Source organism: Terasakiella pusilla DSM 6293 (genome assembly GCF_000688235.1).
Lineage (GTDB): Bacteria > Pseudomonadota > Alphaproteobacteria > Rhodospirillales > Terasakiellaceae > Terasakiella > Terasakiella pusilla.
The window spans coordinates 1-57,546 of the sequence record NZ_JHYO01000017.1 but is presented as its reverse complement, the minus strand read 5'-3'; the positions used below and the strand labels follow the sequence as shown (position 1 = coordinate 57,546).

At 51.5% G+C, this 57,546-nt stretch carries 53 protein-coding genes and 1 tRNA gene (1 of these 54 only partly in view); 29 read left to right on the top strand and 25 right to left on the bottom strand.

Annotation, left to right across the window (positions count from 1 at the left end):
• The 7 genes from soxA to Q397_RS0112580 all read left to right on the top strand — a co-directional run.
• Positions 1–636, top strand: partial view of a sulfur oxidation c-type cytochrome SoxA gene (gene soxA, locus Q397_RS0112610; protein WP_240475070.1) — the 3' portion only. It extends 216 nt beyond the left edge of the window; 636 of the gene's 852 nt are visible here — the last part of the coding sequence; its start codon lies beyond the left edge, outside the window; it ends in the stop codon at positions 634–636.
• Positions 637–772: 136 nt separating this feature from the next.
• Positions 773–2,461, top strand: a complete 1,689-nt coding sequence (soxB, locus tag Q397_RS0112605; RefSeq protein WP_028879728.1) for a thiosulfohydrolase SoxB — start codon at positions 773–775, stop codon at positions 2,459–2,461.
• A gap of 14 nt (positions 2,462–2,475) precedes the next feature.
• A complete protein-coding gene (gene soxC, locus Q397_RS0112600) occupies positions 2,476–3,807 on the top strand; it encodes a sulfite dehydrogenase (RefSeq protein WP_156950711.1) in 1,332 nt (443 codons plus the stop codon).
• Positions 3,785–4,450 carry a c-type cytochrome gene (locus Q397_RS22380; RefSeq protein ID WP_051609985.1) on the top strand — a complete coding sequence of 222 codons (666 nt, stop codon included), beginning with the start codon at positions 3,785–3,787 and terminating at the stop codon, positions 4,448–4,450. The genes soxC and Q397_RS22380 overlap by 23 nt, the downstream gene beginning before the upstream one ends.
• A 65-nt stretch (positions 4,451–4,515) precedes the next feature.
• Entirely contained in the window at positions 4,516–4,887 is a 372-nt protein-coding gene (locus Q397_RS0112590) for a thioredoxin domain-containing protein (RefSeq protein WP_156950710.1), read from the top strand.
• A gap of 13 nt (positions 4,888–4,900) precedes the next feature.
• Complete coding sequence (locus Q397_RS0112585) at positions 4,901–5,380, top strand: DsrE family protein (protein WP_205618829.1); 480 nt, start codon at positions 4,901–4,903, stop codon at positions 5,378–5,380.
• A 13-nt stretch (positions 5,381–5,393) separates the two neighbouring features.
• Entirely contained in the window at positions 5,394–5,966 is a 573-nt protein-coding gene (locus Q397_RS0112580; RefSeq protein ID WP_028879724.1) for a thioredoxin family protein, read from the top strand.
• Between the two features lie 19 nt (positions 5,967–5,985).
• On the opposite strand, the gene Q397_RS0112575 is transcribed toward Q397_RS0112580, so the two are convergent.
• A complete protein-coding gene (locus Q397_RS0112575) occupies positions 5,986–6,726 on the bottom strand; it encodes a cytochrome c biogenesis CcdA family protein (RefSeq protein WP_028879723.1) in 741 nt (246 codons plus the stop codon).
• A 105-nt stretch (positions 6,727–6,831) separates the two neighbouring features.
• Here Q397_RS0112575 and Q397_RS0112570 point away from each other — a divergent pair, with 105 nt between their 5' ends.
• Both Q397_RS0112570 and Q397_RS0112565 read left to right on the top strand, forming a co-directional pair.
• Positions 6,832–7,731: an alpha/beta hydrolase gene (locus Q397_RS0112570; RefSeq protein ID WP_038013825.1), complete on the top strand. Its 900-nt coding sequence runs from the start codon at positions 6,832–6,834 to the stop codon at positions 7,729–7,731.
• A gap of 10 nt (positions 7,732–7,741) precedes the next feature.
• Positions 7,742–8,344 (top strand): rhodanese-like domain-containing protein, encoded by a 603-nt coding sequence (locus Q397_RS0112565; RefSeq protein WP_051609984.1) that lies wholly within the window; start codon positions 7,742–7,744, stop codon positions 8,342–8,344.
• Between the two features lie 55 nt (positions 8,345–8,399).
• On the opposite strand, the gene Q397_RS24200 is transcribed toward Q397_RS0112565, so the two are convergent.
• Positions 8,400–11,087, bottom strand: coding sequence for a PAS domain-containing hybrid sensor histidine kinase/response regulator (locus Q397_RS24200; RefSeq protein WP_084149050.1), 2,688 nt, complete (start codon positions 11,085–11,087; stop codon positions 8,400–8,402).
• A gap of 244 nt (positions 11,088–11,331) precedes the next feature.
• Here Q397_RS24200 and Q397_RS0112555 point away from each other — a divergent pair, with 244 nt between their 5' ends.
• Complete coding sequence (locus tag Q397_RS0112555; RefSeq protein ID WP_038013822.1) at positions 11,332–13,533, top strand: cyclic nucleotide-binding domain-containing protein; 2,202 nt, start codon at positions 11,332–11,334, stop codon at positions 13,531–13,533.
• 3 nt (positions 13,534–13,536) lie between these two features.
• Here Q397_RS0112555 and Q397_RS0112550 read toward each other — a convergent pair whose 3' ends face one another.
• From Q397_RS0112550 to Q397_RS0112505, 10 genes are all read right to left on the bottom strand, one after another.
• A complete protein-coding gene (locus Q397_RS0112550; RefSeq protein WP_028879719.1) occupies positions 13,537–14,538 on the bottom strand; it encodes a metal-dependent hydrolase in 1,002 nt (333 codons plus the stop codon).
• A 70-nt stretch (positions 14,539–14,608) separates the two neighbouring features.
• Complete coding sequence (yddG, locus tag Q397_RS0112545; RefSeq protein ID WP_028879718.1) at positions 14,609–15,481, bottom strand: aromatic amino acid exporter YddG; 873 nt, start codon at positions 15,479–15,481, stop codon at positions 14,609–14,611.
• Positions 15,482–15,547: 66 nt separating this feature from the next.
• A complete protein-coding gene (locus Q397_RS0112540) occupies positions 15,548–16,297 on the bottom strand; it encodes an AraC family transcriptional regulator (RefSeq protein ID WP_028879717.1) in 750 nt (249 codons plus the stop codon).
• Between the two features lie 161 nt (positions 16,298–16,458).
• Complete coding sequence (locus Q397_RS0112535; protein WP_028879716.1) at positions 16,459–16,842, bottom strand: RidA family protein; 384 nt, start codon at positions 16,840–16,842, stop codon at positions 16,459–16,461.
• Between the two features lie 27 nt (positions 16,843–16,869).
• Positions 16,870–18,204 carry an NAD(P)/FAD-dependent oxidoreductase gene (locus Q397_RS0112530; protein ID WP_051609982.1) on the bottom strand — a complete coding sequence of 445 codons (1,335 nt, stop codon included), beginning with the start codon at positions 18,202–18,204 and terminating at the stop codon, positions 16,870–16,872.
• Positions 18,205–18,306: 102 nt separating this feature from the next.
• Positions 18,307–19,305, bottom strand: coding sequence for a LysR family transcriptional regulator (locus Q397_RS0112525; RefSeq protein WP_028879714.1), 999 nt, complete (start codon positions 19,303–19,305; stop codon positions 18,307–18,309).
• Positions 19,306–19,344: 39 nt separating this feature from the next.
• Positions 19,345–19,854 (bottom strand): sarcosine oxidase subunit gamma, encoded by a 510-nt coding sequence (locus tag Q397_RS24195; RefSeq protein WP_051609981.1) that lies wholly within the window; start codon positions 19,852–19,854, stop codon positions 19,345–19,347.
• Complete coding sequence (locus Q397_RS0112515; protein ID WP_051609980.1) at positions 19,847–22,726, bottom strand: sarcosine oxidase subunit alpha family protein; 2,880 nt, start codon at positions 22,724–22,726, stop codon at positions 19,847–19,849. Before Q397_RS0112515 ends, Q397_RS24195 begins: the two co-directional genes overlap by 8 nt.
• Positions 22,723–22,986, bottom strand: a complete 264-nt coding sequence (locus Q397_RS0112510) for a sarcosine oxidase subunit delta (protein ID WP_028879712.1) — start codon at positions 22,984–22,986, stop codon at positions 22,723–22,725. The genes Q397_RS0112515 and Q397_RS0112510 overlap by 4 nt, the downstream gene beginning before the upstream one ends.
• Before the next feature lie 11 nt (positions 22,987–22,997).
• Entirely contained in the window at positions 22,998–24,257 is a 1,260-nt protein-coding gene (locus Q397_RS0112505; protein WP_028879711.1) for a sarcosine oxidase subunit beta family protein, read from the bottom strand.
• A gap of 197 nt (positions 24,258–24,454) precedes the next feature.
• Between Q397_RS0112505 and purU the strand changes: the two genes are divergently transcribed.
• From purU to Q397_RS22365, 6 genes are all read left to right on the top strand, one after another.
• Positions 24,455–25,312: a formyltetrahydrofolate deformylase gene (purU, locus tag Q397_RS0112500; RefSeq protein ID WP_028879710.1), complete on the top strand. Its 858-nt coding sequence runs from the start codon at positions 24,455–24,457 to the stop codon at positions 25,310–25,312.
• A 3-nt stretch (positions 25,313–25,315) separates the two neighbouring features.
• Positions 25,316–26,296, top strand: coding sequence for a formimidoylglutamase (gene hutG / locus Q397_RS0112495; RefSeq protein WP_028879709.1), 981 nt, complete (start codon positions 25,316–25,318; stop codon positions 26,294–26,296).
• A gap of 35 nt (positions 26,297–26,331) precedes the next feature.
• The gene (locus Q397_RS0112490; RefSeq protein WP_028879708.1) at positions 26,332–27,300 is read left to right on the top strand and encodes a TAXI family TRAP transporter solute-binding subunit; all 969 of its coding nucleotides are present in this window, start codon (positions 26,332–26,334) and stop codon (positions 27,298–27,300) included.
• Positions 27,278–27,769: a DUF1850 domain-containing protein gene (locus Q397_RS0112485; RefSeq protein WP_028879707.1), complete on the top strand. Its 492-nt coding sequence runs from the start codon at positions 27,278–27,280 to the stop codon at positions 27,767–27,769. Before Q397_RS0112490 ends, Q397_RS0112485 begins: the two co-directional genes overlap by 23 nt.
• 12 nt (positions 27,770–27,781) lie before the next feature.
• Complete coding sequence (locus Q397_RS0112480; protein ID WP_051609978.1) at positions 27,782–30,013, top strand: TRAP transporter permease; 2,232 nt, start codon at positions 27,782–27,784, stop codon at positions 30,011–30,013.
• A gap of 130 nt (positions 30,014–30,143) precedes the next feature.
• Positions 30,144–30,623: a hypothetical protein gene (locus Q397_RS22365; RefSeq protein WP_038013818.1), complete on the top strand. Its 480-nt coding sequence runs from the start codon at positions 30,144–30,146 to the stop codon at positions 30,621–30,623.
• Between the two features lie 11 nt (positions 30,624–30,634).
• On the opposite strand, the gene Q397_RS0112470 is transcribed toward Q397_RS22365, so the two are convergent.
• On the bottom strand, positions 30,635–31,540 hold the full coding sequence (locus tag Q397_RS0112470; RefSeq protein ID WP_028879705.1) for a LysR family transcriptional regulator: 906 nt from the start codon (positions 31,538–31,540) through the stop codon (positions 30,635–30,637).
• 135 nt (positions 31,541–31,675) lie between these two features.
• On the opposite strand from Q397_RS0112470, the gene Q397_RS0112465 reads away from it, so the two are divergent.
• The 6 genes from Q397_RS0112465 to Q397_RS0112440 all read left to right on the top strand — a co-directional run bounded on the left by Q397_RS0112465 (position 31,676) and on the right by Q397_RS0112440 (position 36,178).
• Positions 31,676–32,518 (top strand): transporter substrate-binding domain-containing protein, encoded by an 843-nt coding sequence (locus Q397_RS0112465; RefSeq protein ID WP_028879704.1) that lies wholly within the window; start codon positions 31,676–31,678, stop codon positions 32,516–32,518.
• Positions 32,519–32,576: 58 nt separating this feature from the next.
• On the top strand, positions 32,577–33,284 hold the full coding sequence (locus Q397_RS0112460) for an ABC transporter permease (RefSeq protein ID WP_028879703.1): 708 nt from the start codon (positions 32,577–32,579) through the stop codon (positions 33,282–33,284).
• Position 33,285: 1 nt separating this feature from the next.
• Positions 33,286–33,990, top strand: coding sequence for an ABC transporter permease (locus Q397_RS0112455; RefSeq protein ID WP_028879702.1), 705 nt, complete (start codon positions 33,286–33,288; stop codon positions 33,988–33,990).
• Positions 33,991–34,011: 21 nt separating this feature from the next.
• Entirely contained in the window at positions 34,012–34,764 is a 753-nt protein-coding gene (locus Q397_RS0112450; RefSeq protein ID WP_028879701.1) for an amino acid ABC transporter ATP-binding protein, read from the top strand.
• A 60-nt stretch (positions 34,765–34,824) separates the two neighbouring features.
• Positions 34,825–35,979 (top strand): succinyl-diaminopimelate desuccinylase, encoded by a 1,155-nt coding sequence (gene dapE, locus Q397_RS0112445; RefSeq protein ID WP_028879700.1) that lies wholly within the window; start codon positions 34,825–34,827, stop codon positions 35,977–35,979.
• A gap of 123 nt (positions 35,980–36,102) precedes the next feature.
• A tRNA-Thr gene (locus Q397_RS0112440) sits at positions 36,103–36,178 on the top strand.
• Between the two features lie 106 nt (positions 36,179–36,284).
• Here the strand turns inward: Q397_RS0112440 and Q397_RS22360 are convergent.
• The 3 genes from Q397_RS22360 to Q397_RS0112425 form a co-directional block, all read right to left on the bottom strand.
• Positions 36,285–36,500: a helix-turn-helix transcriptional regulator gene (locus Q397_RS22360; protein ID WP_038013816.1), complete on the bottom strand. Its 216-nt coding sequence runs from the start codon at positions 36,498–36,500 to the stop codon at positions 36,285–36,287.
• Positions 36,501–36,527: 27 nt separating this feature from the next.
• Positions 36,528–36,932, bottom strand: a complete 405-nt coding sequence (locus Q397_RS0112430) for a hypothetical protein (RefSeq protein WP_028879699.1) — start codon at positions 36,930–36,932, stop codon at positions 36,528–36,530.
• 121 nt (positions 36,933–37,053) lie between these two features.
• Complete coding sequence (locus tag Q397_RS0112425; protein ID WP_028879698.1) at positions 37,054–37,662, bottom strand: TetR/AcrR family transcriptional regulator; 609 nt, start codon at positions 37,660–37,662, stop codon at positions 37,054–37,056.
• Positions 37,663–37,800: 138 nt separating this feature from the next.
• Here Q397_RS0112425 and Q397_RS0112420 point away from each other — a divergent pair, with 138 nt between their 5' ends.
• Positions 37,801–38,886, top strand: a complete 1,086-nt coding sequence (locus Q397_RS0112420; RefSeq protein ID WP_051609977.1) for a hypothetical protein — start codon at positions 37,801–37,803, stop codon at positions 38,884–38,886.
• Entirely contained in the window at positions 38,883–39,884 is a 1,002-nt protein-coding gene (locus Q397_RS22355; protein ID WP_051609976.1) for a Rieske 2Fe-2S domain-containing protein, read from the top strand. The genes Q397_RS0112420 and Q397_RS22355 overlap by 4 nt, the downstream gene beginning before the upstream one ends.
• Before the next feature lie 9 nt (positions 39,885–39,893).
• Here the strand turns inward: Q397_RS22355 and Q397_RS0112410 are convergent, their stop codons facing one another.
• The 5 genes from Q397_RS0112410 to Q397_RS0112390 are packed head-to-tail and all read right to left on the bottom strand — an operon-like array spanning position 39,894 to position 45,145.
• Positions 39,894–41,048, bottom strand: coding sequence for an ATP-grasp domain-containing protein (locus Q397_RS0112410; protein WP_028879696.1), 1,155 nt, complete (start codon positions 41,046–41,048; stop codon positions 39,894–39,896).
• Position 41,049: 1 nt separating this feature from the next.
• On the bottom strand, positions 41,050–42,324 hold the full coding sequence (locus Q397_RS0112405; protein WP_028879695.1) for a F390 synthetase-related protein: 1,275 nt from the start codon (positions 42,322–42,324) through the stop codon (positions 41,050–41,052).
• Positions 42,314–43,132: an MBL fold metallo-hydrolase gene (locus tag Q397_RS22350; RefSeq protein ID WP_051609975.1), complete on the bottom strand. Its 819-nt coding sequence runs from the start codon at positions 43,130–43,132 to the stop codon at positions 42,314–42,316. The genes Q397_RS0112405 and Q397_RS22350 overlap by 11 nt, the downstream gene beginning before the upstream one ends.
• On the bottom strand, positions 43,122–44,120 hold the full coding sequence (locus Q397_RS0112395) for an NAD-dependent epimerase/dehydratase family protein (protein ID WP_051609974.1): 999 nt from the start codon (positions 44,118–44,120) through the stop codon (positions 43,122–43,124). The genes Q397_RS22350 and Q397_RS0112395 overlap by 11 nt, the downstream gene beginning before the upstream one ends.
• Positions 44,120–45,145, bottom strand: a complete 1,026-nt coding sequence (locus tag Q397_RS0112390; RefSeq protein ID WP_038013814.1) for a 3-oxoacyl-ACP synthase — start codon at positions 45,143–45,145, stop codon at positions 44,120–44,122. The genes Q397_RS0112395 and Q397_RS0112390 overlap by 1 nt, the downstream gene beginning before the upstream one ends.
• A 255-nt stretch (positions 45,146–45,400) precedes the next feature.
• Between Q397_RS0112390 and Q397_RS0112385 the strand changes: the two genes are divergently transcribed.
• Together Q397_RS0112385 and Q397_RS0112380 are read left to right on the top strand one after the other, a co-directional pair.
• Complete coding sequence (locus Q397_RS0112385) at positions 45,401–45,613, top strand: hypothetical protein (RefSeq protein ID WP_028879692.1); 213 nt, start codon at positions 45,401–45,403, stop codon at positions 45,611–45,613.
• A 22-nt stretch (positions 45,614–45,635) separates the two neighbouring features.
• A complete protein-coding gene (locus Q397_RS0112380) occupies positions 45,636–49,040 on the top strand; it encodes an acyl-[ACP]--phospholipid O-acyltransferase (protein WP_028879691.1) in 3,405 nt (1,134 codons plus the stop codon).
• A gap of 69 nt (positions 49,041–49,109) precedes the next feature.
• On the opposite strand, the gene Q397_RS0112375 is transcribed toward Q397_RS0112380, so the two are convergent.
• Genes Q397_RS0112375 through Q397_RS0112365 form a run of 3 tightly spaced genes read right to left on the bottom strand, consistent with a single transcriptional unit; the run spans position 49,110 to position 52,969 of the window.
• Positions 49,110–49,853, bottom strand: a complete 744-nt coding sequence (locus tag Q397_RS0112375) for an enoyl-CoA hydratase (protein WP_038013812.1) — start codon at positions 49,851–49,853, stop codon at positions 49,110–49,112.
• A 1-nt stretch (position 49,854) separates the two neighbouring features.
• Positions 49,855–50,877 (bottom strand): NAD(P)H-dependent flavin oxidoreductase, encoded by a 1,023-nt coding sequence (locus tag Q397_RS22345; RefSeq protein ID WP_038013811.1) that lies wholly within the window; start codon positions 50,875–50,877, stop codon positions 49,855–49,857.
• Position 50,878: 1 nt separating this feature from the next.
• A complete protein-coding gene (locus Q397_RS0112365; RefSeq protein WP_028879689.1) occupies positions 50,879–52,969 on the bottom strand; it encodes a 3-hydroxyacyl-CoA dehydrogenase NAD-binding domain-containing protein in 2,091 nt (696 codons plus the stop codon).
• 229 nt (positions 52,970–53,198) lie between these two features.
• Here Q397_RS0112365 and Q397_RS0112360 point away from each other — a divergent pair, with 229 nt between their 5' ends.
• Positions 53,199–54,773, top strand: a complete 1,575-nt coding sequence (locus Q397_RS0112360; protein WP_038013807.1) for a class I adenylate-forming enzyme family protein — start codon at positions 53,199–53,201, stop codon at positions 54,771–54,773.
• A 4-nt stretch (positions 54,774–54,777) separates the two neighbouring features.
• Positions 54,778–56,163 (top strand): hypothetical protein, encoded by a 1,386-nt coding sequence (locus tag Q397_RS0112355; protein ID WP_028879687.1) that lies wholly within the window; start codon positions 54,778–54,780, stop codon positions 56,161–56,163.
• Here Q397_RS0112355 and Q397_RS0112350 read toward each other — a convergent pair.
• Positions 56,137–57,018, bottom strand: a complete 882-nt coding sequence (locus Q397_RS0112350) for an acyl-CoA thioesterase (protein ID WP_028879686.1) — start codon at positions 57,016–57,018, stop codon at positions 56,137–56,139. The genes Q397_RS0112355 and Q397_RS0112350 overlap by 27 nt on opposite strands.
• A 164-nt stretch (positions 57,019–57,182) precedes the next feature.
• On the opposite strand from Q397_RS0112350, the gene Q397_RS0112345 reads away from it, so the two are divergent.
• The coding region (locus Q397_RS0112345; RefSeq protein WP_028879685.1) for an electron transfer flavoprotein subunit beta/FixA family protein at positions 57,183–57,546 on the top strand (364 nt) is incomplete at its 3' end.

Below are 57,546 nucleotides of genomic sequence, written 5' to 3'. Positions count from 1 at the left end.
TTCGAAAACCCGGCCTTTTTGTGGGTAGAAAAAGCGCAGGAACAGTGGTCTACGCCGGAAGGTGACGCGAACAAATCCTGTCAATCCTGTCATGGTGATGTGGAAAGCATGAAAGGCGTAGGTGCGGTTTATCCGAAGTTTGATCCCGAAATCGGCGATCTGTTGAACTTGGAAAAACGTATCAACCGGTGCCGTAGCGAAGGCATGCAGGCGACCCCGTGGAAATGGGAATCAGACGAACTGCTGGGCATGACGTCATTGGTGAAAATGCAGTCACGCGGTATGCCGGTAAATGTGTCAATCGATGGTCCTGCGAAGGAATATTTCGAAAAGGGCATGAAGTTTTATAACACACGGGTCGGTCAGATGGATCTGGCGTGTAAACACTGTCACATCGATCAAAACGGCAACTATATGCGTGCTGAATTGCTCAGTCAGGGGCAAGCGAATGGCTTCCCGACGTATCGTTTGAAGTGGCAAAAGCTTGGGTCACTGCATCGTCGTTTCCGGGGATGTAACAACAACATCCGTGCGGAAAAACTGGCGAACGGTTCACCGGAATACATGGCGCTGGAACTCTACGTCACATGGCGTGGAAACGGTCTGCCGATCGAAGCGCCCTCCGTACGTAAGTAAGGGCAACTCATAATCCTCGTTCTTTAAGGGGCGGTTTTTGATGAAACTGTCAAAAACCGCCAGTTGGAACGGGGGTCATAACCCGGATATCAATTCAGGGTTGATTTTTTACAACTATTTTAGAAGGCTATAATTGATGCTTTCGAGACGTGATTTCTTACAGGTTGCAGCGGCGAGTGCAGCGATGCTGCCGGCAACGGCCTCTTTGGGCCATGCAGCAAGTGGTCAAAAGCTAACGCAGGAAGAACTGCTGAAGTTTGAGACTAAAGGTCAGGTGACTCTCCTGAACTTCACCGATATCCATGCGCAAATTGCGCCTGTGTATTTCCGCGAACCCTCGGTCAACCTTGGGGTTGGGCCGGTTCATGGGTTGGTTCCGCACATTACAGGTAAAGACCTGTTGAAACATTATGGCTTGATGGCAGGTTCATCACAGGCCTACGCCTTTACCTCGGTCGATTTTGCTGAACTGTCCAAGCAATATGGACGTGTCGGCGGGGTCGCCCATATGGCAACATTGGTGAAAGCCATCCGTGCGGAACGTCCCGACAACACCTTGTTGGTGGATTGTGGCGATACGTGGCAGGGGTCCTATACCTCGTTGCAGACGCAGGGCGAAGATATGGTCGATGTCTGTAATAAGCTGGGCGTTGACGCAATGACGGCGCACTGGGAATTCACCTACGGTCAGGACCGCGTTAAGGAATTGGTGGAAAAATGTAACTTCCCCTTCCTGTGCGGTAACGTGCAAGATACGGAATGGGAAGAAGATGTTTTTGAACATACCGCCTTCTTTGAACGTGGCGGCGTAAAAGTCGCGTTGATCGGGCAGGCTTTCCCTTACACACCGGTTGCCAACCCGCGCTATATGATCCCGGAATGGTCTTTTGGGATCCGACCAAACAAATTGCAGGAACGCATTGAGGCGGCGAAAGCGGAAGGGGCGGAACTGATCGTTGTTGCTTCCCACGATGGTTTCGATGTGGATCGCAAGCTCGCTTCAGAAGTGTCTGGCATTGACGTTTTGTTGACCGGTCATACGCACGATGCGGTGCCGGATGTGATCAAAGTCGGTGATACATTGATGGTCGCTTCTGGCTCTCACGGTAAGTTTTTGGCCCGTCTGGATGTGAAGGTCGAAAACAAAAAGGTCGTGGATTACAGCTTCAAACTGATGCCGATTTTCTCCGATGTGATTGCACCGGACGCGGAAATGCAGGAACTGGTCGAGAGTATTCGCGGCCCGCACAAAGGCGTGATTGAAAAAGTCGTCGGTCACACCGAAGGCTTGCTCTATCGTCGCGGTAACTTTAACGGCACGTTTGATGATCTGATCTGTCAGGCGTTGCTGGAAGGGCGCGATGCGGAAATTTCCATGTCGCCGGGCTTCCGTTGGGGCTCCAGCCTGCCACCGGGTGGGGCGATCACCATGGATGACATTTATAACCAAACGGCCATTACCTATCCAAATGCCTATCGTTCCAAGATGACAGGGCAAATGATCAAGGACATTTTGGAAGATGTGGCGGACAACCTGTTTAATGTGGACCCGTTCTATCAGCAGGGCGGTGACATGGTTCGCGTCGGCGGTATGGGCTACACCATTGATATTCACAAACCAATGGGCAGCCGCATCACCAACATGGTTCATCTGAAAACAGGCCAGCCGATTGACGCTGCGAAAGAATATGTGGTCGCGGGCTGGGCATCGGTCAACGAAGGCACAGAAGGGCCGCCAATCTGGGATGTGGTCGCAGGCTATGTGTCACACCATAAGACCGTCAATGTTCCAGAAAACCAAAATGTAAAAGTAATAGGGGCTTAATGGGGAAGAATATTATGGATAAATTGAAGACAAAGAGCAGAGCCGTGATGGCTCAGGCCGAAAGGGAGAGTGCGCTGCTGGAACCCACACGTCGTTCTTTCCTGCGCGGCAGCGTGGCGACCATGGGGGCTGCGGCCACCTTGGGGGCGACAGGCGGGGCAGCTTTTGCTGCAGGGAACCCTGAAAACCTGCCGCCAAACGTGCCGGAATGGTCTAAAATGCTGGGCGACCGCGTCACGGCGGAACCTTATGGTATTCCGTCCCAATATGAAAAGAACGTCCATCGCCGCACGGTGCCTTGGCTGACACCAACGGCGGAAAGTTCCATTTCCTTTACACCGATTCAGGATTTGCACGGGATCATCACGCCAAATGGTCTGCATTTTGAACGTCACCACGGCGGCTTCCCGCATATCCCGAAAGAGGACTTTCGTCTGATCGTCCACGGGATGGTGAAAAACGAACGGATGTTCACTCTGCAAGACCTGATGCGTTTCCCGCAGGTGTCGCGTATTCACTTTGTGGAATGTCCGGCAAACTCTGGTGCGGAATGGCGTGGCGCGCAGATGGATAAGCTGCAATTTACCCATGGGATGGTGAGCTGTTGCGAATGGACAGGCGTTAAAGTCTCGACATTGATGGAAGAGTTGGGCGTGAAACCGGGTGCCAAATGGGTCTTGGCAGAAGGTGCGGACGCAGCGGGCATGAGCCGATCCATTCCGATCGAAAAAATTGGTGATGACTGTATCTTGGCCTATGCCCAGAACGGCGAAATGCTGCGCCCGGAACAGGGCTACCCGCTGCGTTTGATCGTGCCGGGCTTTGAAGGCAACATGAATGTCAAATGGATCCGCCGTCTGGAATTTGGGGATATGCCGTGGCATCACCGCGAAGAAACTTCCAAATATACAGACACCTTATCAAACGGGAAGTCACGCCGTTTCACATGGTCGATGGATACTAAATCCGTGATCACGTCGCCTTGTCCGGAATATCCGATGCTGGGTAAAGGCTATCATCAGATCCGTGGTCTGGCCTGGTCGGGCGCGGGCAAAATCAAAGGGGTCGATATCTCTGTTGATGGCGGCAAAAACTGGATGCCGGCGCGCTTGGAAGGCATGGTCCTTGATAAAGCCCTGACACGCTTTGTCTTTGATTGGGACTGGAACGGGCAGGAAGTTCTGCTGCAAAGCCGGGCCTATGACGAAACCGGATATGTGCAGCCGACCATTGATCAGTTGCGCGCGGTGCGTGGCACATGGTCGATCTATCACAACAACTCCATCCATACATGGTTGGTCAAGAAAAGCGGGGAGGTTCAGAATGTTCAAGTTTCCGGTAAATAAGTCCGTTTTGGGCCTTGTGCTCGGTGGGGTCTTGATGACATCTGCAGCTTACGCGGGTGACGAGATGAAATATGGCTTCGGCGTTAAACCGTCGGATAAAGAAATTGCCGGTTGGGACATCGATATCCGTCCCGATGGGCAAGGTCTTCCAGCAGGTAGCGGCAGCTATGAAGATGGCGAAGCCTTGTATGCGGAACATTGCGCGGCCTGTCATGGGGATTTTGCTGATGGCGGCGGCGGGCGTTATCCGCCGCTGGTTGGCGGCACACCAAATGAGCTGGCACAGTCGGTTCGTCCCGGACAGCCGCACAAGACCATCGGGTCATACTGGCCTTATGCGTCGACGGTGTTTGATTACATCAAACGTGCCATGCCATTTGGCAACGCGCAGTCCCTGACGGATGACGAAGTTTATGCGATTACGGGCTTCTTGCTGGCGGAAAATGATCTGCACGACTCGGACGAACCGATGGATGCAGAGGCATTGAAAGCGGTTGTCATGCCGAACGTTGACGGCTTTGTGGATGATCCGCGACCGGATGTGAAGAACCCTCATTGTATGAAGGATTGCTTTAAATCCGTCGAAATAACCTCCAAGGCGACATTGGGCGTAACGCCGACGGGCGAAGAAGCTTTGCGCTGATTTCGACAGGTGAAAAGGGCAAAGATTGTTGTACGGTCTTTGCCCTTTTTCTTTATAATGGTTCTATGATGAAAAGATTGATTTTTGCCATTTCTGTTCTGGTCGTGTTTGCCACCCTGTCTTTACAGGCGCGTGCAGACCAGATGGTCTTTGTCCATTCGCCGGGCTGCATCTATTGCGAGATGTGGCGGGAGGATATTTTGCCGATCTATGACAAAACAGATGAAGGCAAGCGCTTGCCCTTGCGTGAAGTCAATCTGGATAAAGGGATGCCGGATGATTTGAAACATCTGGTCTATCCGTCTTTTACACCGACTTTTATTATCTTGGATGATAAAGACAAAGAAGTCGGGCGTATTCTGGGCTACAACAGCGAATTCTTTTGGGGGTTCGTCCAGAATTTCATAAAAAAGCTCGATGCGGCGCCGAACTCATAATAAAGGTAACAGGATGACGTTTCTTTTTCGTACCGTTTTGATGGCGGCTTTGTTGATGGTGGGGGCCGTACAGCTTCCCGCAGAGGCGCAAACATCACGTTTACCTAATGATACCAAGATTGCGGAGCCGCAGCCGGATTGGGACAATCCGCGCAGGATCGTCATGCAGGTGACGTCCAAAGACGAAGCGCATGTCAATAATGTGTATTACAATGCGATCAATCTGCAAAAATTTTATGGCACCGATAATGTTAAAATCGCGATTGTTTTTTATGGGCCGGGCATTCGCCCCATCTTGAAGGAAAGCGCGGTCGCTGCAGATCGGGTCAAGAGCCTGCAAGATTATGATATCGAATTTATCGCCTGCCACAACACCATGACAACCATTGGCAAGAAACCGGAAGACCTGTTGCCGGGTGTACGGGTTGTGACGGCAGGTATCGCTGAAATAATTGAAAAAAAGGTCGAGGGCTGGTACTACATCATCCCTTGAAGAAGGAGGAAAGATGAAACGTTTGTTCTATGTGCTGGGCATGTTAATGCTCGGTTTGTCCACGTCACAGGCGGCGGACGAGGTTCCGGTTAACGATTTTGGTCTCTACCATCAGGACTGGTTTTTGGAAAGCTTCCTTGATTTGTCGGAAGATTTTCAGGGCGCAACCGATGCAGGCAAACGCTTTGTCATCATCTGGGAGCAAAAGGGCTGTCCCTATTGCAAAGATCTGCATGCCAAAACCCTGTCTGAAGAGAATATCAAATCTTATATGAAAGAGAACTTCGTGGTCCTGCAGATGAATATCTGGGGTGATCGTGAGGTCACGGATTTTGATGGTACAGAAATGACGGAGAAAGAGTTCGCGGCGAAAAGTGGGGTTGCCTTTACGCCAACCGTACAGTTTTTCCATGAAGATGTGGCGGGTAAAGAAGGATTGGCCCGTGAAGCGGCACGTCTTCCCGGCTACTTCCGCCCGTTTCATTTCAAGGCGATGCTGAATTATGTGAACGAAAAAATGTATGAAAGCGGCAAGCCCTTCCAACGCTATATTGTGGAGCTTGCACAAAGTGGGGAGAAGCCTTAAGGCCGCAAAGGGCGGGCTGTTAGTTCAGCCCGTTGAGGATCGGGAAGGTTTCTAAAAGCCAACCGGTCAGGTCTGTCAGGCTACCGCTTAAGATCAGGATGCCGGTGGCGACCAATAACAGGCCCATGGCGATTTCGACTTTATGGAGATGACGGCGGAACTTGCCCAAGAAGCGCATGAAATGGGCACTCAGGGCGGCGGCGAGCATGAAGGGAATGCTTAAGCCGGCCGCATACACCGCCAGCAAGGTAATCCCGTCGCTGAGTTCCCCCATGCCCCCGGCAACCATGAGAATGGTGGAGAGAACAGGGCCAACACAAGGTGTCCAGCCAAAGCCGAAAGCAAGGCCAAGAATAAAGGCGCCGATTAGCCCGGCAGGCTTTTGGTCAGGGTGAAAGCGTTTTTCAAAGTTAAGGAAGGCAATTTTAAACAGGCCCATGTAATGAAGGCCAAAGATCAGAATGATTCCGCCACCGACCATGGAGAGTGTTTGTTTATATTGTGCAATTGCCTGTCCAAGGGATGTTGCCGCGGCCCCCATGGCAATAAAGATACTGGATAGGCCAAGGACAAAGGCGAAACCGGACCAGAGAACTTTAGAGCGATCAAAATCGTTTTGATTTTCTTTCGCTGTTAATTGTTCCAGGGAGCTGCCGCTGATAAAACACAGATAGGCAGGCACCAATGGCAAGATGCAGGGCGATAGAAAGGTTAAAAGGCCGGCAGAAAAAGCGGCCAACAATGAAACGTCCAAACCCAAGGGATTGCTCCTAAGTAAAACTGGATTAAGATATTAGAATAATATAAATTAGAAACAATTAAAACTTTAATCAGTCTAAACTGATACTAACAGGTGAGGAAATATATGTATAAATCATTCTGCGCCCTTGTCGCCGGGGTTACGCTCCTGACGGCGCCGGCCTTGGCGGAAAAGGTTGAACTCAAACTGGACAATGGACTGAATGTGATCGGCAACCTGTCTTTGGCAGAGGGTAAAACGCTGACAGAGGACGGGGCGGTCCTTTTGGTGCATGGCACTTTGGCCCATCAGGATATGTCGATTATCGCTGCGCAACGGAATTTGTTGAACGAACGCGAGTTGAACGTGCTGTCCATTAACCTGAGCCTTGGGCTGGATAAGCGCGAAGGTATGTATGACTGTGCTGTCCCCCACGCCCATAAACACCGCGACGCGATTGCTGAAATTGCCCAATGGATGGACTGGTTGCAGGGGAAAGGTGCAAGTTCTGTGGTGCTTGCCGGACATTCGCGCGGGGGCAATCAGGTGACGATGTATCAGGCAGAAAAACAGGATGCACGTATTGGGAAACTGGTCTTGATCGCCCCGCAGACCTGGTCTGAGGAAAAGGAAACAACCTCTTATCAAAGTCGTTATAAAAAAGACCTTGCCCCCATTCTTGCAGACATGACGCAGAAAGTCGAAGATGGTAAAGGTGATGAACAGGTTGCCCCGACAGATTTTATCTATTGCGCGGAAACGTCGGTCACACCGGCGAGCTTTGTTGACTATTACGCGCCGGATCAGGCGTTTAATACGCCGTCGTTGCTGGACAGAATTAATGTTCCGACACTAGTCGTTGCGGGAAGTAACGATACGGTTGTAAGTGATCTTCCGGCGCAGATGGACACAATTTCACAAGACAATGTGACGTTCACCGTGATCGACGATGCAGATCATATGTTTATCGATTTTGCGGGGGAAGACCTTGCGGATCAAGTCGCCGAATTTGTGGTCGGCGAGTAAGGAGTAGAAAATGAAAAAGATAATGTTTACTGCCCTGTTGGGGGGCTTGTTCCTGTTTACAGCGGCGCAGGCGCAGGCACAGGATGTTAATATCACCAAGGATGTGGCCAGTATTCTGGTGGAAACCGAAGATGGGCCGATCAAGATTGAACGTAATCAAAATAAAGACAACATGATTGCAGAAGATTTTGCCAAAACCTCACGCGCTTGCCCGCCGTTTTGTGTGCAGCCGATGCAGGTAGAAGACGGCGTGGAAACCTACGGGGAAGTGGAGCTGATCGACTTCCTGAAAGAAAAGCGCGGCCTGTTGGTTGATGCCCGTACGGAAAATTGGCACTTGAAAGGCACGATCCCCGGTTCTGTAAATATTCCGTATATCGAGATTGTTTCGCGTATGGACGAGCTGGGCTGTGAGAAAACGGATGGCAAATGGTCGTGTGATAACGCCAAGGAAATTGCGCTTTATTGCAATGGTCCGTGGTGTGGTCAATCCCCGACGGCAATCCGTGCGTTGCTGCGTGAAGGCTATCCGGCAAGCAAGATGAAATATTATCGCGGTGGTATGCAGGCGTGGCATGCCCTTGGTTTGACTGTGGTCGAAGGCAGTCTGTAAGGCTGAGATCAAAGAGATGAAAAAGCGGGGGAGCACACGTGGCTTCCCCGCTTTTTTATGTCAGGGTCTTTTCTTCGCGGCCTTCTGTTTCCAAAAGCTGGTTCATGACCTGTGTCAGTTCTTCGATGGATACGGGCTTTTGGATAAAGTAGTCGACGCCAAATTCGTGGGCATTGTCCATATTGATTTTGGTGTCATAGCCAGACATCATAATGATCGGGATGTCGGGGCTGATTTCCCGCACAGCCTTGACCAATTGGTCGCCCGTCATGCGCGGCATGGTCTGGTCGGTCAGGATCATCTGGTATTTGTCAGGATAGCTGACAAAATCATCCAGCGCCTCAATGCTGTCGGTGAAGCTTTGGTGCTGGTAGCCGGTTTCATCCAGCAGTTCTTCCAGAAACTCGGTGTTTATGCGTTCATCATCGACAATGAGAATACGTTCATGATGGCCTTGGGGACGGTTTAGGTCCGGTGTCTCCGGCTCTGGCTGGATATCCGTCACGGGCAGAAAGACGGTAAAGACAGTGCCTTGGCCGACACGGCTGCGGACTTGAATGTCTCCTTGGTGTTTTTGCACGATCCCATGGACCATAGACAGCCCAAGCCCAGTCCCTTCGCCGCCTTTTTTCGTGGTGAAAAAGGGATCGTAAACGCGCGTCAGCGTGTCTTCATCCATACCGGCGCCAGTATCGCGGACGGTAAGCTTAAGATAGCGGCCCACATGCAGAGGCGGGGAAAGTTCAGCCATCTTTGGTGTCACCATGGTTTCTTCAAGGCGGACATCCAAAACGCCGCCTTCCTCGTCCATGGCATGTTGGGCGTTGGTGCATAGGTTGAGGATCATTTGCTGGATTTGGGTGCTATCGGCAATCACAGGGGCGCAGTGATCCGGTATGTCGGCATTGATTTCGATATGCGAAGGAATGGTGGAGTGGACCAGTTCCATCGCTTCTTTAACGACCTCGGCAATATCGGTGCTCGCCATTTCGCCTTCTGCGCGACGTGAGAAGGTGAGGATCTGTTTGACCATATTGGCTGCCCGGTTTGCAGATTTTGCGATTTGTTGAATCCGCGCATGATTGGGGTCGTCTTCGGGGATGCGTGAGGTCAACAGGGAAGAATAGCCTAAAATCGGTGTCAGAATATTGTTGAAGTCATGGGCAATGCCGCCCGCCAGCGTGCCGATGGTTTCCATTTTCTGGGCTTGGCGAAGTTGTGTTTCCAGTTCTTTTTGATGGGCTTCTTGTTGTTTACGTTCGGTAATATCGGTGACGAAGGCCACGCTGTGCTGGTTTTCGTTGGGGGCTTTCGGCAGTGCAGACGCATTGACTTCGACGGAGATTGCTTCCCCACTTTTTGTCAGCAGGCGCATTTCGTAAGACTGGTGGGGGATGTGGCGCGCGCGTTCGCGACGGGTTTCCCATTTGTGGTGATCATCAGGATGAATGAAGCGGGTCAGCGGGTATTTAAACAGGTCTTCGCGTTTATAGCCCAACATGGTGTAAAGGGCGGTGTTGACGTCTATAATCTGGCTGCGATCCAGATCAGCGATGACAAAGCCTTCTGATGTGGCTTCGATGATGGCTCGCAAGCTGCCTTCAGAGGCCCGCAAGGCTTCTTCGGCATTTTTACGGGCGGTAATATCCTGACCGGAACTGAGAATACCTTCGATTTGTCCAAACTGGTCACGTTCCACCGCATTGTGCCAAAAGATCAGACGGCGATCGCCATTTTTGGTGATGATCTCATTTTCAAAATAGGCTGAGTTGTTGCCCTTTTCTTGTCCAGCGGTATTGAGAAGGCGGGTATACGCACGTCGGACCCGGCGATGGTCCTCCGGCGGGATGGCGATATCAAACCAGTCTCGCCCGATGATGTCGACAGGGTCATAGCCGAGAAGGTTTAAACCGCGCTGGTTCATCATTTCAATGCAGCCATGCTTGTCCAGTTTCAAAATGATGGCTTCGGCAATACTGAGATAGCGCTCTGTTTCTTCTTTTTGGGTGATGAGCTGGGCTTCAGCGATATCTTTGGAACGCAGGTACGAACCAATGACCCGCAGCAGTTTGTTGCCAGCTTCTGTTACTTCAGCAAATTCGGTGTTGGCAAGGCTGCTGGGCAGGGTCAGAGAGGAAATGGACGGTTGGGCAGGGTCGATTTGCTTAAAATCATGCGCCAGTCGGTGCAGCGGCTTGGTGACGGTCTGATAGAAGACAAACAGCAAAAGGATCGAAAGAAGGAAACTCTGTAGGAGTGCGCCGCCAAGAATCGTCAGGGAACGATTAAGGAAGGTTGCCACCGTTTCATGGGGCGAAAATTCAATAATCAGGGTACCGATAATGTTGTTGGTGGTGCCCTGAAACCATAAAGGGCGTTCAAAGAAATATCTTTCCTTAAAGAAATACCCAGAGAGTTTGCGGTACGGCAGGGGGCCTTTGTAACGGACCAGCGTGGTCATAATTTTTTGATTTTCATCTTTGATGATCACGCTGTTGATGGGCTGGAATTCAAATAGACCGGCGGCAATTTCGGCGGCGAGTTCATCATCAAACGTATAAACCGCCTTGGTCGCGGCTTTTTCGATGGAGTTTACGACCTCCCCCACACGTTTATACAGCGTATCGAGACGCTGATAATAATCCCAGACAACCTGAACCATCCCCAGCACAAGGCCCATGACAAGGGTCAGCAGCACAACCATTTTTGTCATGTTGTATGCGATTGATCTACGAGTTGCCATAGAGAAAGGCGCCTTAACCTATAATTATGATTTTATCTTTATAGATATACTATATGTTTATTCGTATTTCGTCTTTTAAAAGATATCGTTCACCCGTTTGAGGGTTATCACAGGATGAAATATCTATATTTATAAACTTTCTGCGAATGAACGTATTGAAGCATAGACCTTTCTATAAAAGCAGGATAGGTTTTGATGCAACTGTTTGCTACGATAGATATAAAATTACAGGACACAGGGGCCTATGCCAGAAATTAGAAAAGTAAAAGTCTCCACAGGCATAGAATGGGTCGAGGTGCCTGCTGCGGGTGTCTATATTCTGTGCGGCTGTCCCCCTGATAGTGTTAAGCACTTGATGAAGCTGGGGCTGATTATCCCGACAGAACGTGATGGCTGGTCCTTTGAAACCGGCCCCAATGCGATTCTGCTTTCCGATGTTATTCTGCAAAACGGTAGTTTTACCAATATGGCGGAATTTCCGGTGCTGCAAATGCTCTATCGCCAAGGCACCCTGATCCCAAATCATCCGAACAATACAGGCGTAAAGCCTATCCTGATTGGGGCGGAAGATCAGATCAATGCACAGATGGATTACATTCACCGCGGCAATTACGGCTTGATCAGTGAAGAAGAAATGATCAAAGCGGGGGTCACTCCCGAAGACGCCAAAACCATGATGCGTATGAAACTGCGCTTTGCCTTTGGGGCGATCCATCATCCCAGTGCGTTGCTGGATAGCCGTGTGGTGAAAGAAGAGGCGGTCGAGATTCAAAACGGTGTATATGTGCGCCGTGTCGCGCTCAACAGGTTCGAAATTTCTTATGGGACAGAAAGTGTCGAGGTGAACTTGAACCTCAACCATCTGGAACATTATGGTCCGTCTTATCCGCTGGGATATCATCAGGTGGAACGCGACAGCTTTTCCATCATTCATTCCGGGGACGGGGATGGCTGGGATGTGAACCGCCCGACCATGTCCAGCGTGATTTTTTATCAAGGTAAAATCTATCTGGTCGATGCCGGGCCTAATGTGCGCGTCACGCTGCAATCGCTGGGAATCGGGATCAGCGAGGTGGATGGTATCTTCCACACCCATTCCCACGATGACCATTTTGCCGGATTGCCTGCGTTTATTCGATCCGATCGTAAGATAAATTATTATGCCGCCCCTTATGTGCGCGCGTCTGTTGCCAAAAAGCTGGCGGCCCTTTTGTCGGTGGAAGAAGAACGCTTTGCTGATTTCTTTAATATTCATGACCTGAAAGTGGATGAATGGAACGATGTGGAAGGGCTTGAAGTCCGTCCGCGCCTGTCCCCGCATCCGGTTGAAACGGCGATCCTGCAATTCCGCGCGTTAGGGCCGGAAGGGTACAAGACCTACGGGCATTATGCCGATATTGTTTCTCTTGATGTCTTAAAGGGGATGATTACGGATGATGACGATGCTCCGGGCGTGTCAGAAGAATTTTACCAGACAATCCATGATCATTATCTGGAACCGATGGATGTCAAAAAGATCGATATTGGTGGCGGCTTGATCCATGGGGAAGCCAGCGACTTTAAAAAGGATCAATCGAAAAAGATGATCCTGTCCCATACGGCTTTGTCTTTGCGACCGGATCAGCGCGAGATTGGTTCAGGTGCGCCATTTGGGACGGCGGATGTGTTGCTGCCGTCTTATCAGGACAATACGCGACGCTATGCGTTTGAATATTTGCAGCACTATTTGCCAACGGTGCCAACCCATGCCTTGCGCACGTTGTTGAACACATCTGTTGAAACCTTTAACCCGGAAACCATCCTGTTGAAGGAAGGGGACGAGGTTGAAAGTATTTACCTGTTGCTGACGGGGTCGGTAGAGCTGTTGAAAACCTCCAACAACCTGCACGCCATGGTATCGGCAGGGTCATTGGTCGGGGAAATGACGGCCTTGCATCAGTTATCCGCGATGGAAACCTATCGCGCACTGACGTTCGTGAAAGCCATGCGCATCCCCAGTAAGCTCTATCGCGCGGTTGTTGAAAAATACCAGTTGTTTGCCGATATCATCCGCTTGATGGAAGGGCGGGAGTTTTTGCAAGCGACGTGGCTGTTTGGCGATTCGTTATCCTACACTATTCAAAACAGAGTCGCCGATGAAATGTGCAGCCATTACCTGGAGAAAGGACAGACCTTTAGTATGGGCACAGAGCGCGGTGTGTGTATCATCCGTCAAGGCGAAGCCACCCTTTATTATAAGGGGATAGAGGTGGAAACCTTGGGGCGCGGCGACTTCTTTGGAGAAGACAGTGTGGTTTTCAATCAGGATTGCAGCTTCACCATAAAAGCCCATGAGGGATGTGAGTGTTGCACGATTTCCGCAGACAGCCTGAACGAAATCCCGATTGTACAATGGAAATTGATCGAGAATATGGAATGTCGCCGCCACCTGATGGCGAGCCGCTAACCTTTACTTATTCAGGATCATTTGCCAGAGAAGCTGACGTTCGCGCGGGCCTGCATTGCGATGATGGGTGAAGCCTGCGTGATCTTCGCTTTGCGCCTCCGGCTTGAGGCTGATGGACCAAAGCGCATTGATCTCGTTGGGGATCAGCGAATATCGTAAATCAATGATGCGGTCTTCATAGTTCGGGTCTTTGGCGATATAGCCTTTGGAAAACCAGCGAAACCTCTCAATATCTCGCGCTTGTTGGCTATTGGCATCCAACCACGGGAAATCACGTTGGAGATCGAGGGCGACAATCCGGTCACCTTCTACAACGGTTGGGGTGATGCCGGTCCGCACAGCGTCCACATAATATGTGTTTTCATGGCGGTAAATCACTTTCCAGACCAACAAGTTACCAAAGCTGGGCTTGGCAGAGACCTCTACATTTTGGTGACCACGTAAATCGGCCAGTTCTTGCCCGGCCCGTTCCGCGCGGTAATTCTGCACAGCACCAAATCCCAGATAAAGCCCCATCCATAAGAGGCCCAGCAGCGCATATCTGCGCTTGCGTCGAAAGGCAGCCAGCAGCACGAGGGTTAGCAGCGGCAAGGTGAAAAGCGGATCGATGATGGAGATCATATTGCCTGCCACACGGACATCACTAAAGGGCCAAAACAACATGGTCCCGTAGGAGGTGGCAGCATCCAGCAATCCGTGCGTGCCATAGCCCAGCGTACAGGCAAGATAGGTCATCTTAAAGGACAGATCAAACCGTCGGGCAAGCAGCAGGTAAAACAGGCTTGCACAAATCAGCCCGCCTATGGGGATAAAGATCAGTGAATGGGTGAACTGGCGGTGATATTCCAGATACAGTAACGGATCACGGGTGCTGCGGATAAGGACATCCAGATCAGGTGCCATGCCGGAGAGCCAGCCGAATAATCCTAAAAGCAGGAGCTGTTTTTTACGCAGACTGGCTTGGGGCACGACAGCACCGACAACGCCTTGAGTGAGGGGATCCATCTTTTCAATCGCCTTTTTTTGAGCTGATCTAAGACAAGGTAATTGTAAGTGCGCCCTTTGATAAGAAAAATCAGACCTGTCGCGGTTTCTTTTTAAAGAAATCAAGTGACGCAAGGATGGCACCAAAGGTAATGAGCAGGCAGGCGACAGCCAGGGACCAGTCCGCGCTGGCTTGTCCACTGACCACCAGAAGGAGGGTACTTAAAACGGGGGCGGCATAGGACATGACGCCAAGTAAGCGAATGTCGCCAAATTTTGTCCCATAATCCCACGTGTAAAAGGACGCGCCAACGGGACCAATCCCTAACCCGATGATGGCTGCCCACTGCAGCAAGTTTGGGGATACCCATTCTTCAAAGGCTAAATGGCACACCGCGCCGAGACAGGCGGTTGCCAGACAGAAAAAGGCAACGACTTCTGTGGGGACTTGACCCTGTGTCCGGTTAAGGACGGAATAAAGCGACCATGTCAGGGCGCATCCGACAGCAGCCAGATAGCCCATGCCATATTGGGCATCAAACGTGAACGGGCCTTTGGATGCGACGATTAACAGGGCGCCTGCCAGTCCGGTGACACCCCCAAGGATATGAAACCAACGTAGCCGTTCGTTGGGCAGAAAAGCGGAAAAGAGGACGATCAGCAACGGCCAGAGGTAGGCGATTAGACTTGCATCAGCCACGGGTGCTTTCGACAAAGCTGTAAAATAGAAAAAGTGATAGCCGAATAAGCCAAGGACACCAATTGCCCAAGCTTGCCACGGCTGCCGGATCAAAGACCAGCCGGATGGACTGTAGAAATGGATATAGATCAGCCCAACCAGCCCCCCAACAGAGAAGGTCAGCGCCAGCAGTTGAAACTGCGGGATGCCCTTGGTTGCGGAGGTAAAAAGCGCGAGGAGAGACCACATTAAAATGGCACAGCCGCCGATGAGTGTTGCTTTCATTTAATAGTCCTTCTTTCGATCAAGAAGGAAAAATGCCAGATCGGCGCAGGGCTTTCTTGTGCAGGCCTATGTTTTTTTTGTCAGTAACTCTTGTTTACGCCATTTGGCGGGCGACTGGTTAAACGCTTTGCTGAAAGCTTTGGTAAAGGCGCTTTGATCAGAAAAACCGACGGTTTGGGCGACATCAGACAGGCTGCGCCCCTGCATCATCAACCGTTTGGCTTCTTTTAAACGCAGATTGGTGAAAAAGGTTTGGGGGGAGACGCCGAATGTGGCGCGAAAAACTTCGTAAAAACGCGCGGGTGATAAGCACGACACCCGCGCCAGTTCCGGGGTTGTGATTTTACGCGCTAGATTCTGTTCCATATAGTGCAGGACCGCTTGCAAACGTTGGGGGAGCTGAGGGCAGTCGTGCGAGAATTCAGCTTTCAGGGTTTGTAAAAACAGTTGTTGCCAAAGAGGGAACCAATCGTTTTGTTGGCTTTTTGCGGCACAAAAGATCGCATAGTCACTTAGCGTTATTAAGGCCTGAGACATGGTGTGAAACGGGGTGTGCACCGATTGCGCCCAGATATGATTGCCTTCGTCTGAGGGATCGGTCGGGATATCCAGCACCATAAAATGATTATGGTTCGGGGCTTTAAACGTATGTTTCTCACCGGATACGACAATCCCGAGGGTAGAGCCCAAGACAAGCCCGTGTTTGCCATCTACCGATAGATCAAGTGTCCCAGTCATGGGGATGATGATCTGGTGGTGGTCTGGATGCGTGTGTGTAACTTCCGCACTTTGATATTGTCGAAGGTGGTTGTTCATCTTTTTATCAGGACCGTTTGAAAGGTTCGATACTATAGACTGAGATAAAAAAATCCCAAAGAAAACGCTGAGAGACAGAAGCATTTTCCTTGGGAGAGGTGGATCAGGGCTGACGGCGTTGCAGGAGATCAAAAGCCCGTGATCAAAACAAAAGAGGTAGATTAAGCGTCTTGATCCATAGCCGCGTAGGCGACCATTTCGACTTTCATTTCGTCACGCGCCAGACCCGCAATGATCATGGCGGCGCGGTTTGGATAAGGCGCTTCAAAATATTCCGCATAGACCTTATTGACGATCGGCAGGGCTTCTTTTTCGGTGACATAGATCAAGACCTGCGTGATGTTTTTCAGGCTACCACCGGCTTTTTCAAGGGTGTGGGACAGGTTATCGAGTGTCTGGCGTGCTTGGGCTTCGATGCCGCCGTCGACGACCTGACCGTTTTCATCAATGGGAATTTGGGCCGTAAACAGAATGCCGTTGCCAATGGTTGCCCACTCCAGCGGGGAAGGCGATGCATAGAGGTCGGTTTTAACTGTGGTAATCACGAGGGGTTCTCCTAGAAAATAGGGGGGTTAAATTTCGTCTTTGCTTTGCCATTCGGCAAATTTCAGTCGGGTGGTGACCCCGATCCCGCGGATGGGTTCCGGTGGGATAAGCGAGGGCAGACCGGAAATGGTCTGGATATCTTCCAGTTCTGAGGTGGCATGATCGCAGGCCATCTCCGCCAACAATTTACCGGAGATGGTGCCTTTCGCCACACCGACCCCGTTATAGCAGGAGGCGGAATAGACCCCCTTTGCCACTTCTCCGAAATGGGACACATGGTTGGCAGACAGGCCGCAGACCCCGCCCCATGTGGTTTCAAACGGGACGTGGGATAAATCCGGGTAGCGTTTTTCAAAGCCTTCGCGTTGTTTTTCTTCCACATCTGCCAGCATATGTTTGTCCGCCCTGTATTTTGGGGCGTTGGCATATTGGTTGCGCAACAGGATGCGACCGTCTTGGGTCATGCGCAGGGTCGTTCCGCCTGCATCAGCCGGGGTCAGGCCCCAATCCAAGGTGCCTTTAAACCGGGCTTTTTCGCTGTCCGTTAGGGGGCGCGTGATGCTGGCAAAGGTTAGCAGCGGCAGGATGCGGTTTTTCAGATAGCCAAATTCTGGCGTGAAGGGATCGACAGCCAAAATGACCTTGCTCGCGGTTGTGCTGTAGGTCTGTTTGTCCGTCGTTTCCAATGTCAGCTCATAGCCTTTATCAACGCTCGTCATCCCCAAGACAGCGGTGTCATCGCGCAACAAGACGTTGGCGGGCAGGTTGGCCGCCAAACCACGCGCAAGGGACAGCGGGTTTACAAGGGCAGAGCCGGGGGTGAAGATGGCGCCGCTATAGTAGTTGGTGCCGGTGATATCCAGACAGCCCTGCTGATCCAGCATCTGATGGGGTTCGTCCACCAGTTCAAGGGCGTGGGCGAATTTGCGCATCAGTCCGGTGCCGCGTTCCTTTACCGCGCCTTGCAATTTGCCGACGCGGGACCATTCGCAGTCGATTTTATGGTCGGTAATCAGGCTTTCCAGATCGTGGATTGCGGTGCGGTTGAGGTGGATGATCTTGCGCAGGCGATCCGGCTCCGGCGTATCAAGATCGAACTTGTGCGGCAGGTCAATCACAAAGCCGGAGTTACGACCGCTGGCCCCCCATCCGACGGGGCGGGCATCCAAGAGGGCAACCGGTTGATCGGGGTTGAGTTCCGCTAGACGACGTGAGGCCGCCAAGCCGGTAAATCCGGCACCGATCACGACCCAAGGCAGAGACGTTTCTAGAGGCTCACTGGTTCCCATAGGGGTGATTTTTGATACGCTGGTCCAGCCGGAAGGGGTATCTAAAGGCGGTGTAATGATGGTCTTTTTCATCGTTAAAACCTGAAAAAAATGTGAGTGCGGGTGTTCCGATCTAATAATATGATCGGTGTTTTGGTCTTTATGAGGGGGGGGGGAACGTTGGGGATGCTGGCCTTACTGTAGACCCCAGATCAGTTTGTTTTCCAGCCACGGAATTTGTTTAAACAATTCCGGCATCAACTGGTCACGCAAAATCTGCTGGGATTTCAGGGCGACTTTCTCCGCCGTCTTCTCCATTTCGGAAGAACGCGAAATCATGGTCAGTTTGCGCGAGAAACTGCCTTTTTGGATCGGGCAGACCTGTAGGTCACGCAACTGTTCAATTTCCTGCAACAGACAGATCGGCGTGGTGATAGACCAGCCCCCGCCCAAGGCCACCATTTTAAGCTGGGCCGTTGCGGTATCCAGTTCGGAATGGCTGGGCAGATGCAGGCGCAAACGCTTGATCTGACGTTCAATTTGCCGCCCCAAGGAAGACCGTAAGGACGACCGGATAAAGGGCAACCCTTCAATGCTGGCGATACTATCCACCGGCCCGTCATAGGTTTTGGGGAACACCAGCACGTAGGGTTCTTCCATGATCGTGTACAGGTTCAGCCCTTCTTGCGCCATGATCTGATCGCTGGTGGAGACAACAAGGTCCACTTCGTAGTTGAGCAAGGCTTCATGTTGCGCGGGTGATGTCCCTGCCAAAATGCGCCATTTACGTGCCAGATGGGGCAGTTGACGCACCAGTTCCGGCCCGACCGTGTTGGCGAAACTTTCTGCCAAGCCCAAGGTCAGGGTTTCAAAGGTCAGGTTTTGACTTTCTTGGGTTTCGCGCAGCAGACGGCTGGCACTTTCCAGCAAACCTTTGCTTTTTTCATAAAGGGTATTGCCCGCAACCGTCAGGCTCATGGGGCGCACGCTGCGGTCAAACAGTTGCGTGCCCAAAGCGCTTTCCAGATTGCTGATGGACTGGGAAATGGAAGATTGGGTCATGTTTAAGACCTTCGCGGCCTGTGTCATACCGCTTGTTTCCACCACACAGGTGAAAACAAAAAGGGTCCTTAAATCATAACCGTTTGGAAACATGATATACTCACGATTGTCATTGAACGCTATGCTAGCCATGACATGTTCCTAACGTCAAGCAAACCTGATGTGCGACGGTTAAATCGCACGGGTCAGCCAGTGGTGAAAAGACGGGGCAAAACTTCTAAAGACATAACAGATAAAGGTATTTTCATCGAGGCGATGAAGCGTCACACCGATATCGGAGATGCTGGTCTGTTTGCAGGAATGGATCGGAAAAACAGGTTCCGCAAAATCAATAGCGACTCCTTTTTGAAGGATGGTCTGTGCCTGATGGCCGGACAGGTGAAAAGCGGTGCGCGCCTGGCTGAGTTGGGTCAACATCCCGACGTCTTGCGTGATCAGTGCTGAGAGTTCCTCAAACAGGTCATGATTGGTTGAGACAACGACCAAGCGATCGGGCGCGGTGTGCAAAACTAAAAAGCGTTTATCCTGATGCTGAGTGAGCAGGGCAATCACTTGATCTTCACAACCGGACCAGCAGTCGATTTGGATGAAACTGGCAAGTTCCCATTCTTTGACGCACAGTTGATCTGTTTGGATGAATGAGGCAGACGTCAGCGGGGAAAGGGCATATTCGTTATACATGCATGCGGCTCCCGTCTGGGTCGAAGAAGTGGGGGTGAACAATTTCCACATCCTGTTGTTCGTTTTTCAAAGGGTAGGTGGCAATGACGGTGTCACCGATCTTGTCCCGTCCGTTTTGGATCAGGGCAAGGGCGATATAGTTCTGCAATGCCGGACTATAGGTGGTCGAGGTCACATGGCCGATACTGCGGGTCTGGTTATCTTGCGTGACAATCTGCGAACCGGGTCGGATGGCCTGTCCGGGTTTGGACATCAGCCCGACCAGTTTCGCTCGATCAGAGGCCATCAACCCCTCACGCTGGGACAAAGGCTTGCCGACAAAATCTTTTTTGCCAAAAGCCCAGCTTAGACCCAGATCATCAAGGCTGGTACGCCCATCCAGTTCCGGCCCGGACACATGGCCTTTCTCAATACGCAAGGTGCCAAGGGCTTCCGTGCCGTAAGGGGTCAGGTTAAACTCCTTGCCCGCATCAAACAGTTTTTCCCACATGGCAAGGCCGTAATGGGACGGACACCAGACTTCATAGGCCAACTCGCCGGAGAAGCTCAGGCGGGCGATTTTGACCGGAATGGTATCCATAAAGCCGTCCATCACTGCCATGAAGGGGAAGGCTTCATGGGACATATCGACGCCGCTGACGGTCTTGGCGATGGTTGCGCGGCTGTTGGGGCCAGCGACAGCAACGCCTGCCCATTGATCGGTGACGGAGATCACTTTGACCTTTAGCCCCGGCCAGACCACGTCCAACAGATATTCCAGATGGGTCAGCACGTTGGCGGCATTGGCGGTTGTGGTGGTCATCAGGAAGCGGTTTTCTTCCAGACGCCACGTGGTGCCATCATCAAAGACCAGTCCGTCATCGCGCAGCATCACGCCATAGCGCGCTTTCCCAACAGGCAGTTTAAGCCATGCGTTTGTATAAACCCGGTTGAGGAATTCTGGCGCATCGGGGCCGACTACTTCGATTTTACCAAGGGTGGTGACATCGACCATACCAACACTGTTGCGCACACTGGCGGCTTCGCGGATATAAGCGTCCGTCACGGTCTCGCCGGGTTGCTTATAAACACGCGGGCGCACCCATGCCCCGGTATTGATCATTTCGGCCCCGTGGTTGATGTGCCACTCATGCATGGAGGTGTAGCGGGTCGGACGGAAGTGATCGCCATATTTGCCACCACTCAGTGTGCCGATGGCAACGGGTGTGTAAGGCGGGCGAAAACGCGTGGTGCCGACTTCAGTAATCGGTTTTTGACGCTCTTTCGCCATGAGGGCCAAAGCGTTCAGGTTGGAGGTTTTGCCCTGATCGTTTGCCATGCCGAGTGTGGTATAGCGTTTGAGATGTTCAACAGAGATGAAGCCTTCGCGTTTTGCCAAGCTGATATCGCTGGCTTTCACATCATGTTGAAAATCGACAAAGCTGATGCCTTTTGTGACAGGTACTTCCCAGACCGGCAGGATGTCCCACGGGGCGTCCCTTTCCACCGTATAGGTGCGGTCTTGTCCAAGGGCGCGCGCGCCGGATTTTAAGCAATCGGCAAGACCAAACTGCCCGTTACACGCCCCAACGCTGAGATAGTCCTGATGCGGCAAGCCGGGCAGGAAGGCACAGAGGGAATCGTCATAAATCGGTTTGTCGCCTTGCTGGCTTTGCAGGTTGATGGTCGGTGTCCAACCGCCGCTGACGATCAACAGATCACAAGATAACTTCGTGCCGTCATCCAGTTGCACAGCGCGGATTTTTTTGCTGCCCAGAACGTGGGAAACCGCTTTGCCAAGCTGGACGTTGATCCCGGTCTTGGTCACGATTTCTTGGGCGTAGTCGCTTAAGCTTTCGCGCATATCAACGACCGTATGGACGGTTGCACCTGCTTCATACGCATCGTCGATTTGTTGGTAGATGCTGTCGTTATTCGTGAACGCAATGACGTTGGTGCCGGGGCGTACATGATGGCGTTTGACATAGGTGCCAAAGCCGGAGGCCAGCATGACACCGGGGCGGTCATTGTTGCCAAAGACGATGGGGCGCTCAATTGCGCCGGTTGCCAAAATCACTTTGTCGGCATGAAAGATGATGTGGCGTTCGCGCAAGGCTTTTGTGTTGACTCGCTCAACCGCGCCCAAGGTATTGTCATCGTAATAGCCGTAGATGGTGGTCCGAGGCAGCAAGGTGACGTTGGGATAGGTTTTCAACGTTGCCAGTTGCTGAGCAAGCCAAGCGCCTGCCAGCAAGCCGTCAATGGTTTGATTGGTCCCGATGAGGGAGGCCCCCAAGGCATCTTGTTCATCTGCAAGGACAACGCGCTTGCCTGTTTGGGCGGCCTCAAGGGCGGCTGAGATCCCCGCCGGGCCAGCCCCGACGATCAGGTAATCGCAAAAGGTGTTGGTTTTTTCGTAAACACTTTTGTCGGCTTCTACAGAGGCTTCGCCCATACCGGCGGCTTTGCGGATGTATTTTTCAAAGAACATCCAGTGTTTGTTGGACTTCCCCATAAAGGTTTTATAGTAGAATCCGGCAACAAACAGGGGGCTGAGCAGGGAGTTCACTGCGCCGAAATCTGTCTCGACACTGGGCCAGCAGTTTTGGGACACGGCTTCCAGACCCTCATAAATTTCAAGGGTGGTGGCCAGTGTATTGGGTTCGCGCCCATCCGGGTGCAGGACGGTGACAAGCGCGTTGGGTTCTGCACTGCCCGCACTGTAGATGCCGCGCGGGCGATGGAATTTAAAGCTCCGCCCGATCAGGTGCACGCCATTTGCCAGCAAAGCAGCGGCGAGGGGCTCCCCTTCAAACCCTTGATAGGATTTTCCGTTGAACGTGAAGTGGATTTGTTTGGCCCCCTTTGGGGACTGGATACGAAAACGGGTCATTTGCCGCCGCCTTGGACAAGGGTCACGCTGTTGATTTTATGGCTGATGGTATCACGTTCCACGATCAGGAATTTGCGACAGCCGTTGGTATGGTGCCAATATTCTTTGTGCGCGCCTTTGGGGTTGGTACGTTGAAAGACATAGTCGTTCCAGCGATCAAGGTCTTGTTCGCTGTGATCGGGGCGCGCGACTGTGGCGTCACCCTTGTACGTGAATTCCGAATGATCGCGTTTGCCGCAGAAGGGACATTCTATCTTCATGTCTTTTGTCCTTAATGAAGGCGCGGTTGGGCGCCGACACCTTTTTCGTCAATCGTGTAGCCGCGCTCAAACCGATTGAGGGTGAAGTCTTTGATCAAGTCGTGCGGGGTGCCTGTGGCCAGCAAGTGGGCAAAGCACCAGCCCGATGCCGGCGTCGCTTTAAACCCGCCGTAACACCAGCCGCCATTGAGGTACAGATTCTGGATCGGTGTTTCCGAGATGATGGGCGTGCCATCCATGGACATATCCATAATCCCGCCCCAATGGCGCAGCAGTCGGATTTTGCCAAGATTGGGGAACATGGTCATGGCACAAGCCGCCACATCTTCAATCACGGGCATATTGCCGCGTTGTGCAAAGGAATTATAGCCATCAATATCCCCGCCAAAGACCAGCCCGCCCTTGTTGGATTGGGAGATATAAAGGTGCCCCGCGCCAAAGGTGACGACGGTGTCGATCAGCGGTTTGACAGGTTCGGAGACAAAGGCTTGCAACAGGTGACTTTCAATCGGCAGGCGTTCCAGTCCGGCTTTTTGCATGACCTGACTTGTATGTCCGGCAACCGCAACGCCGACTTTGCCAGCAGTGATGGCGCCGCGGGTGGTTTCAACGCCACAGACCTGAGCGTCTTTCATCTGGAAGCCGGTGACTTCACAATTTTCGATGATGTCAACCCCGAGTCGGTCTGCCCCATGAGCATACCCCCAGGCAACCGCATCATGACGCGCGGTGCCGCCCCGCGGTTGGCACATGCCCCCAACGATGGGGAATCGGGCGTCAGGCGACATATCAAGCCCCGGACAACGTCGTGCAATTTCATCACGGTCCAACAGTTCCGCATCGGCGCCGTTGAGCAGCATGGCGTTGCCGCGACGGGCGAATCCGTCCAACTGGGCAGGGGTGTGGGCAAGGTTGATGACGCCGCGTTGCGAGAACATGACGTTATAGTTCAGTTCTTGCGACAGCGATTCCCACAGCTTAAGACTATGCTCGTAAAAGCGGGTATTGGCTTCCAGCATGTAGTTGGAGCGCACAATCGTTGTGTTACGCCCCATATTGCCGCCACCGATCCAGCCCTTTTCAAGGACAGCGATGTTGGTGAGATTGTGTTCTTTTGCAAGATAGTAGGCCGTTGCCAGACCATGCCCGCCGCCACCGACAATGATAATGTCATAGTGGGATTTGGGGGCAGGTGAGCGCCACGTTTCCTTCCAGTTTTTGTGACCGGATAGGGTATGCTTGAGTAGGCTGAAAACAGAATATTCTGACATGTTCGGACCATGCGTTGACATATTTATGACTGAATCTTCTGTCAGAAAAAAATCCTCTTGTGGTAAGAATCGGTTTTTCTAATAGTAAGGATCGGAAAACTTAATAGAACTGTTTTCTGCTTTCATGTTTTTAACCACCCGCTTAATTTAGCGCACAGTATTCAACGCGCATAGGCCGTGTTTTAAGGATAAAATTTATGTCATTCGCCCGCACATTTGTTTTGAACATTTCCTGTATCGATCGCAAAGGAATTGTTGCGGCAGTCGCCAATAATATTACGGCACAGGACTGCAATATTCTGGAAAGTGGTCAGCATTTTGACGCCGAAACCGGCATGTTTTTTATGCGTGTAGAAATGGCACCGGCTCAAGGGTTGACGGTCGAGGCATTTAAAGAGAATTTCAAGCCCGTGGCCTCTGCCTATAATTTTGACTGGGATGTTTTTGACAGTCAGGTTAAGCCCCGTGTGATGATCATGGTGTCCAAATTGGGCCATTGTCTGAACGATCTGTTGTATCGCGCAGCCATTGGTAACCTGCCGATGGATCTGGTCTGTGTGGTTTCTAACCATGAGACATGGAAAAAACGGGTCGAGGATGAAGGAATTGATTTCCACCACCTGCCCGTAAATAAGGACAATAAGGAAGAACAGGAAACCGCGTTGTTGGACCTTGTGGACCGTTATCAGGTCGATCTGGTGGTTCTGGCGCGCTATATGCAGATCCTGTCTGACGAATTATCAAAAAAACTAATGGGACGTGTGATCAACATTCACCATTCGTTTTTGCCCAGCTTTAAAGGCGCAAAACCTTACCATCAGGCCCACAAGCGTGGGGTGAAACTGATCGGCGCGACAGCACACTACGTGACGGCTGACCTTGACGAAGGTCCGATCATTGAACAGGACGTGCGCCGCGTAAACCATAAATATAGTGCACCGGAATTGGTGTCCATGGGGCAGGATGTGGAAAGTCGCGTACTTGCCCGTGCTGTGAAATCTCATTTGGAACATCGTATTCTGTTGAACGACGATCGTACCGTAATTTTTGAATAAGATATGATGAACCATAAAAATTTTGATATTTGGCAAGGCCGAAACGACCCTGAAGAAGGCCAGAACGCAGACCGCTGGCATCACCGTGCCGTGTTGGCTGGGGATGAGGCGCTGGACGTGCAGGCAGAAGATGCTGCCCTGATCGGCTTTTGCTGTGATGAAGGGGTAGAGCGCAATCAGGGCCGCGTTGGTGCCGAGGAAGGGCCAAGAGCCTTTCGCCAGCAATTGCGCAATATCGCATGGCATAATGGCGCGGGCCGTCTGTTCGATCTGGGGGATCTGGATTGCGTGGATGGTGATCTGGAAGCCGCACAAGAGGCCCTTGGTGGGGCTGTGGCAAAAGCATTAGGTGAGTTTTGTCGCGTTCTGGTTGTGGGGGGCGGTCACGAAACAGCGGTCGGCAGCTTTAGTGGACTATACCGCCATTTGGGTGAAGATGCGAGAATCGGGATTATCAACCTTGATGCCCATCTGGATTTGCGGACGCCACCTGCGGCGGGCCCGTCGTCCGGCACGCCTTTTTATCAAATTCGCAATATGGTGAAACCCGGAAATTTTAAATACATTTGCCTGGGGGTCGCTAAAGAAAGCAACACTAAGTCCTTGTTTGATCGTGCAGATGAATGGGGCGCTGAGTATGTTTTCGATACAGAATTAAAGAATTTCGAGGGGGCATGGTTAACCAAAAAACTGGAAAACTTTGTCTCAACTGTAGATGCAATCTATTTGACGATTGACCTGGATCTCCTTCCCCATTATCAGGCACCTGGTGTAAGCGCACCTGCCATTCGTGGGGTTGAAATGCAGGACGTGGAACGCATAGTTCAAATCGTGACCAAGGTTGCTTCTCAGTGCCGCTTCGGTATGCCCTTAGCTGATATTGTGGAACTGAATCCCCAGTTTGACCCAACAGGGGTAACGGCAAGATCAGCGGCGTTTTTGGCGACAGAATTGCTGAAAGGCTCGAATGAAACGAGTGAATAATTATTTTTATGTCTTACAGAGAGGAAATCGATCAAATGAAAAAGACATTTAAAACATTGGTTGCGACAGCGGCAGTAGCTGCTGGTCTGGCAACTGGTGCAGCACAGGCTCAAGAGCGTGTGTTCTTTGGTATCGCAACAGGCGGTACAGGCGGTACTTACTATCCGTTGGGTGGTATGTTGGCGCAGGTTCTGTCCAACAACACTGAACTGGACGGCAAAAAACTGTCTGCAACGGCTGAAACGGGTAACGCTTCTGTTGCAAACGCGGGCCTGTTGGGCCGTGGTGCGATCGAGTCTGCTTTTGTTGCGGCTGACGTTCTGGATGCTGCTTACAAAGGCAAAAACCAGTTTGAAGGCAAACCGCTGAAAAATCTGCGTGCCCTTGGCGCTCTGTACCCTGAAACAGTTCAGTTGGTCACACAGCCGGGTATCGCTAAGTTCGAAGACCTCAAAGGCAAATCTGTAAGCTCCGGTTCTCCGGGGTCTGGTCAGTGGCAGCTGCTGGGCGATCTGTTGGCGTCCCACGGCATGAAACGCGAAGACATCACTGAAGATTACTCTTCTTTCTCTCAGTCTGTTGAGAAAATCAAAGACGGTCACTTGGACGCCTCTCTGATCACAGCGGGTAGCCCGACTGCTTCTGTTGTTGAACTGTCCAACGGTCACGATATCAACATCGTTCCGCTGTCTGGTCCGGCGATTGCTAAACTGCAAGAAACTCAGCCGTACTATGCAAACACAGTTCTGAAAGCTGGCACATACAAAGGTGTTGATAAAGACGTTGAAACACTTGCTGTTCGCGCGATCTGGACAACACATGCTGACCTGCCGGAAGACATTGCTTACGCTGTGACTAAAGCCCTTTACGAAAACACTGAAACACTTGGTAAAGTGCACGTAAAAGGTAAAGAAATCAGCGTTGACACTGCCCTGGAATCTGTTTCTATTCCGCTTCACAAAGGCGCAGAGCGCTATTTCCGTGAAAAAGGCATTATCAAGTAAGCTTAAGCTGCTGTTTGGTGCTGTTGCCTTTATGGCGGCAGCACCAAATGTCTATGGGGCAGCTTTAGACATAACAGACAGCCGATCGAACGAGAAACTGGCCTGCGTCGAGCTGGCCGCGGATGAATTTGCGCTCACCTTCATCCACTCTGTATCGCTCACGCCTGTCGAAGATATATACAAAATTTATAAAGTATCACCTGACGCCTTTGCGATCAGACAGCTCGAAGAACGTTTTATAACGCACGGGCAGGGCTTGCCGTCCATGGACGGTGAACCGGACGCAAAACGATTTGTACGTCAGGATGGCACATTCATTCTTTATCTGGATAGACCCATTCATGACCTGATCGTCCGATTGGACAGTCGATTTAAAAATCGTCTGGATGTTGGATCGTCGGTTATCAATTTGAACCAATGGCCTGATTTTTCGGGTGTGCGACTGGCACCTCGGAAAGACTGTCATTAAGGAAAGAAGATTATGACTGTAAACAACCAATCTGCCACAGGTGACGCCCGTGCAGGGGAAATGCATCAAGAGGATCTGGACAACCTCATCAAGGAATTCGACAACGAAAGTAATTTTCGTGACACATCGGGTTTGTTGAAGCTTTTCATCACTGTTACCTGCGTTTCGCTGAGCTTGTTCCACGTTTATACGGCTGGTTTTGGCCTGTTGAACGAAATTTCGCACCGTACCGTCCATATGACCTTTATCATGGGCCTGCTGTTTCTGGTTTTCCCGAAACGTGCTCCTAAACGCTTAGGCGTCGGGGTAGTGCTCGGCTTGGCTTACGGTGCGTTTTATCTGATTGTTGCCCACCAACTCGTTGGGGCTTTCGCAAGCCAGATGCCGGCTTACGCAAGCTTTGGGATTTACGGTTTCGCAGTCTTGATGGCTTTGTCCGCTTTACCGCTTAAGTTTTTGGGCGGGCGCGGAAACAAGCCGGGCTGGTTGGATTGGCCTTTGGCTATTCTGGGGGCCGGTTTTTCAGGGTATTTGGTGTTCTTCTTCGAAGATATCTTCATCACAAACATTGGTTTCCCGCAGACATTGGATTATCTGATGGGCGGGATCGCGGTGATGCTGGTCATCGAAGGCGCGCGTCGGACCATGGGTGAATCTTTATCCATTATCGGTGTCGTTTCTTTGCTTTATGCCATGTTGGGCCCGGACCTGCCGGGTGTGCTTGCACACCGTGGGTACGATATCGTTCGACTGGTTGAACATTTATATCTGGGGACAGAAGGGATTTACGGGATCGCCATCGGCGTTGTCGCAACTTACGTTTTCCACTTCGTTCTGTTTGGTGTGTTGGCGCAAGCCTCTGGCCTTGGTCAGTTGTTTATTGAACTGGCAACCCTGCTGGCGGGTCGCTATTCCGGTGGTCCGGCGAAAGTGTCTGTGGTGTCCTCCGGCTTCTTCGGTATGATTTCCGGCTCGCCCGTTGCCAATACGGTGACGACAGGTGCCTTTACCATCCCGATGATGAAACGCTATGGCTTTAGCGGTCGTTTTGCCGCAGCAACCGAAGCGGCAGCCTCTTGCGGAGGGCAAATCACACCACCGATCATGGGGGCGTCTGCCTTCGTGATGTCGGAAATGCTGGGCGTGCCGTACAATGAATTGATCCTGATTGCGATCATTCCGGCGGCTTTCCACTATCTTGCCACCCTGTGCATGGTCCACTTTGAAGCCAAGCGTTTGGGCTTGAAAGGCATGCCGGCACAAGATATCCCGCGTTTCTGGGATATTATGTCACGCCATTGGCACCAGACGGTGCCGCTGATCGTGATGGTCACCTTGCTGTTGATGCAATATACGCCGTTTATGTCCGCCTTCTGGGGGATCGTCCTGACGGTTGTGTGTTCTTACATCCCGCTGGTGTTTAACAAACTGGGCATCGGCAAGCTGGATGCGGAAAGTGTCCTGACACCAAAACGCCTGATCTTCAGCCTTGAAGAAGGGGCGAAACAGTCCATCGCCATCACGGCGGCCTGTGCGTGTGTTGGCTTCCTGTTGGGTGTGACCACACTGACAGGTCTTGGCTTTAAATTCTCCGGTGCGATCGTTGGTCTGGCCCATGACTTTGGGGCCTTCCTGACACCGTTCGTTCCGTTTGATCTGCTGGGGGAAAGCAGCATTACCCTGTTTGTGGCGCTGTTGCTGGTGGCGGTTGCCTGTATCCTGATGGGGGCGGGGATCCCGACCACACCGACCTATATCATCTTGGCCTCTATCGTTGCGCCTGCGTTGGATGATTTTGGTATTGCGTTGCTGGCGTCTCACTTCTTCATCTTCTATTACGGGGTTTTGGCGGATGTGACGCCACCTGTGGCCTTGGCAGCTTATGCCGGTGCCGGGATCGGTGGGTCCGATCCGATGAAGACCGGTGTTACGGCCTTCCGTCTGTCGATGGGCAAAGCGTTGGTGCCGTTTATGATCATCTACGCGCCGAGCCTGCTGTTCTTGAACTTTAATGCGATGGAATTCGCCCTCGCACTGAGCAGTGGTATCCTGTGTATCGTTGCCTTGTCTGCGGCTTACATTGGCTATTTCAGCGTTGAACTTCAAAAGTACGAGAAAGTTCTACTGACCATCGCAGGTCTGGTTCTCGTCGGTAACCATCCGCTGTTTATTGCAGGTTCGGGGCTGGTTGTTCTGTTGATCCTGTTGAAAAACTATCGGGCAGGTCAATTACAGACGGCATAACTGTCGCGACCATATAAAATGAGAGGGAGGGCTTCGGCTCTCCCTTTTTTTATGCCTGTTTGTTTGTTGCATTTATCTAGTTTTTTCTCAATTATTCAGTTTATGAACAATGAGGGTGAGGGAACAGAAAATGCTATTACGAAAAAGCTTAATTGTAGATAAGCCGAGTAAGGAGAGGCTAGCCTGTATTCGAGAGTTAACTGATGCTCTTATTGTAGCAGCAGAAGCCCAGAATGACTGTACTGAATTACTTTTTGTTCTTTTTGATTTGACGGGGGTATCCGGTCTGGATAGCGAGTATTTTCGCACCCTGTATACTCATTCAAGTCCCGATGAATTTACAAATTATGCCTGCCTTCCCCGAGCCGTGCATGTCCCTGATCTAAGTCGTGAAGAGCTTGTTGATATCACGCAAAGAGCCATGAATGTTGGGAGTTGGGATTGTGAATATTATATGGAGTTGTTGGACGTGAACGTTCCTTTGGAAGGTGCGTCAAATTTAATTTTCTATCCTCCAGAAGATTATAAAGGGGAAATCTCTGAATATGACCCAACCGCTGAAGAAATAGTGGATATAGCGACTGCTGCAGATAACGTCATTTTGCTCTAAAGCTGGGTAAGTTATTGGGAAACGTTCAGTTCGATCTGTTTGCGCAAAGACTGGATGAACAGTTGGGTGGCGCTGGACAGCGGGTGGTCCTTTAGGCGATAGCAGGACAGTTTGCGCTGTTTCAGGATATCGTTTTTGATGGGGCGCAGGGTGGTGCGCGCCCAGTTGACATATAAAAGTTTAGACCCAAAGCTCAGATAGTCGGTTTCGGAAATGATCTGGCGCTGCGACAGGATGGAGTTGGATTTGACGTTGGATTGCAGGGTGAGTTTTTCTGCACTGAAGGCGAGATGGACCATCTGGTAAATGGAGGTATCTTTGCTGGGCAGCAGGATCGGATATTGGGCCACATCGCGCATGGTGAGATTTTTTTTGCCGCTTAAGGGGTGACCTTCGCGCATCTCCACCGAGATCGGGGCGGGATATTCGAAGACAAGGGACAGGTTGGCATCTTGCGGCTGATTGAGAAACAGGCCAAAATCCACATCGCGGTTGAGCAGGTGTTTCAGGTTGATATCTGGGTTGCCGATTTCCAGTTCAAAGTCGATCTGAGGGTATTCTTTACAAATTTCGGCGATTGCGGCGGGCACGATGGTTTCACCCGCCCCTTCGACGGAGGCGATTTTGACGGTCCCCCATTCCCCGCGTGCCAGCTGCTGCAGGCGATCGCGGATGGTTTTATCGCTATCAAGCATTAGATTGGCATGTTCAAGATAGGCCTGTCCGGCCTCTGTCAGCTCTAAACCACGTCCCATGCGTCGAAAGAGGGCCGCACCCAGATCGGCTTCCACATTATTGACCCAGCGGCTCAGTGCAGAAACAGCAATGTTCAATTCCCCCGCCGCCGCACTAAAGGAGCCGACGCGGGCGATGACTTTGATATAGTGATAGACACGCAAATGACCGGGCAATGCCATTTAAAAATCCCTAATGTTTCTAATTTTTAGAAATAAACTGAATAATATTAGCAATTTTATTAAAGGCTTGAAATCGGTATTGTCTTTTTATTGTAATTTAATCAAAAAATAACGATGAATGATCAGGAGAGAAATATGAAAAAATCAATGGCGTTGTTCGCCATGCTGACATCGGCATTTGTTTTTTCCACGGAAGTCGTGGCGAAAGAATACAAAGAAATTCGTATTGCAACAGAAGGTGCTTTCAAGCCTTATAACTTTAAAGACACGAATGGCGAGCTGAAGGGCTTTGACATTGATGTGGCAAACGATCTCTGTAAGCGTATGGAAGTCAAATGTACGATCAGCGAGCAAGCCTGGAAAGGCATCATCCCGGCGTTGAAAGTGCGTAAATATGACGCCATCATCGCAGGCATGAACGCGACAGAAAAGCGTAAAAAAGCTATTGGTTTCTCCCGTCCATACGCAATCGCAGAACGTAAATTCTACGTCCGTGAAGATAGCAAATATGCTGGCGTAACGTCTCCCATGAGCTTTGTTGACCTTGACGAGATCACCGCGCAAGAACAAGCGGTTCTTGATGGTCTAAAAAAAGAACTGAAGGGTGCTGTTGTCGGTGTCCAAGCTGAAACAATCCTTGAAGCCTTCGTGAAGAAATACATGGCTGAAGCGGTCGAAATCCGCACCTATGATTCACAAGAAAGCCTTGATCTGGACGTTGAGTCCGGTCGCCTTGACCTGGGCTTTGCTTCTGCCAGCTATCTGTTGCCGCTGATCAAAGACGGCAAAAAGTTTAAGATGGTTGGTGCTGGTTTTGCGGGTGACATCTTCGGCAACGGTATCAGCGTTGGTGTGCGTCACGAAGATAAAGCTTTGGCTGACAAATTCTCTGCAGCGATTAACGAAGCGATGGCAGACGGCACAATTGAAGCGCTGTCCCAAAAGTGGTTTGGTTTCAGCCTGAAGCCTGCCCAATAATTATTTGACCATGGGCGGGAAAACAGCCTAGTTTTTCCGCCCAATGGAGTATTTCACAATGGATTTGACGTTCCTGTCCTTTGGGTCACTTGGATGGGGAGACGAGATGTTAAAAGGCGGGTTGATGACCTTCGCCGTGGCCTTTTGCGCCTATATTCTGGCAATTATTGTCGGTCTTGTTTTCGCCTTCCTCAAATTATCCAAATTTATGCCGCTTCGCTTTATCGGCAATTTCTATACCGTTGTTTTTCGCGGTGTGCCCGAACTTCTCATTATTTATCTAGTCTTTTTTGGCGGTGAGTTGCTGCTGAGTAAAATTGCAAACGGTGTTTTCGGCTACGACGGTTATGTCAGTCTGCCCCTGTTTGTGACCGGTGTCTTCTGTATTGCCCTTGGCGCCGGTGCCTTTTGTACCGAAGTTATTCGCGGTGCCATTTTGGCCGTCCCCAAAGGCCAGCATGAAGCGGCCGATGCGCTGTCGCTGTCCAAATGGTCAAAAGCGTTTGATGTGGTCTTGCCGCAAGCCTTGCGCATTGCATTACCCGGTCTTGCCAACGTCTGGCAGATCACGTTGAAAGAGACAGCCCTGATCTCGGTTATTGGTCTGGTTGAAGTGATGCGCTCTGCCAAGATTGCGTCTGGCGCAACCCATCAGCCATTCACCTTCTATCTGTTTGCCGCCGTGATCTTTTTGTTGATCACCAGCATCAGTAACCGCGGCTTTAAAAAGGTCGAAACGTGGAGTCAGAAAGGGGTGAGGTCGTAAAATGGATTTAACTACCATGCAAGACAGCATCCTGCCGTTGCTGTCGGCTCTCCCCAACACCTTGATGTTGACCTTTGTGTCGGTCTTTATCGGTTTCTGTCTTGCCATCCCGTTTGCGTTGGGACGGCTGAGCAAAAACAAGCTGATCGCACAAGCCTGTTATGCCTATGTCTATTTTTTCCGCTCCACCCCTTTGTTGGTACAAATCTTCTTGATCTATTACGGCTCAGGCCAGTTTGTAAAAGCATTGGAAGCGGTGGGGTTGTGGCACTTCTTCCGTGAACCATGGTTCTGCGCGATCTTGGCACTGAGCTTGAACACGGCAGCCTATGTCTGTGAGATCATTCGCGGCGGTATCCTATCCATCCCGAAAGGGCAGTGGGAAGCCGGACAAGTCTTGGGCCTCAGTCGTTTTGATCTGTTTGTGCAAGTGATCTTCCCGCAGGCCTTCCGTCAGGCGCTGCCAGCCTATGGCAACGAGGTGATCATTATGGTGAAGGCGAGTTCCCTTGCCAGTACGATCACCATCTTGGAAGTCACAGGTGTGGCTGAAAAACTGATCGCAGAGACTTTCCAGCCGCTGGAAATCTTTATTGTCGCCGGCAGTATTTATCTGTCTCTCAACTTTGTTCTCTCCCAGTTGTTTCATCTGTTGGAGAAACGGTTGAACAGATATTTACCCCACGGCGCAACGCGTACAAACTAATTTGCCGACAGGAGATTTTTTATGTCGAGCCAGCAAGAAAATAAGGGCATTGTCCTCAAAGACGTGAACCTGCATTACGGTGATTACCACGCCCTGCGTGACATCAATTTAAATGTCGCGGTTGGGGAACGCGTGGTCGTGTGCGGCAGTTCCGGTTCCGGTAAATCGACCATGATCCGCAGCATTATCGGTCTGGAAAACCACGATAGCGGTCATATTTTGATCGATGGGCAGGAATTGACGGCTGATGCCAAATCACAAGAAACCATCCGGCGCAATGTGGGCATGGTGTTCCAACAGTTTAATCTGTTCCCGCACCTGACCATTGCGGAAAACTGTTCCCTTGCGCTTAAACGCGTCAAAAAGATGGCGAAGGGTGAAGCGAAGGATGTGGTGATGAAGTATCTGGAACGGGTCCATATCCCCGAACAGGCGGAGAAATATCCTTCACAGCTCTCAGGTGGTCAACAACAGCGCGCCGCCATTGCCCGTGCGCTTTGTATGCAGCCCAAGTTTTTGCTGTTTGATGAGCCGACGTCCGCCCTTGACCCGGAAATGGTGAATGAAGTTTTGGACGTGATGGTGGAAATGGCCCAAGACGGCATGACCATGATCTGTGTCACCCACGAGATGGGCTTTGCCCGTCAGGTTGCCGACAAAATGGTCTTTATGAACCAAGGGCGCATCATTGAAAGTGGCGATACGGTGGAATTCTTCGAAAATCCGAAAGAAGAACGCACGCGCACCTTCCTCAACACGATCCTGTCTCATTAAATCTGTAAAGGGGTGGCCTGACTTTTGGGTCGGCCTTTCCTGTGAAGTATGTGTTTATAAATGTCATCAAAAGCTGTTGAAATTGCACAGGCCCTGATCCGTTGCCCCAGTGTCACGCCACTGGAAGCGGGGGCCTTGGATTATCTGCAATCCGTATTGGATGGGCTGGGGTTTACCTGTCAGCGTCTGCCTTTCACTCAAGAAGGCACGGACCCGGTGGATAACCTGTACGCCCGTTATGGCACATCCGGCAAAAATCTGTGCTTTGCCGGACATACTGATGTGGTGCCGGTCGGGCAGGTGGATCGCTGGAAGTTTGATCCCTTCGGCGCGGTCATCGAAGATGGCGTCCTATACGGGCGCGGTGTATCTGATATGAAGGGCGGCATTGCCTGTTGGGTGGCGGCTTTGGTTGACCTGTTTGAAAGCGGCTGGCGCCCCAGTGGATCACTAAGTCTGTTGATCACGGGGGATGAAGAAGGCCCGTCGATTAATGGCACGGTCAAGATGCTGTCTCACCTGTCTGATAAAGGCGAGACATGGGATGCCTGCATCACGGGGGAGCCCACCTGTGATCAGACCATCGGGGATGTGATCAAGATCGGGCGACGCGGCTGCCTGGATGGGCATATCGTGGCTTATGGTAAGCAAGGTCATACGGGCTATCCCCATATGGCAGACAATGCCGCCCATCGTTTACTTGCCATGTTGCAAGGGCTGGTGGCGTGGCAGATTGATGCGGGGACAGATTATTTCGACCCGTCCAATCTGGCCGTGTCTACCATGGATATCGGTAATCCGGCGGTGAACATTATACCCGGTCAAGCCAAGGCGAGCTTTAATTTGCGCTATACCAATTTGCATACGGGGGAAAGTCTGGAAAAAAACATCCGCGAGGTTTTAACCAAAGGCGCAGGTGGGGCGGAACATTACACTCTGGAAATTCATAATCAGGGCAATGCGTTTTTGACCGAACCCGGGACGTTGACCCAAGTGGTTGCTAAAGCCTGTGAAGAGGTCTGTGCGTTGACACCCAAATTTTCCACCAGTGGCGGTACGTCTGATTCGCGGTTTATTTCCAACTATTGTCAGGTGGTGGATTTTGGATTGCGCAATCATACCATCCATCAGGTCAACGAAAGCGCGCCTGTTGCAGATATTAACCGTTTAACGCAAGTCTATAAGCGGATTATCGAAACTTATTTTGCGGGCTAATGGCTGAAAATAAGGCTTTTTCGCCTTCCCAAAAAAAATAATGATTTTGGATGAATTTATGTGTTGCGCATCTGAAAACTTCGCGCTAAATTCCGCCCGCTTTCCAAGGAAGGCAACACATAAGCCTCTATAGCTCAGTTGGTAGAGCAACTGATTTGTAATCAGTAGGTCCGCGGTTCGAGTCCGTGTGGGGGCACCAGAATTCAAACCCGCTAGCGTTTACGTTAGCGGGTTTATTCTTGTCTGATTTCAGGCAAAATAAAAGGCATCCATGGGACGCCTTTTACTTCTTTACTGAGGGCCGATTAGCCTTTTGTCGCATCATATCCGACACAGGCCAAATAGAAGACCAGGTCGATGTCACGTTTGCCGGTTTCCATCTTCAGCCATGTTTGGCGACCGATCCCGATCGCGTTTGCGGCTTGGTTTTGGTCGAAGCCGTGTCTTTCGCGCCAGCTTTTAAGGTCGGCGGCTGTCCAATCGGAGATATCCGGGCGGACTTTAGGGGCGAGTTTTGCCATATCTATGTTCTTTCTAAAAAAAGAGAGCTAGAATTTCAGGAGTTTGACGGTGCCTGTGATCTCAAGGGCGGTCTTGGCAGCCTGAATTCTGTTGTTCAGCTCGTTGAGCTTCATATTTGCCATATTGACGTCCTGTTCATTGGCTGCGCCGTCAAATTTTTGGGCGTGCAATAAATGGTCAATTTTGGATTTTGTCCGACGGCGTTCTTCTAGCGCCTTTACCAGATCGTGTTGCGTCTGATCAAAGGGGACTTCCTCAATGGTAAAGCCGGCTGTGCGCATTTTCTCAAGGTTTGGCAATTTATCGGAGAAACCATAGATGGTTTTATCAAGGCGATAGCCAAGGGCTTCGACCTTGCAACGATATTTGAGTTCCTTGATCTCAAGGCGATAGTCGCTTTGCGGTTTTGGGGTGAGTTTAAATGTCTGCATAAAATGAGAACCTGTCGGTCAAAGTAACACCTATATATCGTCAAAAAAAATATAGGCAATAGAAAAGAAACGCCAAGGGGCGCCACGGGAAAAGATAGATTTTCTATCAGGGTTTTTGTGCCTATTTGGACACAGTTTGTGACAAACCCAGTAAGTAGTTGGTGATTAGGGAGTCGGTAAGGTCCAAGGCTGGCGCGGCCGTGACAATATCAAGTTTGTTCACAGTCGCAAGGGAGCAGATGCCGTGTAGGGAGCTCCAAAGCACACGGGCGGCCTTTTCCAGCTCTGTAGGGTTTTGTCCATTAAAGATGGGGGCTAGCGCGGTTTCAACCAGCTTGAGAAGGCGGGTAATCTTTTCATGATACCAGTCGGGCAGGTCTTCGCCCGCAGGCAGGCTATGTTCAAACAGCGCGTTCCAAAGGTTCAGATGCGTGATGGTAAAGTCAATGTAAGCGGCACTCAGGGCGCGCACATCTTTGTCCGCGTCCGCAGTAAGCGGGACGTCGCTGAGCGTGTCATAAAGTGCATCCAACGTGGCCCCGTTCACATGCAGGATCAGGTCATCAAGGTTGGCAAACAGGTTGTAAATGGTGCCGACTGCGTAGCCCATCTCGCCTGCGACTTTGCGCACGGTCAGGGCGCGCACACCATTTTCCAGCACGAGGGTACGCGAGGCATCAAGGGCCATCTCAAGCAGTTGGTCGCGGCTGTGGTCGTATCGTCTTGCCATGGGGATCCTTCGAACAGGTCTTATTGAACGTTGATCATATAATAGTTGTCTTCGGCATAAAATGTATATATGTTTTTAAATGAACGACGTTCACGAGAAATAAAGCCAGAGATAACAAAGGCAAGCGGACGGGAATTTATGACGGAAAATTGCTTTAACTCGGCATACCTTAACGCGTTGCAGACAAAAGGTGTGCAGACTTATGTGTCAAATGCCCTTGGTCGGGTGGAACGCCTGAGTGTTGACGGGCTGGACTTCCCCTTGAGTATACATGAACCCGTCGCGGGACAGCAGCAAAGCTATGTGTCCTCCCCTTGTGCGACCTATGGCAAATATGCCCTGACGGAGCTGGAGACGCTCCCGGCCAAAGGCTTGCATTATCCGCTTTCTGTGTTGATCAAAGGGGTAGATGGCTGGTTGGCAGGGGCGGGCTTTGACAAGGTGGTGAGCCTGAATAACTGGTTTTTATCCACGAACCTGTTTCCCCATTGGTCGCCGATGAGCCTCAAGCCGTTGACGGATCAATTGTGTGATCGCTTCCCCGATTCTTTTCTCATCACGCGATCTTTGAATGGATATCACCATGCGGCTTTGATCCAGCGATTTGTCGAGGCAGACTGGCAGTTGTTACCTGCGCGGCGTATCTGGCGGATGGAGCCAAAATCTCCCCATAAGCGCGACCGTAAGGCCGATGATCGTTTACTGGCAAAGACGCCTTATCAACGGGTGAGCGCAGATACGTTTAGCGCGTCTGATTTTGACCGGGCCAAAGACCTGTATGATCAGCTTTATCTGGATAAATACTCCGGCCTCAATCCGGCTTTTACAGCAGAGTTGTTAAAATTTGGGCACTCATGCGGGATGTTTCGCCTAGAAGCATTGCGCAATGAAGCAGGGCACCTGGATGGCATCGCAGGTACAATCCGCTGTAATGGGGTGATCACCACGCCGGTCTTTGGCTATGATACTCGTTTGCCGCAAAAGCTGGGCCTATATCGCATGCTGTCCGCCGTTGCCTTTGATCATATGGAACAGGCGGGGTGTTCTTATAACTTAAGTGCCGGGGCAGGTTCTTTTAAACGGTTGCGCGGGGCAGAGCCGACGATTGAATGGACGGCGTGCTATATGCGCCATCTGCCGTTTGCGCGCCGTTTACCGATTGGGGTGCTGCGTACCCTTTTGCAAAATATTGGGGTGCCTTTGATGAACAGGTTTGATTTATGAGCATGGCTGGATCGACGGGCTGGCACGTTGTGTGCCTGACACGTGCAGTGAAGGGAAAGCCGGTTCGGGTGTGGCTGTCGGGGCGACCCTATGTCCTGTGGCGAAACGGTGATGAGATTGTCATGTTGGAAGATCGTTGCCCCCATCGCAATGCGCCGTTGTCAAAGGGCTGTGTGAGACAGGGGCGGATACAATGCCCGTATCATGGCTGGCGCTTTGGTAGGGATGGACAAGTTCAGGATATCCCCGGCTTGCCTGATCTTCCGGTGCAGTCTGGCAAGTTTTCTGTGGCGGCGATGGATACTAAAACAGTTGGTCCCTTTGTTTTTGCCCGTAAAGACAAGGGGGCGGGGCTGCCCTATCTACATCCCTTGGCAGAGGCGACCGGCTACACCAGCTTTGTCTGGCAAACTGATGCACGCGGCAGTTTGATGAATGTTGCCGAGAATTTTTTGGATGGCTTTCACACCCATTATGTCCATGCTGGATTGATCCGCGCGGAACAGAAAAGGCAGCAGGTGAGCGCGGAGATTAGACGCAGCGTGGATCGCGTCGAGGTGATCTATACGGGGGAAGAGGGGCAGAACGGCTTGATTTCCCGATTGTTTGAGCCGAAACGGGTGTCCAGTCACGCCCGATTTATCCTGCCGGGCATAGCGGAGCTGGAATATCGATCCGATGCAGGCACGGAGCTGGTGATTACAGCCTATTTGAGTGAGGCAGAGGTCGGGCAGGTGAAAGCCCATGTGTTGCTGACCCTGAAAGGCAACCGGTTTAGGGCGGGGGTCAAAAAAGCGTTGTTGATGCCGTTTTTTAAACTGGCGTTAAAGCAGGATAAGCGGATTGTGGAATGGCAGACCCAAACCATTGCCACCTTTGGGGAGGAGGCTTTTCAATCGACCTCCCTTGATATCGTGCGCCCGCATATGGAAGATTTGCTCATAAATGGTCCCCGCGACATCGACTTTCCGGTAAAGCATAAGGTGCTGTCTTTGTAAGACGGCTGCTTACTCCAAGGGCTCGCCATTCCATTCCGTATCAAAGGTGGTGGCGGTGACGGGATCGCAGCGATGTATTGCGGCAAGATATAATCCTTCCCCCAAGGCGAGGAACTGCCCTAAGGTCGGGCCGAGGTCTTGCGGGCTGAAAAGGGCGTCTTTCGCGGCACACCATGCCCGCCACCAACGGCTAAGTTCGCGCCTTTTTAAGGCACGGGGCAGACCGAGCAGAACCATCGCCAAGGCGAGCATGGTTTTGTGGTGGGGGGGAGGAGTGATGATCCCTATCTGATCGTCGTTGAACACCTGTGGCAGGGATGCTGTTGTGGGGAACAAATGCACCGCACTGGTCGCGCGCGGGTTACATTCCAGCAGGTAATACTGGTGATCTTCGGTCTTGATGATATCGAAGGAGATTTGACCGTGGATGTGATGCTTGCGGCATACATCTTGAGCGAACTTTTGCAAAATCGGGTCTGCCACATTTTCAAAATAATAACTTGAGGCGGTCCCGAGCCGAAAGGTCGGGCGATAGGCGCAAAACGCCTTAAGCTCCCCGTTTAGGGCAAAACCGTAAACGCAATATTCCTGCCCTGTGATAAATTGCTGGCTAATCCAGTTCTCATCATAGTTTAGGCGGGTAAGGGCGTCGGTTGTGGGCTTGATCAGCACCCCTCTGGCAAAGCGCGAGAAGCTCTTTTTAAGGACAATGTGGCTTGCGTGTTTTTGATGGTCAGCCCGTGCTTCTTCTACGTTGGTGACGCGCTGAGTTTCGGGGGCGGATAGGTCGGTGCCTTTTACGATTTCCGTCACATTACCTTTATCATGCAGGAACTGCATGGTCTGCCAATCCGATGTCAGCACTTCACACAGTTCCGACAGCTTGTCTTTATGGCGGGCGATGAAAAAGGCTTCTTCGCAAGTGGGCAGGAGTACGTCAATCCGTTCACGCTGGATCAGGTCTGCCACCGCATCCGCATAGGCATGATGATCCGCGGCAGCGGCGGGTAGGCGGTGATAGGACTGAAGGGCATTGCTTAATCTGCCGATGGGCAGATGCTGGCTATCAGCAGCGATGACCTGCCAGCCGGATTGGTTGAATTGGCGGGCAAGGTCAAGGGCAACAGGGGCGCGCAAGCCGGTGATCAGGAGACGTTTTTTCATCCTAACAATCCCGCACGATGCGTCGCAGTTTTTGGGACAGATCAACCGCGGGGGGCCAATCATCAAATGTGAGTGTCGGGGGCTGGGCCTTGCGGGTGCGGGTCGCGTGAAGGAGTGCGTGTGCGACCTTGTTCTTTGCGGCTGGGCTTGGGCTATCGATCCTGAGACGTAGCTGATCCACGTCGGATTGATGGACGCGAAAATCACGAATACTTGGGTCAGCATCCAAGATAAGCGCGCGGATATCGTCGGGGTAGAAATCCACTGATGTTGTTTGATCGGTGTGAGGTAGCTTTAAAATATCATCGCATCGCCCCTCAACTTTCTCAATCGCCAAGAGGGGGGAGCCACAGGCGCATGGCGTTTGCCTAATCTTCAAGATGTCATTCAGGCGATAGCGCACGATGGCTTGGGTTGTGCGGGAAAAGTCAGTAATGATTGGGTTGAAGTGGGTTTTATCTTCATCCAGCCATTCTTTCTCCACATGAACATATTCTTCATTCAGGTGCAGCGTGCCATGGGCGCAGGTGATCCCCAAAAAGCCTTCCGTACATTGATAAATCTGGTGGATGGGCTGGTGAAACTGATCGCCAATAAAGGTGCGATCTTCGTCGCTTAAGACTTCGCCGACCGAGAAAATACGGGCTGGATTAATCTGCAAGTCACCCGCCTGTACACTCTGGGCAAGCTTTTTTAGAAACTGCGCCGGGGCGATCAGGATGGTGGGCTGAACGTGCGTTAGGGTATCCAGATGATCTTGATAAGCGGCCTTGAGGTCGAGGAAGTGAAAGCGCATCCGGCTGTTTTTGTTTGCCGTGGTGTACAGGTCGCTGTTAGCCGACAGGGCCAGCACCACGCGATGTTTTTGCCATAAGGGACCGGGCAAGGCTTTTGCCAGCATGACGCCAAGCCAGAAATGGCGTTCCTCCTCACTGACCAAAAATACCCCCCGCCGCCCGCTAGTGCCGGATGATAGGCCAACGGTGATGCCGTCTACTTTTTCGCGCCTCATGGCTAAGGGGAGGCCCACATCATAGGGCAGGGCAAGGCTGTTGAGGCCCGCAAAGTTTTGTTGCACGATGGCTTTGTCGGTGAGGGGAAAGCTGGACAGGTCTTTCTCCCACAGGTCCGCAAAAAACGGCAAATGCTGGAGAACCTCTGTTTTAAAGCGCGCGAGTTGGCGGCGCTGGTGTGCTTCTAATGCTGCACGATCGGGGAATCTCCGCAGATATTTTGCTTTGAGGTAATGGCCCAAAATGCTCAGTTTATCGCGCATGATCTAACGTCCGGTCATGGGTGGCGATAAAGCGGATCTCTGGGCGGGCCTGCTTTAGGGCATGCAGCTTGTGGATCGTCGCGATATACTCTTTGTTGTTATGCTGGACATGCATGCCGATGAAATTAGGCAGGTCTAACGTTTCCAATGCAGAAATATCCCATAGGGAGTCGGAGATAAAAAAGACCGGACGCTCGCCTGTTTCTTCCACAAACAAGCCATATTGCCCCGGGATATGTCCGGGCAAGGGCACAAGGGTATAGGCTGTGCCTCGCCAATCAAGCTGGCGAGTGTGAGTAAAAGGACCGAGGGGAGAGCCTGCGGGTAAATCTTCAATAAACGACAGGCGGTTTTCAAAATCGTCAGGGATCAGTTGCGGCAGGAAGCCTTGGGAAAGGGCGCGCAGGCCGCGGCGATCTTTCACAAAGTCCCATGCTTCTTTGGCACAGAGAAATTGCGCGGTTGGAAAGTCTTTTAACCCACCGATATGATCGGGATGAAAGTGGGAGATCAGGATCAGCTCGACCGCCTCCCCCCCGATGCCTTGGCTTTGGAGGTAGGCTTTAACTGATCCGCTTTCCTCAATGTGTGTGGGCAGCAAAAGTTTGTAGAGCTGATAAGGGAAGCTTTGGAAAATATCATCCACGCGTGGGGCGTACCCTGTGTCAAACAGCATGGTTTTTTCCGGCTGTTGGATCACACCAAAGTGGGCGGGGAAATGGACCTTTTCCAGCTTTTGGGTTTTAGCGGCAAGTTTGGCGTAGCTGCTGCAACTGCCCGATGATTTGATGGTGATTTTAGTCGTCATGTCGCGTCCTCCACCAGTCTTTGAGGCTGGCTAACCCTTCATCTAGGGTGACAACGGGCCGATAGCCGAGGACGTCTTTTGCTGCTGTAATATCAAGGGTTTGTCCATAGGCCAGCAAGCCAATGGCATATTCGGTGATGCGGGGTTCTTTAAACGCCGGATCACGTCTTGCGCGGGCTTCCCCAAAGCGGGCAAGGGCGCGGGCAAGCCAAACGGGTACGGGCAGCCATGTAGCCTTGAGGTCAAGGGCGTTCAAGGATTTTTGCAAAAGCGTTTGGACGGTCACAGGCGCATCATTGCTGATATTGAAGATATGCCCATCCAAATCGCCTGTATGTGCCGCGCAGAGGTGGAGAGCGTGAACGAGGTTTTGAACGCAGGTATAGTCAACCAAGGCTTGCCCGCCGCGCAATCTGGGCAAGGGGCCATTTTGGACGGCTTGGGCCAAGCGCGGCGCAAGCGCAGAATCGTAAGGCCCGAGGATACCGCGCGGGCGCAGGATGATCCGTTGTGTCCCGTTAAAGGGTGAGGTCAGGAGCATGTTTTCCGCCGCGATCTTACTTTCGGCATAGGCATTGACCGGGGTTGCGGGCAAGGGTGCATCTTCGCGCAGATTGTAGCGGTCGGTGAAGTTAAAATAAATCGAGGGGCTGGACAGGAAGACGAAGCGTTTGACCTTGTGGCGGCTGGCGGCATCAAACAGGCGTTTTGTGGCGCTGACATTGATTTTAAAAAAGTCTTCCCGTCTACCCCATGCAGAGGAAAAGGCGGCAGAATGAAAGACGATGTCAGGCTGGTCTTTAAAGAGGGGATCAAGGTCCAGCGTGGTTAAATCCCCCTCAAGGAAGGTCACGCCCAAGTCTTGGAGCTTCCGGCCAATCGCAGCGTTGCGCCCGGTCCCTGTGACTTGGTGGCCGTGTTTGATCAGGTGGTCACAAAGATGGCGGCCCACACATCCGGTTGCCCCTGTGATCAATGCTTTTTTCATCAGTACCTCACCACCATAGCCCCCAGGCTTAATCCCGCCGCGGTGCCGGTTAAAAGGGCTGTGTCTCCCCGATGCAGTTTGCCTGATATAATCGCATGATGTAAGGCCATGGGGATGGAAACAGAGATTTGGTTGCCATAGTCTTTGATGATATTAACGACTTTCTCAGGGGCTGCGCGGGTGAGCCGGACCAGACGATCCAAAGCTTCCACGCTGGCTTGATGGGGGATGACCAGATCAAGACCGTTTAAGTCACATCCACACAGCGTGAGAGATTTTTTCAGGAATTTGGGATAGAGCTTGGTCGCCAGTTTATAGGAGGCGGGACCGTTCATCTTAAACACGGCCCCGTCTAAAAAATGGCTCAGATCTTTATGGATATCGCGTCCTGTCCCGCCCGATTGCAGTTCGTTGAGCTGTGCGCCTTCGCAATAGGTTTCAAAGTGCGCGCCTAAGATGGCGGACGTTGTCTCGCCCGCTTGTTCGATAATCACCGCTGCGGCCCCATCGCCAAAATTACCGCAAATTTCGGGCGTATTCCAATCCAACCCCCGTGAGGGGATTTCGCTGGAGACAATAAGCGCGCGTTGGTATCTGCCGCTGGCAACCAGATAGGATACGGTATCAAACGCGGATAAAAAGCTGAGGCAGGTCGCGTTGAGGTCAAGGGTTGCCGTCCCCGTTCCTGCCAATCCTAAATGCTGTTGGATCAGGACGCTTTGGGTCGGGATCGGTTGTTCCATGATCGCGCAAGCCGAGACAATCAAATCAAGATCGCACGCCTTTAAATCTGCGCGCTTGAGGGCCTCTATCGCCGCCTTCGCCGCCATTTGGGAGGAGGTTTCCTCCCCGGCAAAATAGCGTTGCTGAATGCCTGTGATCTGTTGGGTGGTGCCGAAAGCCTGTCCTGTGCGCTGATCAATCTGCTGGGATGTGACGCAGTGGGCAGGAACAAAGCTGCCGGTGGCGATGATCCGGATGGGGCGTGCAGGCTGTCGGGGGGCTGTTGATTTGATTGTACTCATTTTTTTCCTCTTGGGGAAAATAGCGAATTTACAGTGGCGTGAAAAACAAAATCGTTGTTTTCCAGAAGAGTATGTCATTTCCAAGTGATTTGGTGAAGAAATGAACGATGTTCAATAAAAGGTAATTGAATAATGTTCATTTGTCCAGATGTTTTCTTTTTCATGAGGGGGGGGATTAAATGAACGATGTTCATTGACAATTGATCATTGTTCATTTAAATCTGAAGGCAAGATGGCTTCCCAAAGGAGGGTGAAATGCAAAAGCACTGTTTTATTCAAAATCGCAAGCGGGTCTTAAAGATGGCCTGCGTTCTGTTGGCTTTGGTCTGCGTCTATGACCTGAGCTTAGGCGCCACGATTGTTTCAAGTCTTGCAAACCTAATTGATCGCATACAGGACGGCTTGTCCGCATTCGTCAGTGCGTTTGAAGATGCGACCCTTGCCCGCCTTGGCGCCCCTGCCCAATAGGGCGATGATTGGAGTAGGAATTATGCAAAATAATCTGCGACACCTGTTAAAAACCCGCCGTTTTCTGCCGTTGTTTGTGGCCCAGTTTTTCGGGGCGTTTAATGACAATCTGTTTAAAAACGCACTGGTCCTGTTGATCTCGTTTCGATTGATGGGTGACGTGGGCAGCGAGAGTCAAATCCTGATTACACTGGCAGCAGGCCTGTTTATTCTGCCGTTCTTTCTGTTTTCTGCCCTTGCGGGACAAGTGGCGGACAAGTTCGAAAAGGCACGTTTGATCAAGTTCTGTAAGTTGGCGGAAATTGCGATTATGGCGCTGGGTACGGCGGCTCTTGTGTCGGCTCACACGTCCTTTTTGTTGGCGACCTTATTTTTGATGGGGACGCAATCAGCCTTTTTCGGCCCCCTAAAATACGCGATTCTCCCCGCCCATTTAGGGGAGAAAGAACTGGTTGGCGGTAATGGTTTGATCGAAGCGGCAACCTTTATCGCGATCCTGTCCGGCAGTCTTGCCGCCGGGGTGTTGATGATGTCAGGCCAAGGCGTGACTGTGGTGTCCGTTTTGTTGATGGTTTGCGCGATCTTGGGGTTTGCCTTTAGCTTATCGATTCCAAAGGCGGGGATCAGTGATCCATCGCTTAAAATTAACCCCAATTTTGTCAGCGAAACATTTCGGATTGTCTCGGATGTGTCTAAAAACCGTCCGGTGTTTTTATCAATCCTGGGGATTTCATGGTTTTGGCTGGTGGGGGCGACGTATCTGTCCCAGTTCCCGACCTTGGCAAAAGATGTGCTTGCGGGGGACGAAGCGATCGTCACGTTGTTTTTAACCCTCTTTTCCCTTGGGATTGCGCTGGGGTCGGTGCTGTGTAACCGTCTGCTGGCTGGGCAAGTATCGGCAAAATATGTGCCTTTCGCTGCCATCGGGATGGCCGTGTTTTCTTTTGATCTCTATCTCGCGTGTGAAGGGTATGTACCCGCGGTGCAAAACGCCGGGCTAATAAGCTTTGTCAGTCAACTTGAAAACGTGCGTCTTATTGCCGACCTGTTGGCTTTGGCGATCTGTGGTGGGCTTTATATTGTCCCGCTGTATGCCATCATGCAGCAGGGAAGTGCCGAGGATAAACGCGCGCGTGTGGTTGCGGCAAACAATATCCTGAATGCCTTGTTTATGGTGGTTTCTGCCGGGGTCGTGACGGGGATGTTGGCTATGGGGGCCAGCCTTGGTGGTATCTTTTTGTTGATGATGATCGGCAATGTGATTGCGGCGCTTTATATCTGTAAACTGCTGTCGTTTGACTTTTTACGTGTCTGTTTTGCCGTAATCTTGAAAGCCCTTTACCGTGTTGAGGTCAAGGGGCTGGAGAATATGGTAAAGGCCGGTAAGCGCGCGGTGATCGTGGTCAATCATGTGTCCTTTCTGGACGGGGTGTTGTTGGGGGCATTTTTGCCGAACAAGCCGATGTTTGCCATCAATACCCAAATGGCGACCAAATGGTGGGTGAAACCGTTTTTGAAGTTTGTCGATGCCTTTGCCTTGGATCCGCGCAATCCCATGGCGACCAAAGCGCTGATCAATGAAGTCAAAAAAGACAAACAGTGCGTCATCTTCCCCGAAGGACGTATCACCCTGACCGGTGCCTTGATGAAGATCTATGAAGGGCCGGGTATGATCGCGGACAAGGCCGATGCGGACCTTGTGCCGGTGCGTATTGATGGGGCGCAATTCTCCATCTTCTCAAAGCTGCGGGGTAAGTTGCGTCTGCGTTGGTTCCCGAAAATCACCATCACGATCCAAGAACCGCGCCGTTTTGATGTGCCGGCAGAGGTCATGGGCCGGGCGCGTCGCCAAAAAGTCGGTGCTGCCCTTTATGATGAAATGTCGGGCATGATCTTTGAGACCTGCAATCGTCATCAGACCCTGTTTTCCTCTTTACTGGAGGCCCGCGAGATTTTTGGCAAAAAGGCCGAAGCCGTAGAAGATATTGAGCGTGCGCCCCTAAGTTATGATCGCTTGGTTCTTGGCAGTTTCGTGCTTGCCAAGGTTTTGAAAAAACGCTGTGCCACAGGCGCACCCGTCGGGGTGCTGTTGCCCAATTCCAACGGGGCAGTGGTGACGTTTTTTGCCCTGCAAGCCGCCAAGCGCGTGCCTGCGATGTTGAACTTTTCCGCCGGGTCAAAAAATATGATCTCGGCCTGTCAGACAGCCTGTATCCAGCAGGTTTTGACCTCGCGCCGATTTGTCGAGATGGCAAAACTGCAAGAAGCCGTTGATCAATTGGCAGAGCATGTGGAGATCATTTATCTGGAGGATGTGAAAGCTGATGTGAGCTTGGCGGATAAACTCTCTGGCTTCATGGCGCGCACCTTCCCCTCTCTTGCCTATAAAGGGGTCGTGGGCGAAGCCGAACAGGCCGCTGTGATCCTCTTTACTTCAGGATCAGAAGGCGCACCGAAGGCGGTTGTCCTGAGCCATAAAAATCTGCAAGCCAACCGTTTGCAGCTGGGCGCACGGGTGGACTTTAACCCGCAAGATACGGTCTTTAATGCTTTGCCTGTCTTTCATTCCTTTGGCTTGACGGGTGGGACGTTGTTGCCGATCCTGTCGGGGGTGAAGACGTTTATGTATCCGTCCCCCCTGCATTACCGGATTGTGCCGGAACTGGTCTATGACACCAATTCGACCATCATGTTTGGCACCGATACGTTTTTGCGCGGCTATGGGCGTGTGGCTCACCCTTATGATTTTTATAGTGTGCGTTATTTGTTTGCGGGCGCTGAAAAAGTTCAGGAGGAAACCCGCAAAATCTGGTCGGAGAAATTCGGCATTCGTATTCTTGAAGGCTATGGCGCAACCGAAACGGCCCCCGTCATTGCAACCAACACCCCCATGCACTTTAAGGCGGAGACGGTCGGACGCTTGCTGCCCGCGATTCAGTATAAGCTGGAACCTGTGGACGGGATTGTGCGGGGTGGGCGCCTGATCGTCAAAGGGCCAAATGTGATGCTGGGCTATATGAAAGAAAGCAACCCCGGTGTCTTGGAAACGCCGGATCAAGGTTGGTACGATACGGGCGATATTGTGGAGATCGATGAAGAAGGTTTTCTTAAAATCAGCGGGCGCGCCAAACGCTTTGCCAAAATTGCAGGCGAGATGGTCTCCCTTGGTGCGGTGGAAGCACACGCCGCCGAGGTCTGGCCCGATGCCCAACATGGGGTTGTTGCCGTGCCGGATGCAAGAAAAGGCGAACAACTTGTCCTTGTCACGGATCATCAAACGGCTGAGCGCGCAGACCTGTTGGCTTATGCCAAAGAACAGGGGCTCTCTGAGCTCATGGTCCCCAAAGTCATTCACCCTGTCGATAAAATCCCGCTCTTGGGGACAGGCAAGATTGACTATGTGAGCATCCGTGATCTTGTGGGGTAACTCAGCTCACAAAAAGGCTCCCTCTCCAGATGGGGGAGGGAGCCTTGTTCTGTTCGTTTCGCCTTGTCGTTATTTGAGGGCGGCCTTACGGGCGTTTTGGGAGTCTTCGCTTTTGAGAAGGCGGCCGAAAATTTCCATTTCGTCGAGGATGCGGTCTTCTGTCGCGGGGTGATGGGTGGCCTTCATCAGGCGTTTGGTTTCGATCAGGGCGCTTAAGGGTTTTTGGGCGAGTAGGACGGCCTTTTCATGGGCATAGCTGGTCACATCCCCCTTATCGGAAATGGCGTTGATGATGTTGCAGGCTTTTGCTTCTGCTGCATCAAAGAAGTCCCCGAACATAAAGAGTTCGGCTGCTTTTGTATGGCCGGACATGTTGGGGAGAAGGAGTGTTGATCCCGCTTCCGGGCAGATGCCGAGATTAATAAACGGCATGCGAAAGCGCGCCGTGTCAGACGCATAGGCAAGATCGCAATGTAACAGAACGGTCGTGCCGATCCCGACTGCATAGCCACTGACGGCAGCGATAATCGGCTTTTGAGCTTTATGCAGGGCGAGCAGGAACTGAACACCCGGGGAAAGTTCCCCATCTTTTCGGGTGTTGAAGTCGGCAAGGTCGTTGCCCACGGTGAAGCTGTCTTCCAGTCCGCAGAGCAAAATGACGTGCACATCCTCACGGGTAGCCGCATCGGTGAGGGCCGCGCGCATGGTGTGGTACATATCTATGTTGATGGCGTTCTTTTTTTCCGGTCGGTTCATGCGGATGGTCATGACCTTGTCGGTGACGGAAATATCAATGTAAGGAGAAGTCGTCATGTCAGGAAGCCTTGCTCATTTTTAAAGTGGCATGAAGGGAGGCGGCACGTTCTATGGCTTGGAGGGCCTGTGTCTCTAACTCCGTGACAATGTCGTTCAGCGGCGCAATGGCGTGAACGAAGGCGAGTGAATGGCCTGCGGAGAGAACCCCTTTGGAACAATCACCTGTTTCATAGGCTTTCTTGCCGATTTGTCCGCTGATCAGGGGCAAAAGGCGCTGGATGGTGATATTGTCTTCCGTGCGCTCGATCGTTTGGACTTCTGCCGTTGTGTCGTTTGCCAAGGCACGAACTGTATTTTTAATACTGGACATGATCAGGGCGGTGTCGGTTTCTTTCGCGGCGATCAGGCGTTGTTTATAATCTTCGTGGGCCCAGATTTCCTCGGCCACAAGGAATTTGGTACCAATCACCGCACCGGCCGCGCCCATGGTCAGGGCAGCGGCAATCTGGGCACCGTGACCGACACCCCCGCCAATCATAAACGGGATGTCGAGCTGCTCAAGCGCCATGGCAGAATTGACAAAGCTGCCGATCATATCCATGCCCGGATGCCCGCCACATTCCGCGCCAACGATGGAAACCGCATCAACACCAAGGGACTGGGCTTTGATGGCGTATTTAACCGCCGGGACTTTATGAATAACTTTGACGCCTGCTTCTTTCAGCATGGGGAGATAGGCTTCGGGATTGCGTCCTGATGTTTCGACGACCTTGACACCTTCTTCAATAATAAGGCGAAAGACATCTTCAGTTTTTTCGCCGGGGACAAGTTTGGGCAGCATAGAGACATTGACGCCAAAGATGTTGCCTTCACTCATGTCGCGGCATTTGCGAATTTCCGCGCGCAAGTCATCATCATCGGGAAAGGTTGCTGCGGTAATGAAGCCAAGAATGCCAGCACGCGCGGCGGCGCTGACATAGTTTGCATCGGACAGCCACATCAACCCGCCCGCAATGACGGGCAGGCGGAGATTGAACATCTCCGTTAAGGGGGTGGCGATAGATGTCGTGTGTGTTGTCATCTTAGGCGGCTCCCTGTTCCTTGGCTTTTGCAGCTAAGTCTTCAAGTAAGGAAGAGGCTGTCCAATATTGTGCGCCCAATGTTTCTTTATACGCGTTGATCTGGTCAAGAACCTTGTCCAAGCCCATTTCTTCAGCTTGGAACATCGGGCCACCGCGATAGCTTGGGAAGCCATAGCCGAAGCAGTAGACCACATCGATATCGCTTGCGCGTTGGGCAATCCCTTCTTCCAGAATTTTATAACCTTCGTTGATTAAGGTGAGCAGAAGGCGGGTGCGAATTTCGTCATCACTGAGAGGCGCGCGTTTGACATTTAGGTCCGCCGCAACGCGTTCGATGATCTCAACAACGGCCGGATCTTCGGTGCGTTGACGGGTTTCCGGGTCATACGCGTAATAGCCTGCGTTGGTTTTTTGTCCCAAACGTCCAGCTTCAACCAACACATCGGCGATGCGGTAGCTGCGCGGATCGCCCTTTTGTTCCAGTGTCAGTTCTTGGCGTGCTTTGTAGCTGATGTCGAGGCCAGCCATATCTGCAACCATCAACGGCCCCATTGCCATGCCCCAGTCCATCATGGCTTTGTCGATCTGTTGGGGCAACGCCCCTTCCAGCAGACAAATCTGAACTTCGCGCAGGTATTGGCGCAGCATGCGATTGCCGATAAAGCCATAGCAAACTTTCGCCAGAACCGGATTTTTTTTAATCTGCGCAGCCATCTTCATGGAGGTCGCAACCACGTCATCGGCGGTTTTGTCGGCTTGCACAATCTCCAGCAATTTCATGATGTGGGCGGGGCTGAAAAAGTGAAGGCCGATCACATCTTGCGGGCGTTTGGTCGCTTGGGCAATCTCGTTAATGTCAAGGTAGGATGTGTTGGAGGCAAGGATCGCCCCGTCTTTACAGACCTCATCCAGTTTGCCGAAGACTTGTTTTTTAACATCCATACTTTCAAAGACGGCTTCGATCACCAGATCAACATCGCTGAAATCATCGTAATGGGTTGTCCCTGTGATGAGGGAGAGGCATTTGTCCGCGGCTTCTTGGGTGGATTTGCCTTTTTTAACCGCACCTTGATAAATCTTTTCCAGCCCCTTTAGACCTTTATCCAATGCGTCTTGGTTAATTTCCAACAAGGTGACGGGGATACCGGCGTTGGCAAAGTTCATGGCAATGCCACAGCCCATCAAGCCACCGCCGATGACGCCGACACGTTGAATGTCGCGGATCGGTGTTTCTTTGGGGATCGCCTCAACTTTGCGCGCCTGGCGTTCCGCAAAAAAGATATGGCGCAGGGCTTTTGATTGGGAAGAGGTGCGACATTCCAGAAAACAGGCGCGTTCCTTTTTCATCCCGTCTTCGAAGGGCAGTTTAATGCTGGCTTCGATGCAATCGACGATATGATTATGTGCGATTTGGTTTTTGGTTTTCTTGGCAATCGATTTTTTATAATCGTCAAAGAACGTGTCTTCTAAATCGCTTGTCTCCACAGTCAGGGCGCTGGTCATACGCGGACCTTTGCCATTTGCGAGCAGTTCTTTTACATAAGACAGGGCGGATTGCTTTAAGTCGGCTGCGTCAAGGACATGGTCAATCAGGCCATAGTCTTTTGCTGTGTTAGCCCCAATCGGGTTGCCGGAAATCATCAGATCAAGAGCATTTTTGACACCTGCCAGACGCGGCGCGCGTTGTGTGCCGCCAGCACCGGGCAGCAGGCCCAGTTTAATTTCGGGCAGGCCCACTTTGGCGCTGGGGACGGCGCAGCGGTAGTGGCAGGACAGGGCAATTTCAAAACCGCCACCCAAAGCTGTCCCGTGAAGGGCGGCAACAACAGGCTTTTGCGATTGTTCAATTGTGGTCATCACATCAGGTAACAACGGGGCTTTGGGCGGCTGTCCAAATTCTGAAATATCAGCGCCAGCAATAAAGGTTTTGCCTTCACACAGGATCAGTATAGCTTTGCTGTCATCGGTTTGGGCCGTCTGTACGGCTTTTTGAAGGCCGTCGCGCACGGCGTGCGAGAGGGCGTTGACCGGGGGATTGTTGACAGTAATGATGCCGATATCTTCCAGAAGTTCGTATGTAACAGCCGACATGTGTGAAGGTTCCCTTTTATTGATTTTCTGTTTAAAGCTGAAATTGCAGTATGCGGAAATTAATTCTGCTATGTAGAATGTTATATATTCAAACAGAGTTCACAGGATTTTTCAATAATTGATTCTAAAAAATGAATTTCAATTCTAATATGCGGTATTAAATTCTATTTACAAGAATATGCCGCTTGATTATGGTGTGGGTAAATCTTGAAAAATAAGTGAGGAAAAAATGATCGCTGGTGATGAAATCTTAACAGGGAAAACAGCGCAAGAAATCTTCGAGGCTCTGCCAGAAAGAGTAAGTCATAAAGTAAAAAATAACATTAACACATCACCTGATAAACTTGCTCTTGTTGAGGCCGCTGGCGCGTGGACCTATGCAGAACTTGGACAAGCGATTGAAGAAGCAAAATCCTACCTGCAAGACAAAGGCGTGGTGCCCGGCGATCGACTTATGTTGGTGTTGGAAAACTGCCGCGCAGGTGTGGCTTTTTTACTGGCGGCCAGTGAATTGAATGTGTGGGCTGCCCTTGTGAATGCCCGTATGATGACGGGGGAGTTGCAAGCGATTATCGACGATTGTGATCCTCGTCTGGTTCTCTTCTTCACTGCCGTCTCACCAGAAGCGACCAATCATGCTGACAAGCTGGGCGCAGTTTCGCAGGATGTTTTGAGCTTGGGCACGTTTAGTCTGTTAGCCCGCACAGTCGGTGAGCCAGAGGTGGTGGAAGAAAAAGGCAGCGCACAAGTCTGTGCCATGATCTACACCTCAGGTACGACAGGCAAGCCAAAAGGCGTCATGTTGACCCACCGCAACGTGGCGTTCATTGGGGCTGTCTCCGGTGCGATGCGCGGCTTGTCGGCGGATGATGTTGTCTATGCGGTGTTGCCGATTTCTCATGCGTTCGGATTGTGCTCAACCTGTATGGGGGGCTTGTTTGCCGGGGCAACGATTTATCTGGAGCCACGTTTTGAAGTGCGTAAATGTCTCAGCGCGTTGCGTGATTGGGATGTGACGGTCTTCCAAGGCGTGCCGCCGATGTATTCCGTGATGATTGAAGCCTTGAAGTCCGATGAGTTCGACCTTGCGGATTTAAAATTACGCTATATTTCCGTAGGCGGTGCGCCGCTTGACCCGGAAACCAAAGAAAAGACAGAGCATTTCTTCGGGATGCCTCTTCATAATGGTTATGGCTTAACAGAAACAAGCCCGACGATCTCCCAAGCCCGCTTGAATGAAGGTTTGAAAAACTGCTCCGTCGGTCGTCCCATCCCCGGTGTCGAGATTAAAATTATTGATGGCTCGGGCAATGAGGTCGCGGCTGGCGAAACAGGTGAGTTGTGGGCGCGCGGACCCAACGTCATGAAGGGCTATTTCCGAAATGAGGCGGAGACCCAAAAGGTTTTGACGGCGGATGGCTGGTTTAACACACAAGACCTTGCTCGTCTGGATGAAGATGGCAACATCATTATCGCCGGACGGACAAAAGAAATGATCGTGCAATCGGGCTTTAACGTTTATCCGGCGGAGGTGGAAGCCACGCTCAACCGCCATCCCTACATTACCCAGTCAGCCGTGATCGGCGTGCAAGTCCCCGGCAATGAACAGGTTCATGCCTTTGTACAGGTTCATGCGGGTGCTGATGTTAGTGTTGAAGATATCCGCGCCTATTGTAAGGAACATCTGACGGCTTATAAGCGTCCGAGCCAAATCACGATTTTGGACGCTCTGCCTGCGAGTTCCACTGGGAAAATCCTGAAGCGTAAACTGCATGATATGAGTGCGGACCAATGCGAAAAGTGATGCCATGAGATTTGTTGTCCCCCTTTTATGTCTTTCCTTGCTCGCCACTGTACTGGGTTTTCAGTTACTGGGCTGGCAGGGGTCGCTTTATGCCAGTGTGGTCTTTTTAAGTGGCTTTTTTATCCTGCAATGGAAGTTCATAAATGGGGGAGGACGCATTCTTATTGGTGCGGCCTTGGTGGCGATTGTGGCCGCCCTTGTCTGGAAAGAAGATACGCAGATTGTCTTGAAGGCCTTGGCGCGCGCAACCATGTTTGCAAGTTTCCTTGTCTCCATGGTGTTTTTGCGGGTGGCGGCTAAAAACTCTGCCCTCATCAATAAAGTCAGCCATCTGCTGATTAACCAAAAACCTTCCGTGCGTTATGGGATGTTGTCTTACGGCAGCGTGGTTATGGGCGTAATTTTGAGTTTCGGCACCATCAATCTGGTCGGACAGATGATCAACCAAGGCAACACCCTTGAAGCGGCGGGCGGGAACCAAAGGGTTCAGGATATACGGCGCAAACGTATGAGCCTTGCGCTCCATCGCGGTTTTTCTACCATTCCGATGGCCTCGCCCTTTTCTATTACAATCGCCTTGATTCTAGCGAGTATTCCGGGGCTGAATTGGACGAAGCTGGTCCCTTTAAGTTTTACGCTGGCGATGATTTTGCTTGGTGTGGGATGGATGTTGGATTTTGCAACCCACCGCAATTTACCTTCCCGTCCCTCTTTCCCTTTAGAAACAGGATTAAGTTGGCGACCGGCATTTGAATTTATGTTGTTGGTGGTGATCCTCTTTTGTATGGCCGCGGTGCTGAGCCGGTTTTTAAGTGGTCAACTTCCCTTGGCCATCATGATCTGTGCACCGATCTTTGCGCTGGTCTGGCTTTATATGACACAGCGCCAAGCGGGCAGTTTTCTGAATACCCTGAAAAATGATCTGTCTGAAGGGCTGGGTCGATTACATTCCGAGGTGGCGGTGATTGCAGCGGCAAGTCTGGTCGGGGTTATTCTCTCCAGCTTTTTGAAGCAGGAACAGCTGGCGGCCTTTGTGTCCTATACAGGACTGACGGGGATGTTGCTGGCGTTTGCGGCCATGTGTGCGATCCCGCTCTTTGCGATTTTAGGGATTGGTCCGCTCATCACGGTGACGTTTATCGCGACCACCTTAAGCTCCACCCCTGTTTTTGAAATTTCGTCTTATGTCTTGGCCCTGTCTTTGTTGGGCGGCTGGGCCTTGGCCCTCAACATCGCGCCCATTACCTTATCAGCAGTGATGGTCGGGGCGGTGACGGGATGCACACCCAAGAACTTAACCTTCGATTGGAATACGGTTTATTGTGTTCTGGGTGTGATCGTCTCATTTAGTTTTGTGCTTTTCTTAGCTTCTGTTGGTGTGATCCGGTAGCTCACCGGTGTAGCGCATGAGGCCTTCTTGCATGGTGCTGGCGATATGTCGGCCATCACGGGTATAGATTGTCCCCTGATTCAAGCCGCGTGACCCACCGGACCAAAGGCCTTCTTGTTGATAGAACAGCCACTCATCGGCGCGAAACTCGTCATGGAACCAAAGACCGTGATCCAAGCTGGCCCCATGCAGGTTGGGCGATTGAAACGTCAGCCCATGGGGGCGCAGGGCGGCGGCACACAGCATCAGGTCGGATAAATAAGACAGGATGATCTTATGCAGGCTTGGATCATCGGGGAGTTTATCTTTGGTTTTAATCCAAAGTCCGGTTTTGGGGGAGGCTGGCTCTTTTTCAAACCAATCCATCGGACCGCAATGACGAACATCCAAAGGCAAGAAGGTTCTCAACAAGTCGGGGATGTCCCGCACTTTTGGATGCGCGTTCCAACGGAGCATTTCATCTTCGAGTTCTTCCGGCGGGGTAACGTCAGGCATGGGCTTCTGAAAGGCCAGTCCTTCCTGTGCTTTCTGGAAGGAGAGCAGGGTTTCGAAAATGGGTTTGTTGTCTTGTAGGGCCGTGACACGGCGTGTGGCGAAGCTGCGGCCCTGCCTGATCAATTGCACGTTAAACTGTACGTTTTGATCGCGTTTTCCCATGCGTAGGAAATAGGCATGACATGAATGAATGAGCATGTCCTGATGGCTTTCCTGCATGGCGGCAGAGACGGACTGGGCGATAATCTGCCCGCCAAATATATGATGTCTGTTGTAAGGGACGTTGGTGGCTTCATACAGGCCGTCATTGATTTTCTGAGGGACAAGCAGGGTGATCAATTGCGCGAGATCTTCATTCATAATTGTACTTCTCTTTTCTTAATTTCGTTCTGTAGGCAGACTAGCAGATCAAAAATTAAAATTCCACTATACGGAATTAAATTTTGCATATTGACACAAGAGAGGCTGTAAGTTACAAGGTTTGAAAATGAATGTTTTTCCGCCTTATTTTGAAAGATAGTTCCATGAAGGTTCTCGTCGCCGTAAAGCGCGTCATTGATTACAACGTGAATGTCCGCGTAAAGCCGGACAACACGGGAGTTGAAACGGCAAACGTCAAAATGTCCATGAACCCATTTGACGAAATCGCTGTTGAAGAAGCCATTCGCCTGAAAGAAGCGGGCACAGCAACGGAAGTTGTTGTCGTTTCTATGGGGGAGAAAAAATGTCAGGAAACCATCCGTACCGCTTTGGCGATGGGTGCAGACCGTGGCATTTTGGTTGAAACCGATGACGAGCTGGAGCCGTTGGCAGTTGCCAAAATCCTCAAAGGCATCGTGGAAAAAGAAAGCCCGGACATGGTGTTCCTGGGCAAGCAAGCGATTGACG

Excerpts from the sequence above, each read along its gene's own strand:
- soxB (WP_028879728.1), top strand. The coding sequence starts at position 773 with ATGCTTTCGAGACGTGATTTCTTACAGGTTGCAGCGGCGAGTGCAGCG.
- Q397_RS0112455 (WP_028879702.1), top strand. The coding sequence starts at position 33,286 with ATGGATTTAACTACCATGCAAGACAGCATCCTGCCGTTGCTGTCGGCT.
- Q397_RS22355 (WP_051609976.1), top strand. The coding sequence starts at position 38,883 with ATGAGCATGGCTGGATCGACGGGCTGGCACGTTGTGTGCCTGACACGT.
- purU (WP_028879710.1), top strand. The coding sequence starts at position 24,455 with ATGTCATTCGCCCGCACATTTGTTTTGAACATTTCCTGTATCGATCGC.
- Q397_RS0112540 (WP_028879717.1), bottom strand. The coding sequence starts at position 16,297 with ATGAACAACCACCTTCGACAATATCAAAGTGCGGAAGTTACACACACG.
- Q397_RS0112450 (WP_028879701.1), top strand. The coding sequence starts at position 34,012 with ATGTCGAGCCAGCAAGAAAATAAGGGCATTGTCCTCAAAGACGTGAAC.
- Q397_RS0112480 (WP_051609978.1), top strand. The coding sequence starts at position 27,782 with ATGACTGTAAACAACCAATCTGCCACAGGTGACGCCCGTGCAGGGGAA.
- Q397_RS0112410 (WP_028879696.1), bottom strand. The coding sequence starts at position 41,048 with ATGAAAAAACGTCTCCTGATCACCGGCTTGCGCGCCCCTGTTGCCCTT.
- Q397_RS0112425 (WP_028879698.1), bottom strand. The coding sequence starts at position 37,662 with ATGGCAAGACGATACGACCACAGCCGCGACCAACTGCTTGAGATGGCC.
- Q397_RS24195 (WP_051609981.1), bottom strand. The coding sequence starts at position 19,854 with ATGTATAACGAATATGCCCTTTCCCCGCTGACGTCTGCCTCATTCATC.
- Q397_RS0112590 (WP_156950710.1), top strand. The coding sequence starts at position 4,516 with ATGATGAAAAGATTGATTTTTGCCATTTCTGTTCTGGTCGTGTTTGCC.
- Q397_RS0112510 (WP_028879712.1), bottom strand. The coding sequence starts at position 22,986 with ATGAAGATAGAATGTCCCTTCTGCGGCAAACGCGATCATTCGGAATTC.
- yddG (WP_028879718.1), bottom strand. The coding sequence starts at position 15,481 with ATGAAAGCAACACTCATCGGCGGCTGTGCCATTTTAATGTGGTCTCTC.
- Q397_RS0112355 (WP_028879687.1), top strand. The coding sequence starts at position 54,778 with ATGAGATTTGTTGTCCCCCTTTTATGTCTTTCCTTGCTCGCCACTGTA.
- Q397_RS0112395 (WP_051609974.1), bottom strand. The coding sequence starts at position 44,120 with ATGAAAAAAGCATTGATCACAGGGGCAACCGGATGTGTGGGCCGCCAT.
- Q397_RS0112505 (WP_028879711.1), bottom strand. The coding sequence starts at position 24,257 with ATGTCAGAATATTCTGTTTTCAGCCTACTCAAGCATACCCTATCCGGT.
- Q397_RS0112550 (WP_028879719.1), bottom strand. The coding sequence starts at position 14,538 with ATGGATCCCCTCACTCAAGGCGTTGTCGGTGCTGTCGTGCCCCAAGCC.
- Q397_RS0112555 (WP_038013822.1), top strand. The coding sequence starts at position 11,332 with ATGCCAGAAATTAGAAAAGTAAAAGTCTCCACAGGCATAGAATGGGTC.
- Q397_RS22380 (WP_051609985.1), top strand. The coding sequence starts at position 3,785 with ATGTTCAAGTTTCCGGTAAATAAGTCCGTTTTGGGCCTTGTGCTCGGT.
- Q397_RS0112570 (WP_038013825.1), top strand. The coding sequence starts at position 6,832 with ATGTATAAATCATTCTGCGCCCTTGTCGCCGGGGTTACGCTCCTGACG.
- Q397_RS22360 (WP_038013816.1), bottom strand. The coding sequence starts at position 36,500 with ATGGCAAAACTCGCCCCTAAAGTCCGCCCGGATATCTCCGATTGGACA.
- Q397_RS0112390 (WP_038013814.1), bottom strand. The coding sequence starts at position 45,145 with ATGAGTACAATCAAATCAACAGCCCCCCGACAGCCTGCACGCCCCATC.
- Q397_RS0112350 (WP_028879686.1), bottom strand. The coding sequence starts at position 57,018 with ATGAATGAAGATCTCGCGCAATTGATCACCCTGCTTGTCCCTCAGAAA.
- Q397_RS24200 (WP_084149050.1), bottom strand. The coding sequence starts at position 11,087 with ATGGCAACTCGTAGATCAATCGCATACAACATGACAAAAATGGTTGTG.
- Q397_RS22350 (WP_051609975.1), bottom strand. The coding sequence starts at position 43,132 with ATGACGACTAAAATCACCATCAAATCATCGGGCAGTTGCAGCAGCTAC.
- Q397_RS0112430 (WP_028879699.1), bottom strand. The coding sequence starts at position 36,932 with ATGCAGACATTTAAACTCACCCCAAAACCGCAAAGCGACTATCGCCTT.
- Q397_RS0112490 (WP_028879708.1), top strand. The coding sequence starts at position 26,332 with ATGAAAAAGACATTTAAAACATTGGTTGCGACAGCGGCAGTAGCTGCT.
- soxC (WP_156950711.1), top strand. The coding sequence starts at position 2,476 with ATGGATAAATTGAAGACAAAGAGCAGAGCCGTGATGGCTCAGGCCGAA.
- Q397_RS0112385 (WP_028879692.1), top strand. The coding sequence starts at position 45,401 with ATGCAAAAGCACTGTTTTATTCAAAATCGCAAGCGGGTCTTAAAGATG.
- Q397_RS0112525 (WP_028879714.1), bottom strand. The coding sequence starts at position 19,305 with ATGGCTAGCATAGCGTTCAATGACAATCGTGAGTATATCATGTTTCCA.
- Q397_RS0112465 (WP_028879704.1), top strand. The coding sequence starts at position 31,676 with ATGAAAAAATCAATGGCGTTGTTCGCCATGCTGACATCGGCATTTGTT.
- dapE (WP_028879700.1), top strand. The coding sequence starts at position 34,825 with ATGTCATCAAAAGCTGTTGAAATTGCACAGGCCCTGATCCGTTGCCCC.
- Q397_RS0112515 (WP_051609980.1), bottom strand. The coding sequence starts at position 22,726 with ATGACCCGTTTTCGTATCCAGTCCCCAAAGGGGGCCAAACAAATCCAC.
- Q397_RS0112585 (WP_205618829.1), top strand. The coding sequence starts at position 4,901 with ATGACGTTTCTTTTTCGTACCGTTTTGATGGCGGCTTTGTTGATGGTG.
- Q397_RS22345 (WP_038013811.1), bottom strand. The coding sequence starts at position 50,877 with ATGACAACACACACGACATCTATCGCCACCCCCTTAACGGAGATGTTC.
- Q397_RS0112380 (WP_028879691.1), top strand. The coding sequence starts at position 45,636 with ATGCAAAATAATCTGCGACACCTGTTAAAAACCCGCCGTTTTCTGCCG.
- Q397_RS0112460 (WP_028879703.1), top strand. The coding sequence starts at position 32,577 with ATGGATTTGACGTTCCTGTCCTTTGGGTCACTTGGATGGGGAGACGAG.
- Q397_RS0112565 (WP_051609984.1), top strand. The coding sequence starts at position 7,742 with ATGAAAAAGATAATGTTTACTGCCCTGTTGGGGGGCTTGTTCCTGTTT.
- Q397_RS0112375 (WP_038013812.1), bottom strand. The coding sequence starts at position 49,853 with ATGACGACTTCTCCTTACATTGATATTTCCGTCACCGACAAGGTCATG.
- Q397_RS0112365 (WP_028879689.1), bottom strand. The coding sequence starts at position 52,969 with ATGTCGGCTGTTACATACGAACTTCTGGAAGATATCGGCATCATTACT.
- Q397_RS0112470 (WP_028879705.1), bottom strand. The coding sequence starts at position 31,540 with ATGGCATTGCCCGGTCATTTGCGTGTCTATCACTATATCAAAGTCATC.
- Q397_RS22365 (WP_038013818.1), top strand. The coding sequence starts at position 30,144 with ATGCTATTACGAAAAAGCTTAATTGTAGATAAGCCGAGTAAGGAGAGG.
- Q397_RS0112530 (WP_051609982.1), bottom strand. The coding sequence starts at position 18,204 with ATGAAAAAGACCATCATTACACCGCCTTTAGATACCCCTTCCGGCTGG.
- Q397_RS0112580 (WP_028879724.1), top strand. The coding sequence starts at position 5,394 with ATGAAACGTTTGTTCTATGTGCTGGGCATGTTAATGCTCGGTTTGTCC.
- Q397_RS0112360 (WP_038013807.1), top strand. The coding sequence starts at position 53,199 with ATGATCGCTGGTGATGAAATCTTAACAGGGAAAACAGCGCAAGAAATC.
- Q397_RS0112420 (WP_051609977.1), top strand. The coding sequence starts at position 37,801 with ATGACGGAAAATTGCTTTAACTCGGCATACCTTAACGCGTTGCAGACA.
- hutG (WP_028879709.1), top strand. The coding sequence starts at position 25,316 with ATGATGAACCATAAAAATTTTGATATTTGGCAAGGCCGAAACGACCCT.
- Q397_RS0112405 (WP_028879695.1), bottom strand. The coding sequence starts at position 42,324 with ATGCGCGATAAACTGAGCATTTTGGGCCATTACCTCAAAGCAAAATAT.